At 42.3% G+C, this 53,271-nt stretch carries 47 protein-coding genes, 1 tRNA gene and 5 pseudogenes; 25 read left to right on the top strand and 28 right to left on the bottom strand.

Features of this window, described 5'->3' with window-relative positions:
• Positions 1-73: 73 nt before the first annotated feature.
• Positions 74-490: pseudogene (locus ACGF49_RS18525) on the bottom strand (DcrB-related protein).
• A 424-nt stretch (positions 491-914) separates the two neighbouring features.
• On the opposite strand from ACGF49_RS18525, the gene ACGF49_RS18530 reads away from it, so the two are divergent.
• Positions 915-2,012 (top strand): Fic family protein, encoded by a 1,098-nt coding sequence (locus ACGF49_RS18530; protein ID WP_387492210.1) that lies wholly within the window; start codon positions 915-917, stop codon positions 2,010-2,012.
• A gap of 135 nt (positions 2,013-2,147) precedes the next feature.
• On the opposite strand, the gene ACGF49_RS18535 is transcribed toward ACGF49_RS18530, so the two are convergent.
• From ACGF49_RS18535 to ACGF49_RS18550, 4 genes are all read right to left on the bottom strand, one after another.
• Positions 2,148-3,641: an aldehyde dehydrogenase family protein gene (locus ACGF49_RS18535; RefSeq protein WP_113043852.1), complete on the bottom strand. Its 1,494-nt coding sequence runs from the start codon at positions 3,639-3,641 to the stop codon at positions 2,148-2,150.
• 151 nt (positions 3,642-3,792) lie between these two features.
• A complete protein-coding gene (locus ACGF49_RS18540) occupies positions 3,793-4,161 on the bottom strand; it encodes a cupin domain-containing protein (protein WP_113043851.1) in 369 nt (122 codons plus the stop codon).
• 64 nt (positions 4,162-4,225) lie between these two features.
• Positions 4,226-5,530, bottom strand: a complete 1,305-nt coding sequence (locus ACGF49_RS18545; RefSeq protein WP_113043850.1) for an FAD-binding oxidoreductase — start codon at positions 5,528-5,530, stop codon at positions 4,226-4,228.
• A gap of 108 nt (positions 5,531-5,638) precedes the next feature.
• On the bottom strand, positions 5,639-6,394 hold the full coding sequence (locus tag ACGF49_RS18550; protein WP_113043849.1) for a response regulator transcription factor: 756 nt from the start codon (positions 6,392-6,394) through the stop codon (positions 5,639-5,641).
• A 265-nt stretch (positions 6,395-6,659) separates the two neighbouring features.
• On the opposite strand from ACGF49_RS18550, the gene ACGF49_RS18555 reads away from it, so the two are divergent.
• On the top strand, positions 6,660-7,610 hold the full coding sequence (locus tag ACGF49_RS18555) for a nucleoside hydrolase (RefSeq protein WP_113043848.1): 951 nt from the start codon (positions 6,660-6,662) through the stop codon (positions 7,608-7,610).
• A 57-nt stretch (positions 7,611-7,667) separates the two neighbouring features.
• On the opposite strand, the gene ACGF49_RS18560 is transcribed toward ACGF49_RS18555, so the two are convergent.
• A complete protein-coding gene (locus ACGF49_RS18560; RefSeq protein WP_113043847.1) occupies positions 7,668-8,657 on the bottom strand; it encodes a glycosyltransferase in 990 nt (329 codons plus the stop codon).
• Positions 8,658-8,803: 146 nt separating this feature from the next.
• On the opposite strand from ACGF49_RS18560, the gene ACGF49_RS18565 reads away from it, so the two are divergent.
• Together ACGF49_RS18565 and ACGF49_RS18570 are read left to right on the top strand one after the other, a co-directional pair.
• Complete coding sequence (locus ACGF49_RS18565) at positions 8,804-8,953, top strand: hypothetical protein (RefSeq protein ID WP_158536607.1); 150 nt, start codon at positions 8,804-8,806, stop codon at positions 8,951-8,953.
• A gap of 337 nt (positions 8,954-9,290) precedes the next feature.
• Positions 9,291-10,487: an aspartyl protease family protein gene (locus ACGF49_RS18570; RefSeq protein WP_387492217.1), complete on the top strand. Its 1,197-nt coding sequence runs from the start codon at positions 9,291-9,293 to the stop codon at positions 10,485-10,487.
• 104 nt (positions 10,488-10,591) lie between these two features.
• Here the strand turns inward: ACGF49_RS18570 and ACGF49_RS18575 are convergent, their stop codons facing one another.
• Together ACGF49_RS18575 and xreR1 (ACGF49_RS18580) are read right to left on the bottom strand one after the other, a co-directional pair.
• Positions 10,592-11,182 carry a hypothetical protein gene (locus ACGF49_RS18575; RefSeq protein ID WP_223121453.1) on the bottom strand — a complete coding sequence of 197 codons (591 nt, stop codon included), beginning with the start codon at positions 11,180-11,182 and terminating at the stop codon, positions 10,592-10,594.
• 154 nt (positions 11,183-11,336) lie between these two features.
• On the bottom strand, positions 11,337-11,573 hold the full coding sequence (gene xreR1 / locus ACGF49_RS18580; protein WP_011148388.1) for a cell morphology transcriptional regulator XreR1: 237 nt from the start codon (positions 11,571-11,573) through the stop codon (positions 11,337-11,339).
• A gap of 148 nt (positions 11,574-11,721) precedes the next feature.
• On the opposite strand from xreR1 (ACGF49_RS18580), the gene xreR2 reads away from it, so the two are divergent.
• The 3 genes from xreR2 to ACGF49_RS18595 all read left to right on the top strand — a co-directional run bounded on the left by xreR2 (position 11,722) and on the right by ACGF49_RS18595 (position 12,630).
• A complete protein-coding gene (gene xreR2, locus ACGF49_RS18585) occupies positions 11,722-11,931 on the top strand; it encodes a cell morphology transcriptional regulator XreR2 (protein WP_113026268.1) in 210 nt (69 codons plus the stop codon).
• Between the two features lie 210 nt (positions 11,932-12,141).
• On the top strand, positions 12,142-12,360 hold the full coding sequence (gene ccdA, locus ACGF49_RS18590) for a type II toxin-antitoxin system antitoxin CcdA (protein WP_113026269.1): 219 nt from the start codon (positions 12,142-12,144) through the stop codon (positions 12,358-12,360).
• Complete coding sequence (locus ACGF49_RS18595) at positions 12,361-12,630, top strand: CcdB family protein (protein ID WP_113043844.1); 270 nt, start codon at positions 12,361-12,363, stop codon at positions 12,628-12,630.
• Here ACGF49_RS18595 and xreR1 (ACGF49_RS18600) read toward each other — a convergent pair.
• The 4 genes and pseudogenes from xreR1 (ACGF49_RS18600) to ACGF49_RS18615 all read right to left on the bottom strand — a co-directional run bounded on the left by xreR1 (ACGF49_RS18600) (position 12,627) and on the right by ACGF49_RS18615 (position 15,303).
• Positions 12,627-12,863, bottom strand: a complete 237-nt coding sequence (gene xreR1, locus ACGF49_RS18600; protein WP_113026271.1) for a cell morphology transcriptional regulator XreR1 — start codon at positions 12,861-12,863, stop codon at positions 12,627-12,629. The two genes, ACGF49_RS18595 and xreR1 (ACGF49_RS18600), sit on opposite strands and share 4 nt — an antisense overlap.
• Positions 12,864-13,226: 363 nt before the next feature.
• A complete protein-coding gene (locus tag ACGF49_RS18605) occupies positions 13,227-13,889 on the bottom strand; it encodes a GntR family transcriptional regulator (RefSeq protein WP_387492250.1) in 663 nt (220 codons plus the stop codon).
• A gap of 266 nt (positions 13,890-14,155) precedes the next feature.
• Positions 14,156-14,491, bottom strand: a pseudogene (locus tag ACGF49_RS18610) (Tn3 family transposase); the annotation flags it as partial.
• 44 nt (positions 14,492-14,535) lie between these two features.
• Positions 14,536-15,303 (bottom strand): helix-turn-helix domain-containing protein, encoded by a 768-nt coding sequence (locus tag ACGF49_RS18615; RefSeq protein ID WP_113043842.1) that lies wholly within the window; start codon positions 15,301-15,303, stop codon positions 14,536-14,538.
• A gap of 105 nt (positions 15,304-15,408) precedes the next feature.
• Here ACGF49_RS18615 and ACGF49_RS18620 point away from each other — a divergent pair, with 105 nt between their 5' ends.
• Positions 15,409-16,578, top strand: a complete 1,170-nt coding sequence (locus ACGF49_RS18620; RefSeq protein WP_113043841.1) for an MFS transporter — start codon at positions 15,409-15,411, stop codon at positions 16,576-16,578.
• Between the two features lie 4 nt (positions 16,579-16,582).
• On the opposite strand, the gene ACGF49_RS18625 is transcribed toward ACGF49_RS18620, so the two are convergent.
• The 6 genes from ACGF49_RS18625 to ACGF49_RS18650 form a co-directional block, all read right to left on the bottom strand.
• Positions 16,583-17,014, bottom strand: a complete 432-nt coding sequence (locus ACGF49_RS18625) for a thioesterase domain-containing protein (RefSeq protein ID WP_271859612.1) — start codon at positions 17,012-17,014, stop codon at positions 16,583-16,585.
• An 83-nt stretch (positions 17,015-17,097) separates the two neighbouring features.
• Positions 17,098-17,823, bottom strand: coding sequence for a tryptophan 2,3-dioxygenase family protein (locus ACGF49_RS18630; protein WP_113043839.1), 726 nt, complete (start codon positions 17,821-17,823; stop codon positions 17,098-17,100).
• Between the two features lie 14 nt (positions 17,824-17,837).
• Entirely contained in the window at positions 17,838-18,632 is a 795-nt protein-coding gene (locus ACGF49_RS18635) for a cyclase family protein (RefSeq protein ID WP_113043838.1), read from the bottom strand.
• Complete coding sequence (locus tag ACGF49_RS18640; protein WP_387492227.1) at positions 18,619-24,351, bottom strand: amino acid adenylation domain-containing protein; 5,733 nt, start codon at positions 24,349-24,351, stop codon at positions 18,619-18,621. Before ACGF49_RS18640 ends, ACGF49_RS18635 begins: the two co-directional genes overlap by 14 nt.
• A gap of 78 nt (positions 24,352-24,429) precedes the next feature.
• On the bottom strand, positions 24,430-25,359 hold the full coding sequence (locus tag ACGF49_RS18645; protein ID WP_113043836.1) for a diiron oxygenase: 930 nt from the start codon (positions 25,357-25,359) through the stop codon (positions 24,430-24,432).
• Between the two features lie 14 nt (positions 25,360-25,373).
• Positions 25,374-25,658: a 2Fe-2S iron-sulfur cluster binding domain-containing protein gene (locus ACGF49_RS18650; RefSeq protein ID WP_113043835.1), complete on the bottom strand. Its 285-nt coding sequence runs from the start codon at positions 25,656-25,658 to the stop codon at positions 25,374-25,376.
• A 157-nt stretch (positions 25,659-25,815) separates the two neighbouring features.
• Here ACGF49_RS18650 and ACGF49_RS18655 point away from each other — a divergent pair.
• The 10 genes and pseudogenes from ACGF49_RS18655 to ACGF49_RS18700 form a co-directional block, all read left to right on the top strand.
• Positions 25,816-26,040 (top strand): annotated as a pseudogene (locus tag ACGF49_RS18655) (IS5/IS1182 family transposase); the annotation flags it as partial.
• 121 nt (positions 26,041-26,161) lie between these two features.
• Positions 26,162-27,046, top strand: coding sequence for an IS982 family transposase (locus ACGF49_RS18660; RefSeq protein ID WP_113043834.1), 885 nt, complete (start codon positions 26,162-26,164; stop codon positions 27,044-27,046).
• Between the two features lie 294 nt (positions 27,047-27,340).
• Positions 27,341-28,069, top strand: coding sequence for a DUF969 domain-containing protein (locus tag ACGF49_RS18665; RefSeq protein WP_113043833.1), 729 nt, complete (start codon positions 27,341-27,343; stop codon positions 28,067-28,069).
• Positions 28,069-29,085 (top strand): DUF979 domain-containing protein, encoded by a 1,017-nt coding sequence (locus ACGF49_RS18670; RefSeq protein ID WP_113043832.1) that lies wholly within the window; start codon positions 28,069-28,071, stop codon positions 29,083-29,085. The genes ACGF49_RS18665 and ACGF49_RS18670 overlap by 1 nt, the downstream gene beginning before the upstream one ends.
• Positions 29,086-29,096: 11 nt before the next feature.
• Entirely contained in the window at positions 29,097-29,744 is a 648-nt protein-coding gene (gene pcp / locus ACGF49_RS18675) for a pyroglutamyl-peptidase I (protein ID WP_228902630.1), read from the top strand.
• A 101-nt stretch (positions 29,745-29,845) separates the two neighbouring features.
• Entirely contained in the window at positions 29,846-30,604 is a 759-nt protein-coding gene (locus tag ACGF49_RS18680; protein WP_113043830.1) for a LamB/YcsF family protein, read from the top strand.
• A gap of 38 nt (positions 30,605-30,642) precedes the next feature.
• Positions 30,643-32,280 (top strand): 5-oxoprolinase/urea amidolyase family protein, encoded by a 1,638-nt coding sequence (locus ACGF49_RS18685; protein ID WP_113043829.1) that lies wholly within the window; start codon positions 30,643-30,645, stop codon positions 32,278-32,280.
• Positions 32,270-34,042 carry a biotin carboxylase N-terminal domain-containing protein gene (locus ACGF49_RS18690; protein WP_229015661.1) on the top strand — a complete coding sequence of 591 codons (1,773 nt, stop codon included), beginning with the start codon at positions 32,270-32,272 and terminating at the stop codon, positions 34,040-34,042. The genes ACGF49_RS18685 and ACGF49_RS18690 overlap by 11 nt, the downstream gene beginning before the upstream one ends.
• A 1,391-nt stretch (positions 34,043-35,433) precedes the next feature.
• A pseudogene (locus ACGF49_RS18695) lies at positions 35,434-35,640 on the top strand (RtcB family protein); the annotation flags it as partial.
• Positions 35,641-35,645: 5 nt separating this feature from the next.
• Positions 35,646-36,476 carry a nucleotidyltransferase domain-containing protein gene (locus ACGF49_RS18700; RefSeq protein WP_113043827.1) on the top strand — a complete coding sequence of 277 codons (831 nt, stop codon included), beginning with the start codon at positions 35,646-35,648 and terminating at the stop codon, positions 36,474-36,476.
• A 104-nt stretch (positions 36,477-36,580) separates the two neighbouring features.
• Here the strand turns inward: ACGF49_RS18700 and ACGF49_RS18705 are convergent, their stop codons facing one another.
• From ACGF49_RS18705 to folD, 8 genes are all read right to left on the bottom strand, one after another.
• A complete protein-coding gene (locus ACGF49_RS18705; RefSeq protein WP_113043826.1) occupies positions 36,581-37,747 on the bottom strand; it encodes a glutathionylspermidine synthase family protein in 1,167 nt (388 codons plus the stop codon).
• Between the two features lie 119 nt (positions 37,748-37,866).
• Positions 37,867-38,742, bottom strand: coding sequence for a DUF1190 domain-containing protein (locus ACGF49_RS18710; RefSeq protein ID WP_113043825.1), 876 nt, complete (start codon positions 38,740-38,742; stop codon positions 37,867-37,869).
• 12 nt (positions 38,743-38,754) lie between these two features.
• Positions 38,755-39,192 carry a DUF350 domain-containing protein gene (locus ACGF49_RS18715; protein WP_112879697.1) on the bottom strand — a complete coding sequence of 146 codons (438 nt, stop codon included), beginning with the start codon at positions 39,190-39,192 and terminating at the stop codon, positions 38,755-38,757.
• A complete protein-coding gene (locus ACGF49_RS18720) occupies positions 39,193-39,855 on the bottom strand; it encodes a YjfK family protein (protein ID WP_113043824.1) in 663 nt (220 codons plus the stop codon).
• Between the two features lie 65 nt (positions 39,856-39,920).
• The gene (locus tag ACGF49_RS18725; RefSeq protein ID WP_113043823.1) at positions 39,921-40,604 is read right to left on the bottom strand and encodes a PspA/IM30 family protein; all 684 of its coding nucleotides are present in this window, start codon (positions 40,602-40,604) and stop codon (positions 39,921-39,923) included.
• 20 nt (positions 40,605-40,624) lie between these two features.
• Positions 40,625-41,041, bottom strand: coding sequence for a DUF2170 family protein (locus ACGF49_RS18730; protein WP_191214888.1), 417 nt, complete (start codon positions 41,039-41,041; stop codon positions 40,625-40,627).
• Positions 41,042-41,928: 887 nt separating this feature from the next.
• On the bottom strand, positions 41,929-42,141 hold the full coding sequence (ybcJ, locus tag ACGF49_RS18735) for a ribosome-associated protein YbcJ (RefSeq protein WP_113043822.1): 213 nt from the start codon (positions 42,139-42,141) through the stop codon (positions 41,929-41,931).
• On the bottom strand, positions 42,141-43,016 hold the full coding sequence (gene folD, locus ACGF49_RS18740) for a bifunctional methylenetetrahydrofolate dehydrogenase/methenyltetrahydrofolate cyclohydrolase FolD (protein ID WP_113043821.1): 876 nt from the start codon (positions 43,014-43,016) through the stop codon (positions 42,141-42,143). Before folD ends, ybcJ begins: the two co-directional genes overlap by 1 nt.
• A gap of 196 nt (positions 43,017-43,212) precedes the next feature.
• Between folD and ACGF49_RS18745 the strand changes: the two genes are divergently transcribed.
• From ACGF49_RS18745 to ACGF49_RS18775, 7 genes and pseudogenes are all read left to right on the top strand, one after another.
• Positions 43,213-43,289: transfer RNA gene (locus tag ACGF49_RS18745), tRNA-Arg, on the top strand.
• Between the two features lie 318 nt (positions 43,290-43,607).
• The gene (locus tag ACGF49_RS18750; protein WP_387492239.1) at positions 43,608-45,164 is read left to right on the top strand and encodes a type I restriction-modification system subunit M; all 1,557 of its coding nucleotides are present in this window, start codon (positions 43,608-43,610) and stop codon (positions 45,162-45,164) included.
• Complete coding sequence (locus ACGF49_RS18755) at positions 45,161-46,417, top strand: restriction endonuclease subunit S (RefSeq protein WP_387492242.1); 1,257 nt, start codon at positions 45,161-45,163, stop codon at positions 46,415-46,417. The genes ACGF49_RS18750 and ACGF49_RS18755 overlap by 4 nt, the downstream gene beginning before the upstream one ends.
• Position 46,418: 1 nt before the next feature.
• A complete protein-coding gene (locus ACGF49_RS18760; RefSeq protein ID WP_262978189.1) occupies positions 46,419-47,573 on the top strand; it encodes an AAA family ATPase in 1,155 nt (384 codons plus the stop codon).
• Positions 47,574-47,598: 25 nt separating this feature from the next.
• The gene (locus tag ACGF49_RS18765; RefSeq protein WP_262978190.1) at positions 47,599-50,715 is read left to right on the top strand and encodes a type I restriction endonuclease subunit R; all 3,117 of its coding nucleotides are present in this window, start codon (positions 47,599-47,601) and stop codon (positions 50,713-50,715) included.
• Positions 50,716-51,187: 472 nt separating this feature from the next.
• Positions 51,188-51,340: pseudogene (locus ACGF49_RS18770) on the top strand (helix-turn-helix domain-containing protein); the annotation flags it as partial.
• Positions 51,341-51,800: 460 nt separating this feature from the next.
• On the top strand, positions 51,801-51,980 hold the full coding sequence (locus ACGF49_RS18775; RefSeq protein ID WP_387492245.1) for a hypothetical protein: 180 nt from the start codon (positions 51,801-51,803) through the stop codon (positions 51,978-51,980).
• Positions 51,981-52,057: 77 nt separating this feature from the next.
• Here ACGF49_RS18775 and ACGF49_RS18780 read toward each other — a convergent pair whose 3' ends face one another.
• Both ACGF49_RS18780 and ACGF49_RS18785 read right to left on the bottom strand, forming a co-directional pair.
• Positions 52,058-52,615: a hypothetical protein gene (locus ACGF49_RS18780; RefSeq protein WP_387492248.1), complete on the bottom strand. Its 558-nt coding sequence runs from the start codon at positions 52,613-52,615 to the stop codon at positions 52,058-52,060.
• On the bottom strand, positions 52,584-52,790 hold the full coding sequence (locus ACGF49_RS18785) for an SIR2 family protein (protein WP_387492253.1): 207 nt from the start codon (positions 52,788-52,790) through the stop codon (positions 52,584-52,586). The genes ACGF49_RS18780 and ACGF49_RS18785 overlap by 32 nt, the downstream gene beginning before the upstream one ends.
• Positions 52,791-53,271: the final 481 nt, after the last annotated feature.

The raw sequence follows: 53,271 nt of genomic DNA on the forward strand, positions 1-53,271 counted from the left end.
GGTCGAGTCGGATGGGAACGACTTTGGGAAGGTTGGTTTCGGCTGCAAACCCTGATAGACGGCTATTTGCTGGCTAAATCAGTTGATTTGGAGATCTGATCAAGAGACAGGACTCAGATAGGGCCTGATGTGCCGACAGAGTGAAAATCAGCGCCTTACGGTCATCTAATAGAAACACCGCCTGATATTGATAAACTTGTTGCTCTTTTTTGGGACGATAACGGGAAAACAGCGCAGTGCCGGATAACAGGTTGTCACCAAGAACCGCAGGCTGTTCGTCAAGTAATTGCCAATCTCGCAATCCTTTTTTTAGTAACTCTTTTTAACGAACCAAGTAGTCGGTCAGGCTTTCACCTTCATCCAAACTATCACGGGAAATGTTCAATGCAGGGGCATTAGGGGCTGTAATGATATTAACGGTTTGCTCTTGATAACCTTCTGGTAGGGTAATGCTGCCTTCACTAAACCGACAACGGAGATGATTATCCATCTATTTTTACCTCCGTCATCACCATAGTATTATTAGTTAAAACCACCATGATTAAGTATTCTCGTATAAATGAAATATCCTTATTGGAAGCACCAGAGTTGTTAATTCCTATTAATCAACAAGCTAATTTACGAATAAAAATCTATCAATCTTTTTAACATATCAATAACTATAAAACAAATTAAATAGTTATATCGTCATTAACCATTAACAGTCATCTTTAATTAAACAATTCTCACGCTTGATGCTTATTCTGATCGCTAAAGAACAAGCACACAGAGACTTAATTATTTCCCGATATTGGTGATTTCACCTCATGTTGACAAAATACCAAGTGAAAAACCCAGAATGAGTCAAATAATATTACTATTCGCCTCATTTGGTGAGTAGAATAGAAGCCTTATTTGACTCACGGGTGAAGCAAATGTGGATATGGGAACAACCGAACTGGCCGGAATTCCATTGGAATGTCAATACTATTGCACCATTACTGCGAGATGTGCATTTCAATCAGGGACTGTTATTAGGCAAATCTGATTATGAAGACACCAAGCAGGCAACGCTTGATAGCCTTCTATCTAGCATACTCTATTCAAGTGAAATTGAAGGAGAAAGACTGAATGCAGCTTCGATACGTTCATCATTGGCAAACAGATTAGGTATTACGGAAGAAAAACCTTATCCAATCGTAGAAAAGAGTGACGGCATTACAAAGGTTGCTCTTGATGTGATAGAAAATAGCCACTCCGATTTAACCCTTGAACGCATACTCAAGTGGCATCAGTTGATATTCCCCGAAGGCTATACCATGTTCAATCCGATACAAGGAGGCAAATTACGCGAAAGGATGATAGAAGTGGTATCCGGTCGTTTGGATAAGCCAACTGTTCACCTTGAGGCGCCACCACCAGAAAAAATGGTCGATGAAGTACCCCAATTTATAACGTGGTTCAATCAATCCCGAACAGATACTAGGCTCGATCCCATCATCAGAGCAGCAATTGTCCATTTATGGTTTGTAACAATCCATCCTTTAGAAGACGGAAACGGGCGCATTACCCGATTTTTAACAGACCTTGCACTTGCTCAAGCCGAAAACCGTTCAATTCGTTTCTATGCAATGTCGGTAAGTATTTGTCATCATCGTAAAGCGTATTACGAAATCCTTGAAAATACTCAACATGGCGGTTTGGATATTACTGATTGGTTGGTTTGGTTTTTGAAAATACTGAATGAGACCTTAACAAATAAATTGAAAGAAATTAATCAGGTTGTACAAAAAGCTAAATTTTGGCGCCGGATAGACCAGACTCAACTTACAGCAGAGCAAACGAAGGTGCTAAACCGTATGCTGGATGGCAATTTTGAGCAAGGCATTAGCAGCAGCCAATATCAAAAGGTAGCGAAGATAAGTCGCGCCACTGCAACCAGACACCTGACACATTTGGTTGAGCTAGGTTGTTTAGAAAGTACTGGTGCTGGTGGTCGTAGCACTCGTTACCTTATTAATCACGAGTATTGAATTATAGTGTGAGTAGTACACAATCAACCTGCTGCCCTGAGTAGCCCTCTCTTGGATAAAATGCCAGTGATGACCTTAGGTTTGAAATGGCCCCGTCAATCAAGGGGCCTTGCTTATTTTGATCCGAATATCAAATCAATAGCGAACCATCACGGATTTCAATTCAGTATAGTGCTCAATAAAGGCGCTACCGAATTCACGACCAATACCTGAGGATTTGGTACCACCAAATGGTAATGCCGGATCAAGGAATGTATGCATATTGATCCAAACAGTCCCCGCTTCGATACGCGGGATCATGCGCATAGCTTTGCTGAGATCATTGGTCCACAAACTCGCCGCTAAACCAAATGGAGTATTGTTCATCAATCCAATGAGTTCTTCTTCATCGTTATAGCTGAGGAAAGTCCCAACAGGGCCGAATGTCTCTTCCTTCATCAATGAATCTTCTGGGCTGTTAGCACGAATCACTGTTGGCGCCACAAAGAAACCCGGCCCGGCCAGAGCATGACCACCGTAAACAATCTCACTGCCTTCTTGACGAGCTTGCTCAAACAGGGACAGGATCTTGTCATAGTGTGCTTTGTTTGCCAACGGCCCCATTTCTGTTGATTCATCCAGAGGCAAGCCAATCTTCATTGCCGAGAGTCTTTCAGACAACAATTTCAGCACATCATCCATATGGCTTGCAGGAATATAGAAACGTTCCGCCGCCGCACAAATCTGCCCTTGATTGAGATAACCAGCCTCTAAAACACCATCGACAATTTTTTCAACAGGCATATCCGCTAAAAACGCTGCACCGTTCTTGCCACCCAATTCCAACGTGGTACGAGTCAATCCCTGTTCCATTGCTGATTTACCAACAGCAATACCCGTTGGCACCGATCCAGTGAAAGTGACCTTAGCACATAATGGATGACCTATCAGCGCAGGACCAAGCACCGAACCTGAACCATTAATCACATTAATGACACCATCAGGAATACCCGCTTGTTTGGCTAATTCAGCCACTCTGAGCATGGTCAACGGGGTGTATTCACTGGGTTTCAACACAATGGTACAGCCGCAAGTCAGTGCAGCCGCCATTTTCCAGATGGCAATCATGATGGAGAAATTCCACGGAATAATCCCTACCACAACACCAATCGGCTCGCGACGGGTAAACGCCGTGTATTGTTCACCCTTAAAAGAGGGCAAAGAGACATTCAGGGTTTCACCGCTGATCTTACTTGACCATCCGGCAAAATAACGCAGGAATTGAGCAGAAGAATCAATTTCTAGCATACGGGATAATTGGATGGTTTTACCGGAACAAAGGGTTTCTAACTGCGCCAACTCTTCCCGATGTGCCAGCAATAGATCTGCCAGACGATTCAAGCAATGACCGCGCTCCATCGGTGAAGTTTGGGCCCATACCCCATGAAATGCCTCATGTGCCGCTTGCATAGCCGCATTAACTTCCGCTTCACCGCCTTGATTAACCGTTGCAATGATTTCATCAGTCGCAGGGTTTATGACAGAAAATGTTTCACTCCCCTGACCAATGACCGGCTGACCATTAATATAATGTCCATGATTATGCTGCAAAAAGGCCGTAACTGACGGTAATAAGTTAATATCACTCATTATTTACCTCTATCAAATATACCCGTTATCTTTCAAGTTGCCTCTTTGTTGGCCGCACTCGCTCACCCCGGTCACATAGTTCGCTATGCTCCCGGGGATTCGCTCCCTTGCCGTCGCGATGCATCTTGAAATCCGTAGGGTATAAGTTTTTTTAACCTCTAATACAAGCCAGATAATGCTTCACAAAACGGTCAGCGGTGATTTCCCACAGTACTTCCGTTCCTTTCGGCGCAAACCAGGAATCCCCCGGATGATATTCAACGGTTTCACCGCTCTTCACATCGGTCAATTTTACCGAACCTTCTGTCACGGTTGCGTGCTCATCAAACGGATACACCATACTAAACTTGCCACGAGTACAAGCGAAAATACCACATGTCAGGCTATCCGTTGGTTCACCAAATATCATTGCCATACTGGCCTGCGGATCGCCTTCCAACACAGTCGCTCCCAGATTGCTTACGCTACCAATGTCCAATAATTCAGGCAGGGATTTGTTCAGTAAAAATGATTTAATCATAATGTTCTCGTTCCAAATAAAATAATTTATGAATTGTCCAATGAATACTATTGAGATCAATAAATTAACGGCGACCTTTCCAATACCCTGACGTCTGATGCCAAATTTTTCCCGCTGATACCATCAGATGTCGCAACTTATCTTTGCCAATAATATTCACATGAGGAATTGAACTCATCAGGTCATAACGTTCAGATCCTTCACTCATCCCTTCCGCCAACACTTTACAAACGATATGGCTTGGCGTGACCCCAAAACCTGAATATCCCTGCACATAGAACACATTATTGTGCTGCGGCAAAGAGCCAATCTGTGGGAACAAGTTTGCACTGCAACACAACGGCCCTCCCCATGCCAGTTCAACTTTCACATCTTTCAAATAAGGGAAAACTTTCAGCATCAAGTGGCGGTTCCAGGCTTTCAAATCAGATGGGATATGCTCAATGAAGGGGGTTGCGCTACCGAATAAGAGACGGTTTTCTCTCGTCACACGGAAGTAATCAATAACCGGACGAATATCACTGTATGCACCGCGAATCGGGCTGATTTTCTCAATCAAATCATCCGGCAACACTTCCGTCATTAATTGGAAGGCATAAGTGTTGACCACCTTTTTATAAATATATGGCTCAAGACCACTATTAAGAAAGGCGTTACAGGCCCACAACATTTTATTAGCACGAACCGATCCCATCGCGGTACGAACCGTTACTCTGGGACCATATTCAATATTCAGTACTTGGCTGTTCTCAAAGAGTTTTACGCCAAGGTCTGTCGCCGCTTTTGCCTCACCTAGCAACAGGTTTAGGGAATGGACATGCCCACCCCCCATATGCTTCAACGCGCAAGTATAAACATCAGAACCAATCACCTTTTTCACATCGGAGCCAGTGTAAAGCTCAATCTCTTCATCAGGAGAAACCGCCTTAAAATCTTGCAACCAACTACGTAACGTCTTTTCCTGCCTCTTATTCATGCCAAGATAGCCATAACCACGGCAGAGATCAGCATCAATATTATATTTAGCGATACGATCACGAATGATGCCGGCACCCAGGTTACTGATCTGAAAGATCGTTTCCAACCCTCGCTCACCAATATGGCGTTTGATCACCTCCAAATCATGACCGATACCCGCCATAACCTGACCACCATTACGACCTGTACTGCCATAGCCAAGATGACGGCTTTCCAAGATCGCAATATTAGTGATACCTTTTTCCGCCAGTTCAAGCGCAGTATTAATACCGGAAAATCCACCGCCGATAATCACGACGTCTACATCCAGATCTTCTTGTAATGCAGGAAAACGAAGATCATATTTCTTGGTCGCAGCGTAATAAGTTAATGAATCAAGATGATTGCTCATGTGATAGCCCGATTAGCATCCAACATAATCACCGGATTATCTGTAGCGCAGAGTCACATCACCATGTCCCTTTAGGGATATTTGCAACACAGTTTTAACATTTGTGACTCAGGCAAAATAACGGGTAGGTGGCACCATAAACAGGCTAAAAAGCTCTGCTTGTGATCTGATTTGTAGTTTTTGATAAATATTTTTCCGATGGTTTTTCACCGTCCCCGTACTGATAAAAAGTTTCTCAGCAATCTGTGGTGAGCCTTTACCTTGCAATATCAACTCCACAATCTCACATTCTCTCGGAGTCAAGGAATAACGAGTCTGAGTATCCAGATAAGCCATTTCAGCAGCAGGTGTTTGCTGCGTCATATCATCATGTAATCGCGCTACACTGCGGATAATTTCCAGTGTCGTTTTCAGGTTTTTCCGATGCTGTTTCTGGATGAAAAATGGCTGATTTTCCTTACCAAAAAACAGGCCAAGTTGCCTTTGGGAAGAGAGCTTCAGTAAAACCCCCGTTTCATCCTGCCAACCGGTCTTACGATAAAAATTCAGATAATAATCAGTATGATAAAACCCTGAAGGGACGAGTTCCCGTAAGGTAAATAGATCAGTGTCAGCCCCATCTATCAAGGCTTGATAGAACGGATCTTGCAGATAAGCACCCTGTTGATAAATCTGATTTATTGCATCACTGTTTTTCTTCTCGGTTTTACTCAAACAACGCGGAGAAGAACCTTGTTCAAAGGCATAAACAATGGCGTTATCAAAAATAATAAATTGTTCCAGCCAAGTCAGTAAATTAGGATAAAATTCACTGGTTGCCACCGATTCAATCACTGTTGATAATCTATCTACATGAATATCCATTCAATCCCTCGCAATTATTCATAAATTAATAATAAATCCGAAGCAGATATTGCCCGCCAATTCCATAGCGAAACTATATAAAAATCACACTTAAACTGGATCTACAACTCAATTATCGTTTATGTGTTAATCAAATCACAATTATGAAGCATTTTACTAATTATTTATGAGAGCACCCACTCAGATCTAAGATTTTGTCACGGAATAGACGTTTTAACTGGATTATGCTCATTTTTTATATCACTTTCTCTGGCAAGGAGTAAAAATGACCACCAAAAAAATTATTCTTGATTGCGATCCGGGACACGATGACGCCATTGCGATGTTATTGGCGCATGGTAACCCTCATATTGAGCTATTAGCCGTCACGACGGTTGTCGGGAATCAGACACTGGATAAAGTCACTCACAATGCGCTGGCGATAGCGCATATTGCCGGTATTACCGGCGTACCCTTTGCCGCAGGCTGTCATCGGCCATTAGTTCGCGAGCTCGAAACGGCATCGGATATTCACGGCGAATCTGGTCTGGGTGGCGTGAAGTTGCCTAAACACTCTCGAACTCTAGATCCTCGCCACGCCACTGATCTGATCATTGATACTATTATGTCTCATCCGCCCAAAACGGTGACTTTGGTTCCCGTTGGCAGCTTAACCAATATTGCTCTCGCCGTCCGTAAAGCACCGAAGATCGTTGAACGGGTAAAAGAAGTGGTATTAATGGGTGGTGGATATCACACGGCTAACAGAAGCGCAGTGGCAGAATTCAACATCAAAACCGATCCAGAAGCGGCACATATTGTTTTCAATGAAAAATGGCCACTGACGATGGTCGGTCTGGATCTGACACATCAAGCACGCGCCACATCCGAAATCATCAAAGCAATTTCACGTATCAATACCAAAGCGTCTCGGTTTGTCGTAGAGCTACTGGAGTACTATGGTGAAAGTTATCAGAAGAGACATGGTTTCAACTGCCCTCCAATACATGATCCTTGTGCCGTCGCCTATGTGATCGACCCTACCGTGATGACAACGCAAAAAGTCCCCGTCAATATTGAACTGAATGGTACCTTAACTGTGGGAATGACCGTAGCGGATTTCCGTTATCCACCATCAGAAGATTGCCATACCCAAGTTGCAGTCAAACTCGATCAACAGCGATTCTGGCAATTGATTATTGATGCGTTGAAAAACATCGGCGATACCTGCGATTAAGATGGAAAATAACCACAGGTAAGGAGCGATCGATCATTAAAGCCGTTATTTTCACTATTAAACGGCTTTTAACACCGCCCTAAGTCGCGGATATCGACGAGCCAAACGCCAACGCAATCTAAATCCACGGGCATTTTTCCAGATCATTGACCAAATACCGCGCTCAAACAATTCATGAACGATTTGTTGTTTTATCGTAGAGGATTCTATCTCATTAATCGTATGCAAAATCCCTAGCCCCTCTTTCGCGATCTGCCAATGACACGCCGGCACCTGCTTGACTTGTTGTGGATAACGCTGATTAATCTTATTCAGCATCTCCAAGATTTTCATATAGTGATGTGCTGTTCTTACCTTAATACGATCATCCGCAGGAACATGGGACACCGAAGCGGTGTGAATCAGATAATCATAAAAAGATTCATCAATATATTGCACCCGATTTGCCGTCAACAAGAGTTCTGTTGTCCACGGAATATCCTGATGATGCAACCCCGGTTCAAACTGATAATGATGTTTTGTCAGAAAAGCCCGTTTATAGATATTCAGCCAAGTTACATGCAGGAATTTGCGTGAACTCAGTGCTTGTTGCAACCATTCTGGCCCGCTCAGAACCACGGTAGAAGAGAGGCGCTCGGAAGGAAAAATCTTTCGAGCAGGCCGACCATCATCATAAACATAATGACCGTTGCAAGTAGCAATATCCAAATCATTATTCTGAGCAATCTCTAACAGCCGGTTATACATACCCGGATAAATGACATCATCAATATCAGGGAAAGCCACATAATCACCTCTGGCTTTCGCTAACCCCGTGTTACGGGCAACAGAAACCCCTTGATTCTTCTGAGTGATAATTTCTGTCTTTGGGAATTTTTCGGCATATTGCTCAATAATCTGGCGACTATTATCCGTTGAACCATCATCAACCAAAATTAATTCAAAATCAGTTAGCTTTTGCCGAGATAAATTGACAAAAAACTGCGGTAAAAACCGCTTTCCATTATAAATAGCTACGACAATGCTGAGTTTTAGTGATATAGACATAAAATCAATATATTCCTTTAGCCCAAAGGTGTTATTTTCTTATATTGAGATCATCTGGATATTTATCAGAAAAATAATTTACACATATAAATATAAACCCAATAAATATTTATTACCTTTACATTATACCTAAAAATAAAATATTAATGATTTATACCCTATGGATTTCAAGATGGATCGCGGCGGCAAGGGAGCGAATCCCCGGGAGCATAGATAACGATGTGACCGGGGTGAGTGAGTGCAGCCAACAAAGAGGCAACTTGAAAGATGACGGGTATATAGTGATTTTTATTTAAAATTGTTATCATTGATATACACTATATAATCAAACACATCCAGATAATTTATTAATAGCCGACATTTTCACCAACATTACCGCTGAAATTAATAATAGTTCAACCGCAGTTAAACAATTACTCACTACATTTCACATCAACTAATGTAATGATGTTATTGTTTATCTTTGGTTTTAGCAAAAAGCAGATAATAATATTTGCAATGAAGCTGAGCTGTACTGGTAACGCGTACTATCCTAGGTCATACACAACATTTTATTGCTTCCAGTGCATTATGTTGGGTTTTACCGGACCCCAGATTTTTATCTTCCATCCCCTAGAAAAGGAATCTAATATTATGAAAAAACAGGAAAAGATAGCCACACGGGCAATTATTACCGCCAGCTTGCTGACACTGATAACGGGCTGTAGCCATATGGAAAAAATCCATATGCCAGAAGAAAATAAACCCATCCTTTCTACTAAGCTGGACATCCATCAGCCAACATCGATCATTGTTCCTGTCACTATCTCCGGTAAAAAATATCAATTCTTACTGGATACTGGCGCCAGTTATACCTTCATCGATAATAAGCTGGCAAAAACGCTGACACAAACCACACCAGAATCAAAAATACCGGCTACATTCCATCGTATGCTGTCCGATGGACTGGTTACAACCAGTGAAAAACGCTTACACAAAGCTGACCTAACGTTATGGCAACCCCTGGCGATTACCCTCGGTAACCATACGGTGCCGGGCTCTGATCCCTGGATTGGCATTGACATAAGCCTCTTTAATCAGTCCATTGGTCAGGATCTGGATGGTATTCTCGGCATTGACACTTTTCGTCAGTTAAACTGGGAAATAAATAATCTGAACCACACATTGACAGTATGGCGACATGCGCCTTCAATCCTAAATTATCAACAATGTGAACCTTACAGTGATAGCTACGGTAGATCTCCCGCAATCCAGGTTTCTAATGTCGTTTTTAATATAGATACCGGAGCCGATTACAGCTATGTTTCTCAGGAATTTATTGAATATCTGAAAAAAGAGCACAAAGATAAAATTTCTGAAGGAATCAATGTCAAATACGCGTCCGCTAGTGGGCTTGATAGTAGTAAAGAGTATCTGATTGATGGCTTTTATTTACAGCAACTGCCGGTAGGTCGTCTGAGAATTGGCGAAAATAAAAATGATCTCTACAATCTTGGTATGAATTTCTTCTCACGTTTTGATGATTATCTGTTTATTCCAAATAAAATGCTGCTCTGTTTTAACGCCAAAAACTTTACCCGTTATGACAGTCCATTACTCCGCACGATTGCAATCCGTTATTTTAATAACAAAGTAGAGATATTTTACAACGATCCGAAATATATTGAAAAATTTGGATTAAAGAACGGTGATATTGTCCTGGAAGTTAATGGTCAACAAGCCCTTCCTAAGGATATCACCTATCTTCGTAATCAGTTGTCAGAAACACCATCAGGTAAATTGACAATAAAAATTGAACGAAATAACATCCAGAAAATTATTACCATTTAATAAAGCCATTTATTGGGGGAGATATAGGTTCTCCCTCAATATACCCGTCATCTTTCAAGTTGCCTCTTCGTCGCGATCCATCTTGAAATCCATTGGGTATAAACTTATTCTTCAATTTGGTATTTATTATGTTTATAAGCAAGATACGTTTTAGGTAAATTTTTTTCTTTCAACACCTGCCATATTTCCAGTGCCTGTTTTTTCCCTTTACCTTTATTTTCAGGATCAGCAATGAAATCACTAATAAAATTATTCAAACGAGCGGAAGGGATCTGTGGAAGCCTTCCTTCCTGCTGTTTCAAAGAAGCCAAGTGCTCGACCAAATCACCATAGGTAATTTTGTTATTATTGGCAATTTGCGCTTTACGCCAATGATTTAACCAATACCATTGGCCGGATTTATCCGCTAATGGCCCATATTGGCGGTTCACTTGTTCTAATAAGAAATTTTTAGTTTGCTTGTCACTCACATAATTTATTACCAAACTTTCTAGGGTGAGTAAATCCCGACTAGCACAATCTCTTTTGTTAGGAATAGCAATAGGCAAATCGCCTGAATAGCCAAATAGCCGTGATCGAATATGCAGCTCAAGCTCATTCTTTTTTAAGTGACTTGTTGCAATTCCTAAAGATTTAGCAAACTGCCGAAGTTCAGTTACGTAAAAATAACTATTCTCAAACGCTTCCTGATTCATGCCTTTATGCAATTTACTCACAATAACATTTCCTTAATCGTATTTATCAGTTACCACCAACCCATTTTCTCAACCTTTATCAAGGCTAGCACAGTAATTCATTCCAACAAAAAGATAAGAAAATTTCCAAGAAATAAAGGGGAAAGAGACTATTTTAGCCTTTTGGCTTTGCACTGAAATCAAACAAGTCTGTCAGCTCAATCTGCAAACCACTCGCAATAATATTGATGATTTCAAGCGTAGGATTTCTAACCCCACGCTCAATACCACTGATATACGTCCGGTCAATTCCACATTTATCGGCAAAAGCCTCCTGAGACATGCCAGACGATTGCCTGAAATACCTAACTCTTTGTCCAAAAAGGAATTTTACAGCATTTGGCTTTTTCATCCGATAAGTATCGAATTATGTTACTTATCAGACCACGGACTATGAGTCACTTTTTGCGGTAAGTTATGTTATCATATGTGACTTATAGTCTACTATGTAACGATTTACCTTTTCATATCAAAGTTATCCGTAACGTGGAGGATTAATAATGAAAAATCAGGACTGGCACCCAGCAGACATTATCGCCGAGCTGAAAAAACGGGGAACATCATTAGCAGCCGTTTCAAGGGAAGCAGGGTTAGCATCATCTACCCTTGCTAATACCCTGCAACGCCGCTGGCCCAAAGGTCAACGGCTTATTGCCACGGCTTTGGATCGCGATCCCGCTGAAATATGGCCTTCAAGGTACACAAAGTAAGTGGCTGTAGATAAAAATGGAGCAGTTTATCAATAAGATAAGCTGCTCCGATCTACTTTATACCACTCGGTAAGAATAATGATTACTTGCATTTATCTTTTCCTGTTCGCAATCCATTTCTTCATGCGAACGTAAAAAATCAGGTTGCCTTTTGTTTTCACGAAATACATACTTTTAATATGTACTTAAAGTGTGTTTTTGAGGTGTGCTATGAAGCATAGAGTCAACATAACAGTTGATAAAGAAAATTATCTGATCATGAGTTCAGCCGGTGTAAACATTTCAGGTTTTGTTAATGAAGTCATGACCAGAGAAGCTCAACGAATCAAAGCTGAAAGCTGGAAAGCAGATAATCGCAAAGGAATGGAAGAAGTTGCTCAATTTATTGAACAATATGGTTCATTTGCTGATGAAAACAGGAACTGGTAAATGCAATTTGTTGTTTATCAATACAAACGGAGCGAAAGCAAATACAGTATGTTTGTTGATGTACAAAGTGACATCATTGAAACACCAGGAAGACGTATGGTTATTCCTTTGGTTGAAGCGCATCATTTTTCAAGCAAGGTGAGTCGTCATCTATTTCCTATAGTGCAAATCAGAGATGAAAATTACCGACTTTTAACAACAGAACTTTCAAGTGTCTCAGAAAGCGTAATTGGAGAGAAAATCACTGATGCACGAATTAAAGTCGACTAACTCTTTTTCTCCGCGTCAAAGTCAAACAGATCTTTTAATTCGATCTGCAAACCACTTGCTATGACATTGATAACTTCAAGCGTGGGATTCCTGACGCCACGTTCAATGCCACTGATATAAGTACGATCAAGCCCACATTTATCGGCAAAAGCTTCCTGAGACATACCAGATGCCATTCTGATATATCTAACTCTTTGTCCAAAAAGGGATTTTATAGTGTTAGGTTTTTTCATTCGATAAGTATCGAACGATGTTACTTATCAAACCACGGACTATAAGTCACGTTTTCCTGTAACTCGTGTTACTAATATGACTTACCGCAAAAATACGATGAATTATGTTTTTAATAACCAAGTGATCTGTAATTGGGAGGATTAAAAAGTTCAACATCATGGCACAAAGGGCATATATAGCTTCTCTTATCATTCACTTCCTTGATCCTTATAGACACTACCGCCTTTGTCTGGAGAGGTACCAAACAAACATAACGTTACAAACCAAAATATGAAAAAATTTTAAACATATTAATTAAATTAATTTATCTTATCAATAAACTTGCCAATCTAGTCGCAGATATTATCTTTTCTTAACATTTATTAAGCACGATTTTTGCGCATATAAGCCGCTAATACCGTACGCTCTGACTGCTCCAGATAGCTTTTTAACTCGGAGGCCGCACTTTCTGGTTCACCTTTCTCAAGTAACGCCAAAATATGGGCATTCTGATCAATATAGGGAACATAAAAAAGTTCAGGATCGTTCAGATAACCAAAAGCCAGACGCAATTCCGCAGAAATATGCCCATAGAATGTTATCAACCGTTCACTGTCAGTCAGTTCAACAATAGCTGAATGAAATGCCATATTTGCGGTTCCAACACCAAGCCAGTCCTGAGTATTACGGCACTGTTTAGCCATTTCGATTGCACTGCGCATATGTTCAACCGCAGGATGCAGAGGATAAGATTGCGCTAATGCCTGACATTCAATAAACCGCCGGACCCGGTAAATATCGATAATAGAAGCAATACTCGGTGTGGCGACAAAAACACCACGGTTAGGTTCATATCGCAGTAACCCTTCCTGCGTCAGTACACGAAAAACTTCACGTAATGTATTACGCGATATTTCAAGTTGTTCGCTCAGAGCCGCTTCTGATAGTCGTTGACCGGGTGATAACTCCCCAATAATCAGTTTTTGCCGGATAATATTTGTTACTTTTTCACTTAACGTCTTAGGAGAGGAATTATCTTTTTTCATAATAATTAATTGAAAGAACGGACCAAATGTAGCAAACCTGACCACAAGCTCCCGGTTGCTAAAGATAAGAATGGCAGGCATATTCACACATTCATCTACTGCCAGCAAGCATAGAGATTCCTCCCCACTGACTGTTTTCTACGCCATAATTAGATTTGATTCATTATGGAAGCCAGTGGAGGCCCCCCTCGAAAATGACTAACTATGTAACATTTTGTTTTAATAAATTATCCTGGGGTTATAAACCAGAGCTGACGAAATTCTCGTCACACTAAATCCAGTCCTGCCACAACTTCATCAAGGTCAATAATTTTACCATTACTCTGAAAAGAATAATGACCGTTCAGTAATATATACTGCCAAGCTACCAGCAACATTTGGTCAGCAGTGTCACTGCCTTGGTGTTAATTTATTCAGCAGCTGCAATAAAATGATCGAGTTATGGTGGTAGATGATAACGTTGGCAATCAATTGGCCACACCGTTTCAATATCGGTTCGCCCAGTAAATTCTTTTTTACCATCAACCCGAGTGATAGCCGAGCGTAACTGATAATTACTCAAGGCGATTCTGTGAGCAATGCACATTCCGTTCTAACTGCGGATAACACAGCGTGTCGGATTGATTACCTATGACAAATGGCAAACTTAACCGCGCATTGCCATATATGCCCGTGGAGGATTGCCTGCCATATTTTTAAAAAAGGTGGCGAAAGCGCTATCGCTGGAAAAAGCTAGTTGGCTAGCGACGTCAGATTGGCTGTATCCCTCTGCTAGCAGCTCTATTGCTTTGATTAGCCGCCACTGTTGCCGCCACTGTTGATAGTTCAGCCCAGTTTCACGCAGGAAGATGCGGCTAATGGTTTTTTCCGATGCGCCGATATAACTAGCCAGCTCGTACAGCGGCGGTATTGTGACCATATCGGCTAAATTTCTCAGGCGGCGGTCACTGGGTAGGGGCAGCAGGGTTAATTCGCGTGGAGCCAGTTGTATCTCATCCAGGCATACCGCTAGAATATTAGCGGTAGCACCGTGCTGCCAGTTGGTGTCGAACTCAGCGATGGCAATGCGCTCCAGCACTTCGCGTAGCAGAGGTGAAGCAGTCAGGACTTCTAAGCATTCAGGCAGACTAGGGTAATGGGAGCGATCGAGATACACCGAGCGATAACCTACTACACCGCTAACTTGCACCCGATGCTCCAGCCGCGGTGGAATCCAAGCGATACGACCCGGCGGGAGCATGCAGATGCTCTCATTGAGCGTAATTCGCATACAGCCTCGCTGACTAAACAGTAGTTGCCCCATCCTATGCCAGTGTGGGCCAGAGTCATGCTGAGCTAATTCGGCTGCGATGCCCAATACGCTATTGTCGAATGAATCCGGATCAAAGGCATCCTGAGCGTTAAGCCATGTCATACTCTGTCCGATTATGTAAATTTTTTGTCTTTTATATTGTAACAGACAACAGAGCGAAGGTGGTACCTTGGTGTCCCTATTTTACCTTTAGTCACAGGACTTGCTATGCAACGCAAACTTACCCTCACACTAGCAACATCTATGATGATGTTTCCCCAAGTGGTGGAAACGATCTACAGCCCAGCGCTTACTCATATCGCTGAAGGGTTTCATGTCAGCGCAGAAATGGCCGCGCAAACTTTGTCCTGTTACTTCTTTGCTTTTGCCCTCGGCGTTGTGGTGTGGGGGCGGATGTGTGATGTGATTGGACGGCGCCCTACGATCCTTACCGGACTCGCGTTATATATGTTGGCATCGATCTTAGCGATCTTCTGCGATAGTTTTACCATATTATTGGTGGCGAGGGTATTGGCCGCCTTTGGTGCAGCGGTGGGATCGGTGGGCACCCAGACTGCCATTCGTGATCAGTTCAGCGGCTACGAATTGGCGCGAGTGTTTTCGGTGATGGGGATAGCGATGGCGGTTAGCCCGGCGATCGGCGTGCTGAGCGGTGCGTTACTGACCCATTATTGGGGCTATCAGGGCGTCTTTAGCGGTCTGGCGATATTAGCGGCGGCGTTGCTGGCTTATGCTGCATGGCAACTGCCAGAAACGCGCCCGCAAGAGGTCGTGAAAAGCTTCTTCTTCGGTACTCTGGAGCGTATGACTAAAGATGGTGACATCTGGCACAGTGCGCTGTTGGTCGCTCTATTCAATATCTGCATGTTCAGTTATTACCAATTAGCACCGTTCCGTTTTGAAACACTGGGTCTTCCTGCGCAATGGTTTGGCTATACCGGGCTGGTGTTGGCAGCAGGTGTGGCCCTTGGCGCAGCCATTAACAAGCTTTTGATCACCAAGCACTGGTTATTTACCGCTTTGCTAACACTGGCGTGTGTTCTGCTGCTTTCTGGCGGTATCTTAGTGTTCTTACTGGAAGAAACGGTATGGTTTGTCTTACCAATGATGCTGGTTGTGATGGCATATGGGATTGCTATTCCCAATATTCTGGCGCGTGCCCTGCGGCGCTATAAAGATTGCATGGGAACGGCGGGGGCGATCCTTGGTTTGATGTATTACCTGATGTTAGGGGGCGGTTTGGTTCTGGCAGGGTTGACGCAACGCCTTGGCGTGGTACTGACAATTAGCAGCATTTGTGCACTGATGCTGGCAGGGAGTATCGTACGTAGCGAACGGCAACTCACCTTGCCAAAAGGTGAAAAAAAACGCGCCTGAGTATTTAAACGTTGGTCGGTGCTAAATGGCCGGCCAACAACCGATGGAGTCTTGCTACTACGGAGTTACATTGCTCTTCCAGATACTGCCCACTGTCAAAGCTGTGTTGTTGAAATTCTCTGCTTGCGATCTGGCACCAATCAGATAAATCTTGCTCATAAATCCAGTTATCACGGTCCCCCTGAGAAGCAGCCAACGGTGCCCAATAACAGGTGCTTTGCGGAAACAGCAATTGGGAGTAAAGTAACAAATCTGCTCGGCCCGGATACTGTACGGCAAATAGCTCAATATCCTGAGACAGTAGTTTGCCCCAACGTTGAAATACCATGGCACTACCGCCCACATGTGGGAAAGCAATTATCCGCAGTTTTCCCTGACGTTCTGGGGTCAGTTTTTTCAGACAACGCCGTGGTAAAGGGAAGTGTACAGTGTGCATAAGGCTTACCTGCCATTATAATAATGGTGATCTTGAAAAAGGGATCTTGCGATCCCATTGTGCATTGGATTTCGTGTTATGATTCAGTTGATTGCATCCCACAGTTCATCAAATACTGGGTTAAAAAGCGTGGACTTTAGATAGTCTGAGCCCGCAGAACCACCTGAACCTTTACGTTGACCAATCGTGCGTTCAACCAGTTTTACATGTCGATAGCGCCACTCCTGTAACAACGAATCCAGATCCAGCAACTGATTAAGTAATAGTGACTCGCAGGAAGGGCGTTCTAACATACTCTTGATGATATCTTTCTCACTTTGTGCTGGGTCGCCCATCTGCATGAGTTGAACTCGTACAGTCTCCCAGAGCGAAATAGGCCGTACTATTGCTGCCAGCCTTTGCTGGATAACATCATCATCTAAGTATTGCTGAAATTTTTTGCTGTTTGCCTTACCCAGAAGCGCCTCAATACCAGCAAATTGGTAAGACTGAAAACCGCTAGCGGTTCCCAAATAACCGCGAAAACGTTGGAACTCATGAAATTTCAATGTACAAATGACCGTAATCTGGTTTACCACGGTTTGTGCAATGGCATTAACGCGGATCATGACTTCGATGGCTGCTGGTATTTCACCGGCACCAATCAGATCAATTGCTTGATGGATCTCATCGATCAACTGTTTAAACCACAACTCATACGTTTGATGCGTGATAATGAACAGATTTTCATTGCGGTGCTCACTGCAAGGTGAGGCAGGTTGCTGGAGTGCCAACAACTGGTTTAATTGCAGATAACTTGAGTAGTCCATGACGCGTTCTTACCTTATGAAAACGGGAATAGTACCGGCTGGCTGGGAAGGGCATCCCCTGATAGATTCGGTAACTGTATGGAAAGAAAATAGTGGCCGGGTGAAATATGCGATGGAATGTGGATCAATTCCGTCACAGAAGTACACTGGCGTTCAGCAATGGGCGAAGCGGGATCGGTCATCCCCCAAAAACAGCGGTGGTTATCCATCCGCCCACCGTCGTTTAGCCTGTCAATGGACGGAATATCCACCAGTAGGTGCTGCACGCCCAGCTCTGTTATGCGTACCATCGCCTGATGACTAAAGTAGGGGGCACCACCGCCATCAGGGAGCCAAGGGAGTTCATCGGTTGCAATAACTAATGCTTGCAGATAATCTGAAGTCAGCAGAGTCAGTTCATCATCAACAGCTTCTCTGGTGATCACCCAATCATCATCTTCAGCGCTGGCGTTATAGCTATCCTTCATTGCCGAGGCTCGCTGTAACGGCACTCGGATCAGGGTGGCGGCAATAAAAGGGGCAAAGTTGAGGTCGGCTACATTGTGTACATCAGGTAAAATGTGCCCAATGCACTCAGTATGGGTGCCATGACAGTGTGGTACTAGGCTAATACGGGAGGCATTGCATGCCCCCCCAAATTGCACACTGGCTACGGCATTGCCATAGCGGAGTGGCTCATCACTGACCGGCGTGACACCATAAAGGTTTACAGGGTTATCCGCAAAACATAGCCGTATAGAGAGCCGAATTGGCTCTCTGTGATGGATATGGTGCATACGCCCTTGGTAGTGTATTTCAATGCGTTCCATGGGCGGTTTCTCCGGACTTGCTCTGCGCCAACACCGTCAATTCGCGGATCTGGCTGTGTAGAATAAACTCCCTGATCGTTAAGGTGATCCCCATCTCTAGGCGGATCGCGTGCAGCAATTGCGGAATTTGTAATGAGTTACCACCAAGACTGAAGAAACTGTCCGTGACACTGACTTGTGCCAACGCTAGCACCTGTTGCCAAATCTGCTGCATCTTGTGTTCTGCTTCGTTAGCTGGAGGAGTATAATCGTCCTCTGAAGCCGAATAGTTCATTTCTGGTGCAGGTAGCTTGCGTATGTCGATCTTGTTGTTATTAGTTAATGGGAATGTCTGCAATACCACAAAACCGGAAGGGATCATGATATTCGGCAATTTGGCCTTCAATGCTGTACGCACCATTTTTTCATTTAGTGTTGCCCCGGGAGCCAACTGCAGATAACTAACAATCCGGGCATGTTGCCCTTCACCAACAATCAGACTCAACGCCTGTTCAATGGTTCCGATAGCAGACAAACATAAATCTATTTCTGTCAGTTCGATACGGTGACCGCGGATTTTCACCTGATGATCGTTACGGCCGAGATACTCCAACTGTCCCTGTCGGGTAAAGCGAACAATATCGCCAGTGCGGTACAAGTAATGTCTGGTGCCAAGCACTTGACTCTGCGAGAATACCTTGTCAGTCAGCGTCTGGTTGTTCCAATAACCTGGCGAAACACCCGCTCCCCCGAGACAAAGTTCGCCGAAAGCGCCACTTGGTATCAGGTTGCCAGTTTCATCCATAACAAAAGCATCCGTCATGTTGATTGGCATACCAATACATGCACTATCACCGTGGTGTGTCAGATCGGCACAGGTAGACCAAATAGTGGTTTCCGTTGGGCCATAAACTTGCAGTACCTGGGTAGCGATACGCCGCAGCTGCGCCAGCAGGGCTGCAGGCATTTTCTCGCCGCCACACAACACCGTCAGCGGACGCTCTGTGGATGGGGAAAGATGGTTAACAATGGTGCTCCATACGGTAGGCGTGGCCTGAATAACACGAGGCTGCTGTTGCTCAATAAGGTGGTACAACTTCACGGGATCCATCGCTGTCTCACGTGGACATAGAACTACATGTGCACCGCTGGCCAATGAACAAAACAGTTCTAGACCAAAGATGTCAAAACTGATGCTGGTCAGACTGAGCACCTTATCTTGGCTCTCCAATGCCAGGCGTTCGACAAAGTCATTAGTGAAGTTATTCAGGTTACCTTGGGTGATCATCACCCCTTTGGGATTCCCGGTCGAACCAGATGTATACATGATATAGGCTAGCAGCTCGTCAGAAAGCGTTGGCAGCGGGTTATCAGTTACAGGGCATGTTGTCAGCGTCTCAAAGTTGAGGGTTTTAATATGACTCAATGCTCGTTCGGGATGACCATCTGTGACCAATATCCGGGTCTGTGCGTTTTCAACCATGTAACTTACGCGATCAGCCGGATAATGAACGTCAATTGGCACATAATGTTTGCCTGCCTTAAGCACGCCAAGTATCAGGGCGGCAACGCGGCAATTTTTCTCCATCATGATGCCAACAGAGAACGCCTGGCTATCAATGGACTGCAACACGTTGGCGATACGTTCAGACACATCCCATAGCTGACCATAATTGTACTGCTGTTGTTCACAACTAACGGCGATATTATGCGGTTGTGTTTGCGCCAGTTTGTGGATTTGTTCAATCAACGAACCGCGTTGGCTTGCTACCGGATTGCTAGCCAGTTGTAACAACCAGCGCTGTTCAGCAGCACAGAGCGGGTTAACGGTAGAAAGGACGGCAGAATTGGGCAGGGTGAGCAGTTGTTCCAAAACCTGTTCATAGTTATCCAGTATCATCTGCATGGTCGCAGGGTAGAAAAGCTCACTGGCGTAATCGAGTTCTATAGTGATGTTTCCCTCAGTCAGATTGAAGTTCCACGTCATATCGAACATTGAGAAACCAGATGCCACAGGAAGCCTCTGTAGCGTACAGCCATACAGGCCCGTTTGGCACACGTCGCCAGCGTTTTGCAAGATCGCCATAATCTGGAATAGTGGGTTTTTATTCGACACCCGTTCATAGTCGATCAGGTGTAGAATGCGGTCAAAAGATAGTTGCTGGTGCTGATAGGCACCGATACAGGTTTCCGCCATTTTGTTGATCAGGTTGGCGATGGTGTCTTGTGGGCACAACATGGTGCGTAATGGAACAGTATTAACGTGGAATCCACTGACCTGTGCCAGATCCAAGTTATCGCGCGCGGCAATAGCGGTGCCGATCACAATATCTTGCTGCTGAGTATATTTGCTCAGTAAATAAGCTAATGCGGCCATAAGCAAGACAAAAGGCGTAGCACCTAATGTTTTAGCCTGTTGTTCCAGTCGTATGGCAATGTCGGCTTGCAGTGGATAGCGTATGCGATCGCCAGCGTGTGTCGGCATCAGCGGGCGAAGCTTATCCAAGGGAAAATCGAGTTCACGACAGCATTCCAGATGCTGTTGCCAATAAGTGATCTCGTTTTGAGTACAAAACTCCGCACTATTGTTGACGATATCGATGGTCTGTATCTGCGGCAATAGAGGTGCATGTTGTACGCCAAGGCACAAATCGTTGTAATGTTGCCACAGATCGTTGAGGATCAGTTGTTCGCTCCAAGCGTCGGTCAAAATGTTGTGTTTCACCCAGATCAGTACATGGTGTTGGTCATGGTAATGCACCAAGCGTAGTGTGACGGGAGGCCGTTGCATAATATTGAAAGGCATCTCACACAGTGATTTCACTAGCTTTTCAAGCGGCATTTTTTGCCCATCTACGCGATGGTCGGCTAGGTTTATTGGAATATGCGACTGTGCATACTGATAGGATAAGCCGTTCACCTCGGTAAATTGGGTTCGTAAGCTTTCATGTTTTTCATAGACTAAGTTGACCGCATGTTCAAAATTTATGAGGTCTAAATGACCGCGAATTTCCACGGCAATTGGGAGATTGTAGCTACAATCATCGGGGTTAAGCGCACTCAGGTACCACAATAGGTTTTGTTGTGGGTTCAGCAATGCGCGTCGTTCCTCTGTAATTACAATGGAGCGTTCTGCTGCGACGGCCTTGTTCTCAATATATTCAGCCAGTTTACGAATTGTATTGTGCTGAAAAATATCGGCGATATTCAAGCGGCAACAGAGATCACGCGCAGTAAGAGCTACAATTTTGCTCATAGTCAACGAATGAGCACCAAGATTGATAAACTCATGGTTAACATCAGCATGTGAGCACCCAATAGCATTTGCCACAATCCGTTCGAGAATGGTTTCCGTTTCGGTTTCCGGCTGGGCGATACGATGAATTAGATCGTCAAGCGGCCAGTTTTCTAACAGTTGGCGGGCAACTTTACCGTTAATTGTCAGTGGTAGCGAAGATAAGAAAACAAATGAGGTTGGAATAGCTGCGGGATGCAGTAATGTCACCATTGCGTGGCGAAGAGTATCTGACGTTAATTCTGTCGAAGTCGATTGCACGAAGGCGACCAAAATTTTACCTTTATCGACAGATTGCGTTCTGACCACAACACAAACACTTTCTACCTGTGGATGGCTGCGTAGGGCGCTTTCCACCTCACCGATTTCAATACGCACACCACGAATTTTAACCTGATGATCTCTGCGTCCTATGAAAATGATATTACCTTGCTCATCCCACTTGGCGATATCCCCCGTTTTATACATACGCTCTTCATTTGGCATATATGGCAGGCACATAGTGACAAATTTTTCAGCACTCAGCGTGGGCTGGTGCAAATAACCTTGTGCCAAACCGTTACCAGCGATGTATAGCTCACCTTCAAAGCCCACGGGCATTGGATTATGGTATGCATCCAAAATATGACAACGGTAGTTTTTCAATGGTGTACCAATACAGTTCCATACAACTCCAGGACGGTATTCACACAATGAGGTGGCGATAGTAGCCTCTGTGGGTCCGTAGCCATTGCACAAACGTGTGCGATCACTCCACCAGGCAACTACGTCTGATGGGGGGGCATCTCCCATAACGATCATGCTTCGTAAGCCTTGCCAGACATCACGTGGTAAAAGTTCCAGTATGGCCGGAGTAATGGTGACATGCTCAACCTCATGCTGCGCCAAATAATGATGCAGTGCACCAATGTTAGTATGCAGCTCTGCTGAAGCTAAATACAATGTGGCACCACTGACGAGTGCACCATAAACATCCCAACCGAATGCATCGAAACCAAGTGATGCAATAGCCAACACACGGCTGCCTATACCTAGCCGCATAAAATCACGGTGGTTTTGTGCAACGTTACTTAGTCCCTCTCGGGTAATCATAGCGCCTTTCGGTTTGCCAGTCGTGCCAGAGGTGTAACACACATAAGCCAATGAATCTTTATTTGCTGCAGGAAGGTCACTTACAGAAACATGCAGTTCTTGATAATTGATAGCCGATGGTAATATGCAAGGGGCATTACCTGCTTTTAGCGATGAATCTGCCAAAATAAGTGTTGGCTGCACGTCATCTAGGATGTTTTGATTGCGTGTTTTCGGCGCTAGGGGATCAAGCAAAACGTAAGTTTTATTGCTTTTTAGAATACCCAATAAGACAATCAGCAATAGCGCTGATTTTTGCATCGCAACCGCAACCAACGTACCATTATTACTGTCCTGCTCAAGTAGCCAACACGCCATTTGATCTGATGCTTGATTAAGTTCGCCGTAACTATAGTTGCGATTGTCTGCATGCAGCGCGGTGAGTTCTGGATGTATCTTGGCATGGTGATTAAACAGCGTGGTAATATCTTGGGACAAGAGGCTCGGATCATCGGTTTCGTTAAACCCACTCAGACGATATAATTCATCAGGCTGAGTTACGAAAGGGGCACTAATAGGGTCAATGGTCGGCGACACTAATGCATCCAAATAATCCGTAAAATGGCTAAAACGTATATCGTCACCACAAACGGTGAGCTGTGTTCCGTCCTCGTTTGCCACGACACTTATCATTACGCCGGATTTAGCATACTTATGATGTTTAAGTACCCCAGTTTCGTTAAAGAAAAAGTGAGTCAGATACCGATTGTCAGATGTGACCTCCGTTGCCGGGATTATATGAAAATCAGCATTGGGATACCAGATCATATGACTGAGATCGCTCGCGCACATCCCTTGCATCTGGTCACCCAATCGCTGTAATAAGAGGGAAATCAGGCTACGAATACGGGTTGGCGCTTCAGCATAGAATTTTCGTCCGAGGCAATACGGTGTATCTTGAATTATGGGAAGTTCACCACGCGATAGCCCTACAACAATATCAGTAATTTTGTTCCTAATATTCTCAAGGTAGCTCTCCACCGCGCTATGGCTTTCACGAGAAATATGTCCACACAAATAACCGGATCTGCCCGGCGATGTAAAGTACAGAGATAAACGTTCTTGAGCTTGTAGGGTATCAAAGTCTTTAATAATTTCTTTATTTGAGGCTATGATTATCAGATATTCTGATTGCTTTTCAAGTAATTGTATTACGGATGCCTGATTTTCTGTTGTGATAATTAAATTTAATTTTTTTTCAGATTTGTTTATTGAGTCAAGTATAATGACTTTATGACCATACTCACGGATTTCTTCGGTAATTATTTTTCCACTAGCGCTATCGCCAATATATCCAATATTCAGCAATTCCATCCCTACTTCCTATGAACAATAAATTCCCTTGGGAGCATAAAAATGACCCTCAGCATTAATTCAATTTATGCGTTAAGATTACGCGTGTGTTGCTTTAGCTATTGGTAGTTCGGCAAGGATACCTGATTTTTCCAATGCCAATAACATTTGTTCTGTGACGATATTATTTGTTTCCCAAGGTTTGGCTGTGGTTTCAGGATAGGTATCGTTAATAACTGCGGCAATGACTGCTTCTTCCATATTTAAATGTCGCAAAATTTGCGTACCAAAATCCTTAGCGATGACATCTGTCGTATAGCTTTCAATAAATGTTATAATTGGCGTTTTCATCGCTTGTTTCATTTTCGAGTCACTGTGACACCAGATATGGCCTAGAACCTGTTGAAAGAATCGTGCATGACGGCCCTCATCGGCAACATGATCTTTCATCACCAAATAGAATGACGGGAAAATATCTTCATTATTGATAACATCGATCAGGTCGGTCGTTAGCGCTTGTTCAGAAAGAGACACGCATACCAGCCGCAGCAATTCACGTAGCTGATCGCTTGATTGTTCAAGCGCCATCGCAAGCGCGTATGAAGCTTCCGTATCTTTGGGCATAGGCAGAGGGACAACGCCTGTCATCTGTTCGACTTGGTTAATCAGATCCAGAGCGACAAGTGCGTGATATGACTCATCCACTACTACAGTTAGAGCATCTAGACGCATCTCGGTGGGGAAATAAACACCGACAACATTTTTGTAAAGCTTGTAACTGGAATCGTTAATAATATCCAGTTCAATGTTAGCTATGCCACTCAAGTAGTGATAAAGCATTTGTACTTGGATATATCGCAGCGCTTCATCACCTAATATGTCGACTTGCGGGTGCGTACACAGAGGAAGACGTTCAAGAGGAAAGAAAAGGGTAGAATGATGGTCTTGTTCGTTAAGTAATCGGCGAGGACGGGAACGGACAATAGCAGAGCGATCCCATTTCTTTAATGTAGTTTCAATAAGACTCATAGAATAGTCCTTACTCAATAAAGTTCGATTTCGATATCTGATTCTGAATAGGCACAGCAAGCCAGAATTATATTTTCTTCTAGTTCATCTTCGCTTAATGCGCTCTGTTTCCCATGACGCACCTGACCTTTTATTAACATCATTTTGCAACAGCCGCATTTTCCTGCTCGACATAAACTGGGAATATCGATGTTGTATTTATCAAAATTTTCTAGTAACGAGGTTTCCGGGCAAAAGTTACCGACATCCGCGCCATCAAGAATAACTCGATGACCATCGGGCTTTGCTTTAAAAGACATGTTTACTATCTTCCTTATAATGGATTGAGAGTTTTTATGATTTCCTTTTACAGCGGTGATTATATTAAATATTTTTATCTACCTAAACTCGAAACACACAGTAGCTTTGGTATCATTCATTGTCAATATAACTTGTTAAAAATATTAACATTTAATTCCGGTTTGTTACCTGACGGAAATGTCTGGCATTATCCCCATCATGGGTTATCGTTGGCCGAATACCTTTCAGAAGAAACATTTTACCTATGACAAGTTGCAGAATTGTTATGTCTGCCCGCAGGGAGAAAAACGGATTTATACCACAACCGACCGTCAGAGATGCTGGCATTATCAGGCCCCGGCGGCTATCTGCACGCACGCGAAAGGTGGAAAAACGATAACCCTCCCTATCCACTGTTTTCAGCGCCATAATTAACCTGAGGTTTGCTTAAGAAGGGAACTAAGTGCCTGAGACACGATCAAAGTTTTTGTCAAAGAAAACAAAATCGTGGAGATCCTCAGGCATGGTTAATTTAGAAGAACTTTACTGCTGCGTCGATGACTTTTGCCAAAAATTTATTCCTCTCTGGCATCAACAGTTAATTGAAAATGGCTTGCTCAAACGTCGCCGCGAAGCTTCCCTTTCTCTCAGTGAAGTCATGACGATCCTCATTTTATTCCACATGAGCCATTATCGTGATTTTAAAACGTTTTATATTCAGCATGTTAAACACTATCTTCAGGCCGATTTTCCCAAATTGGTCAGCTACACCCGGATGTTAACCTTGAAGCAAAGGGCGCTCATTCCCCTCTGTGCTTTTCTTTCGTCACGCAAGGCTGAAACCCAGGGGATCGCTTTTATTGATTCAACCAAAATTGCCGTTTGCCACAATCTCCGTATTCCCCGTCATCGCGTATTTCAGGGCGTCGCACAGCGAGGGAAAACCAGTATCTGCTGGTTTTATGGCTTTAAACTTCATCGGGTTATCAATGATTGTGGTGAACTTCTGGCAGTGAAGTTGACCTCAGGAAATAAGGATGATCGCCATCCCGTCAAAGCGCTGGTACAAGGATTAACCGGATGTTTATATGGCGATAAAGGGTATTTGTCGCAGGCTTTGTGCGATGAACTGGAAGCAGAAGGAATAACGTTAATCACTCATGTCCGTAGTAACATGAAGGCAAAAGCGTTATCTCTCTGGGATAAACTGATGCTAAGAAGGAGATTTTTGATAGAAACGGTCGTGGATCAGCTTAAAAATATTTCGCAGATAGCGCATTCAAGACACCGCAGTCAGCTCGGTTTTTTATTGGAAATCGTCGCTGGCCTAATTGCTTATACATTCCAACCTAAAAAACCGAGCTTGAATTTACGGGATTGTGATATCGCTATTTTTAAACGAAGCTGAGGTTAATTAAACTTGCCTCATGATGGTGCATTCAGCGCACCACCATAGAGCATCACTATTGTAAAAAGTGATCTACGTTTTATTTTTATGACTAAAAAATAATTTCATTTGCCTATTCTTTCGCCTCACTCTATTTATTGCTCAACAATACAAAAACAATTATTTAACAATAAATACAAATTATCCAACGATGGTACGCATATTGCTTAGATATACATTTATCTATCACACAGGAATTCAGCCTATGACGACACAGCAGGCGACAGCTATTTTCATGTACAGAGGTGACACAACATGCAACAGATGGTGAATCTATGGCCGTTGATTGGCATAGCGGTTATTGTCGTGGGTTTTTTACTCAGGTTTAACCCGGTATTGGTGGTGATTGTCGCAGGGATCATCACCGGGCTGGCCGCACATATGCCGATCACAGCGATTCTGGAAAAGCTAGGTTCCGGCTTCCTTAATACCCGAAATTTGCCATTGATTTTGCTGTTGCCGCTGGCAACTATCGGCCTTTTAGAACGGCACGGTTTAAAAGAACGAGCTCAAACCTGGATTAGCAATATTAAAACAGCAACCGCCGGACGTTTGCTAATCATCTATTTGTTCATTCGTGAAATAACCGCTGCGCTAGGGCTGACCAGTTTAGGAGGACACCCACAAATGGTGCGTCCATTACTGGCGCCAATGGTAGAAGGGGCTACGGAAAACCGTCATCATGACCTGCCTGACGATGTACGTTATCGCCTGCGGGCCATGTCAGCAGCAACCGACAATGTTGGCCTTTTCTTCGGGGAGGATATTTTCGTCGCTTTTGGTGCAATCATCTTTATGCATAACTTTATGCTGGAGTCTGGCGGCATCCAAACGGAACCGCTACATATCGCTATGTGGGGGCTCCCTACCGCCATCTGTGCCTTCCTGATCCACGCTTTCCGCTTGTCTCGTCTTGACCACCACATCGCAACCAAACTGGCAGCACTGAATGGTATGGACAAAAATCGAAGTAAGGTGGAGTAATGTTTCAGCAACAGTATCTTTATTGGCTGGCCGGCACAGTTCTGCTGGCCGTAGCGGTGATGTCCTGGCGTGATCACGCCAACCCTCGCCGCTTGACCACCAGCCTGTTCTGGGCGCTATATGGCATCGTGTTTCTAGTAGGCGACTGGAGCTATCGCGTAATAGCACTATGGGCAGACAACGAAGCCGAGGCCCAAAAGATGCTACATATCGGTGTCGGGCTAATCGTCGTATTGATGGCACTGACGGCAGGTTTTGGCGGTGTGCGATTGGGCAGCTACCATCAACGCACACCTCAGCAACGGCAGGAAAGTGCCTCCCGTTTGGGTAATCGTCTCTTTCTTCCCGCACTGGCGATACCTATCGTCACCGTGATCGGCGTATTACTGTTTAACCACGTCCCTGGGTTACAACAAGCACTGTTCGGTAGCGGCAACCATGCCACGCTGGTAACACTGTTTTCCATGACGGTAGGCTGTTTAGTCGGATATGGCGTTGCATTGAGAATGACCCGTGAAGGCGTAGCTCAATCAACCCAAGAAGCACGTCGCCTACTGGATGCTATCGGTTGGGCGTTTATCCTGCCACAGATATTAGCGACGCTAGGGCTATTATTTACCGTAGCCGGTGTCGGTACCGCAATTTCTCACCTGACTGAACATTATTTAGCGGTGGATAATCGATTGATCGCGGTAACGACATACGTACTCGGCATGGCGTTATTGACAATGATAATGGGCAACGCTTTCGCCGCGTTCCCGATTGTTACCGCCGGGATCGGCATTCCCATTCTGGTACTGCAACATGGCGGTAATCCAGCGGTCATGGCCGCTATCGGCATGTTCTCAGGCTATTGCGGTACACTGATGACCCCAATGGCCGCAAACTTCAATATCGTTCCTGCCGCTCTGTTGGAATTACCAAATCGCAATGCGGTCATTAAAGCACAAATTCCCACGGGAATAGCGCTGCTGATTGCCAATGTTTTTCTGCTCTATTTTTTGATGTTTTTGTAAGGAGAGATCCCATGAAAACCGTTCTGATTACCGCTTTTGAACCTTTTGACGGTGAAGCCATCAATCCATCGTGGGAGTCGGTCAGACAATTGCAAAACCAACAGCTATCTGGAGCACATATTGAGACACGCCAGCTCCCATGTGTATTCAACACTTCTCTAACTTATCTGTACGCAGCTATTGATGAGATACAACCTGAACTCGTCATTGCAGTGGGACAAGCAGGCGGCAGACCAGATATCACGCTGGAACGCATAGCGATTAACATCAACGATGCACGTATTCCCGATAATCAGGGCAATCAACCCATTGATACCCCTATCGTGGCAGCAGGCCCTGCGGCCTACTTCTCCACCCTACCGATCAAAGCGATCGTCAGTGGCCTGCAAGCCGCAGGGATTCCTGCTTCGATTTCACAGAGTGCCGGGACATATGTCTGCAACCATGTCATGTACGGCCTACTACACCATCTGGCACTGACTTATCCCAAAGTACGTGGTGGATTTATCCATATTCCCTACCTGCCTGAACAGGCGGTAAAACACCCCGGTACGCCAAGTATGGCTCTGGAAACAATAACAACAGCACTGAAAATTGCTATCAAGCAAGCATTAAATAACAGTGAGGACAGGGTTATTGGTGGAGGTACAACACATTAATTCAACGCCCATTGGGGTAGCGGAAATTACCATCTATAGAGTTATAAGCACTCTAAATTTTTCACTGCTTTTTTGAATATCATTTTATTAAGGTTACGACTATGAACGTTATTGATTTAAACAGCGATCTTGGTGAAGGCTTTGGTCAATGGAAAATGGGTGACGATAATACCATGCTGAGCATTGTCACCAGTGCCAATGTAGCGTGTGGATTTCATGCCGGTGATCCCGCCGGGATACTTCAAACTTTAAAAGCTGCCCGTGAAAATCAAGTGATTATTGGTGCTCATGTGTCTTATCCAGACCTTGTCGGATTTGGTCGCCGTAATATGGATATCTCCAGTAATGAGCTGATCGCGGATGTTATTTACCAGATTGGCGCGTTGAAAGGTTTGGCAGCGGCGGCAGGAACCACCGTAAGTTATGTTAAACCGCACGGTGCACTGTATAACACCATTGCCCATGATGAATACCAAGCCCTTGCCGTTATTACAGCGATTCGCGAAGTGGATGACAATTTAGCGCTGGTTGGATTAGCCGGCTCAAAACTATTGGATTTAGCGAGGGAAAAAGGCTTGCGTACCGTTGCGGAAGCCTTTGCTGACAGAGCTTACACTCCACAAGGCACGCTAGTTTCCCGCCGGGAAAAAGGGTCTGTGCTTCATGACGCTAATCTCGTTGCCCGACGCATGTTGCAATTGGTGACCGAAGGGGGAGTTGAAGCCATTGATGGTAGCTTTACCCGTATTCAGGCAGATTCCATCTGTGTTCATGGTGACAGCCCAGATGCGGTAGAAATGGCACGTCAGGTGAAAATAACCCTGCAACAAGCCGGGATCACCGTACGCTCCTTTATTTAAGCAAGTGGCAGTTCTCTTATTATGCTCAGGAGTACCTAGTGCGTTTTTTACCTGTTAATTTAGGTGCCATTATTGTCGAGCTTCATGATCTGAATGAAACGCTGGCGTTATTTGATTCACTTAACGCCTGCCCCATTGCTGGCGTAGAAGAAATTATTCCGGCAGCCAGAACACTGTTGATTCGATTTCGTCCCAATGTTGTTTCCACCGTCAAACTTGCCAGAGAAATCAATGGGCGCAACCTGAATACACTGGATAGGACAACAGGGAAACTCGTTGAAATCCCGGTGTATTACAATGGTGAAGATCTGATTGAAGTGGCGGAAACTCTCGGCATCACCACACAGGAAGTTATCAAGCGACATACAGAAAGTGAGTACACTGTTGCTTTTACCGGATTTGCCCCCGGATTCGCCTATTTAGTCGCAGATTCAAACTGTTTACATGTTCCTCGGCGAATGGCACCAAGAGCCCGCATCCCTGCGGGATCAGTTGGTCTGGCTGGAGAATTCAGTGGGATATACCCTCAAGCCAGTCCGGGAGGTTGGCAAATCATCGGTATCACGCCAGAGCGCATGTGGGATCTCTCGCGTTCTCCCTCTTCCCTGTTACAACCCGGTTTCCGGGTACGTTTCAGAGATCAAGGCAAAGGCGCAGCAATCTCTATCACTAAACCCAAAACCCCTGTTGCCCCCATAGAGAACGTTCTATCTTCACAGGTTGATAAACGCTCCTCGCTGGAAATCCTAACCACTGGAATACAAACACTTTTTCAGGATTTAGGGCGTTCAGGGCAAGCTAGTTTAGGTATTTCCGCTGCCGGTGCACTAGATAAAACCGCGCTGAAAAGTGCCAACCGGATCGTCGGTAATCCTTCGGATAACGCATGTCTGGAAATTGTGCAAGGAGGATTAAGCTTTATTTCTCATGGCAATGTCATTATCGCTGTCACAGGTGCTGACTGCCCAATCACTGTTCAAACAGCATCTGGCCGAAAGTTTCAGGTTGATGGCTATCAGCCTATTGATCTGAGTGAAGGTGATACAGTGACACTAGGAACGCCCAAAGCGGGAGTGCGTTCTTATTTGGCTGTGCGTGGCGGCTTTGCCAAGCAACCTATTCTCTCCAGCCTCTCTTACGATACGCTGGCACACATTGGCCCCAAGCCAATCGCTATAGGCGATATTTTGGATATTCTTACTGTGACGCAGGGTTGCGCGGTATCAATGGATGAAAGGCCGGCTTTTAATATGCCTACTTCTGACGATATCATTACACTGGATATCATTCTGGGGCCACGTACTGACTGGTTCACAACAGAAGCGTTATCCCTGCTAAAAAGCCAACTTTGGCAGGTTACACCACAATCTAATCGAGTCGGTATTCGTCTGTATGGCAACACACCACTGTCGCGTCTTAACCATAAAGAGTTACCGAGTGAGGGAACGACCACCGGCGCAATTCAGGTTCCCGCCAGTGGTCAACCGGTTTTGTTTTTAGCAGATCACCCTTTGACCGGCGGTTACCCCGTGATTGGTTCCGTTGCCAGCTATCATCTTGATCTTGCCGGACAAATTTCTGTCAACGCCCGTATTCGCTTCAATCCCATCACTGAATTTCACGAAATAAAAGAGAGCGATTGCCGCTCTGAGCATCACAATGACTATGAATATTAAAAACCATCCCATAAAAAAAGTTTTGATTGCTAACCGCGGTGAAATCGCCGTCCGTATTATCCGTGCCTGCCGGGATTATGGTTTACCATCTATCGCCGTCTACGCTGATTCGGACATCAATGCACAACATGTACAATTGGCTGATGAGGCTTACAGTTTAGGCGGAAACAGCCCCGCAGATACTTATCTTAATATTCCCCAATTATTGGATATTGCGAAACGTTCAGGTGCCGACATGGTACATCCCGGATACGGATTTCTGGCTGAACGTGCAGAATTTGCCCGTGCCGTTATTAATGCGGGATTGATCTGGGTTGGTCCTGAACCAGAGACAATTGATATTCTGGGTGACAAAGTTAAAGCACGCAAAATTGCCCAACAGGTAGGCGCACCACAGGTTTCAGGAACAGAAGAACCGGTGAAAAACGCAGAGGAAGCACTGGCGTTTGCCGAACAATATGGCCTGCCAATTGCAATCAAAGCAGCATATGGCGGTGGTGGACGTGGCATGAAAGTGGCATGGCGGCTTGATGAAGTCACCGAACTCTACAATTCAGCTGTTCGTGAAGCAACAGCGGCCTTTGGCCGTGGAGAATGTTTCATTGAACAGTTCCTGGATAAACCTCGTCATATTGAAGCGCAAATTCTGGCTGATAAACATGGCAATGTAGTGGTACTTGGTACACGTGATTGTTCACTGCAACGGCGTAACCAAAAATTGGTAGAAGAAGCGCCGGCGCCATTTTTGACCGAACATCAGCGCCAGCGTATCCATCAAGCGGCACGAGATATTTGCACCGCCGCCCGTTATATCGGAGCCGGTACTGTGGAGTTTCTCCTCAGTGTAGACGGCACAATTTCTTTTCTGGAAGTGAATACTCGCTTGCAGGTTGAACATCCTGTCACCGAAGAAACTACAGGGATCGACATTGTGATAGAACAATTCCGGATTGCTGAAGGTAAACCTTTATCATTGACAACAACACCGATCCCTTTAGGCCATTCTTTTGAGTTCCGTATTAACGCCGAAGATGCAGGTAAAGGATTTTTACCGACGCCCGGAACCGTGACGGTATTTTCTCCTCCTTCCGGCCCAGGCATAAGATTGGATTCTGGTGTTGCAGCAGGTTCCACCATCCCTGACACTTTTGATTCGCTGATGGCTAAATTGATTGTCACCGGACCAACCCGACAACAAGCTATTGCCCGTGCGCGACGTGCATTACAAGAATTCAGCATTGAAGGCGTTGCATCAGTATTGCCTTTTCATCGAGCAGTAATGGAGCATCCTGATTTTATTTCCGATGACACATTTAACATCCATACACGTTGGATCGAAACTGATTTTATCAATGATATAAAAATATCTCCGCGTCAGGAAAACCATTATCAAGAAAAAGTAACACGTACTTTTATTGAAATTAACGGCCGTCGGCATGAACTAGGGCTACCAGACGAATTATTAAAAGGGCTTTCATTGCCTGATTCTGAGCAAAATTTCATCACCGAGAGCAAAGGTAATGAAGCTGAGGAGACAATAGCGGTACCAAATCCCGTCTTAGCATCAATATCCGGCGTTTTACAATCCTGGTATGTGCAGGAAGGTGATGAAGTTAAACAAGGTGATGTCATTGCTGTCATGGAAGCAATGAAAATGGAAACGCAACTTATCGCACATCGTTCTGGGAAAATCGTTATCTATGCGGAAGAAGGCGGTTATCAACAGGCAGGAAATGTGCTGGCAAGTATTAACGATGATTAATAATCGCCAAATTAGCCAAAATTAATTGGCTAATTTGACACATAAATTCACATTACCCAATACAACATCAAATTGCGCGGATAATTTCCGCACAATTTTAATGAAGAGATTAAAATTAAAATGCAAGCAATATTGGGAAAAAGAAGATAATTAACCCCTTTATGAATAGGAAAAAATAACTATTAAGGGCAGTTTTTTAATTATCTCGTTAAGATTGACAATAAGACAAATAAATCATCACACAATTTAACACCTGTTTATTTTGTTGTACTCCACAAATTATTAACAAAACTCTTTTTTTATCCGAAAAAATGTTTACTAAATATTTTTAATATCATGCTTTTCAATTGAAAATTGAGATATTATTAAAATCAATAATAAATAAAAGAATATAAAAACCAAATAAAGAATAAAAAACCGTAATTTACCTACACTTATAAAGTGATAACAGCCATATATACTCATCTAGTTAATGACAAATAGAATAATAATTTGTGACTATTTTTACACATATTTAAACAATAAGAAATCATTAACTCATTATAAATTATCAGTTATAAATAGTGTATAAGTTTATTTTCCACACTTGACAATGCAAATAAATCAAACAAAAAATACAATAAAAACAATAGATTACAAATATTTATATCAATGAGATATAAATAAAATTTCACAAGAATAAATCAATAAAAACGTTATCGGCTATACACTACACATATTGATATTTTCAAAAAATATATTAAATTCAGACTGTCATTTTATTCCAACCATAGAAATATTATTTCATCAAAAGATAATGTTACTCATTTAATAATTCTTCACATCCACATGATAATTATGCACAAATATACATCCATTTGAATAGTATATAAACATACTATTACAACAGTATCATAATATTAAATAATTTAATTGTTTTACATTTCCTTTACAATTATCAACACAATTTAAAACTATAATAAATTCATATATGCTTTTACAAACACATTTTTATATAGATTAGCATCACAATTTCAACATTACTCAACAAAATAATAAATCAAATAATTGCAATTACCATTAAACATAATACTATATTAATAGTGGAATAAAGTTTTTATTTACAATGTTTTCCTAATGGTTCAAAAGAAGACCAAGATAAAAAATAAATTCAGAAGCATTGATTAAAAAGGAAAAATATCCGTTACTTTAAATTATACCCTATGGATTTCAAGATGGATCGCGACGGCAAGGGAGCGAATCCCCGGGAACATAGATAACTATGTGACCGGGGTGAGTGAGTGCAGCCAACAAAGAGGCAACTTGAAAGATGACGGGTATATAATAATGGTGGCGGCTAAGTAATCAGGAGAACAATGTGATAACAAACGATTACGAGTTAATGACCACGCCAAACAGTAAGCCGCACGGCAGCGAAAAAACGCTTCACAATAGAGGATCAGAAGCGTGCCACGGCACACGTGGAATGCCGCAAGGACAGCGACGTCATCGATGAAATTCCGATGGCCTACAAAGACATTGAGGCTGTAATGGCCGCTCAGTCTTCACTAGTAGAAATCGTTCACACCCTGCGTCAAGTGGTTTGCGTAAAAGGATAATCAAGATGAAAGAAAAATTTGGTATCAGTGACATCATGAAGCAACACATATGCCAAAAACTGGCGCAACTTGAGACAGAGCTGCAAATACAAATACTCTACGCCTGTGAATCAGGTAGCCGTGGTTGGGGATTTGCCTCGACAAACAGTGATTACGATGTACGTTTTATTTATGTACATACGCCATCATGGTACTTACGCGTCGATCCCTCTCGGGATGTCATTGAACTACCGATCAGTAACGAGCTGGATATCTGTGGTTGGGAACTGCGTAAAACTTTAGGGCTGCTGAAACGAGCCAACCCGACACTGATGGAGTGGGCAGACTCACCGGTAATCTACTACGAAGACGTGGAGTTCATGGCGGCACTACGTGCCCTATTACCAGACTATTTCTCCAACAACAGAGCGCGATATCACTATCTGTCAATGGCAAAGAAAAACTTTCGTAGTTACCTAAAAGGCGAGAAAATTCGGCTGAAAAAATACCTTTATGTACTACGCCCATTGCTGGCGGTACGTTGGATCGAAGCGGGTAAAGGTATCCCCCCAATGCGCTTCGACACCCTACTGGCCGGAACTGTTACAGACGCAGCGCTGATGCAGGAAATACAGACTCTGCTTGCCATCAAGCGTAACGCTGACGAAACGGAGTATAGCCCACGTTTTAAACGCATTCATAACTTTATCTGCCGCGAACTGGATAATTCAGTTACCCGCTGCGAGCTCAAAGACAAAAAACACCTCCCTGATACTGAATTGGATTTACTTCTGATGCGTACCGTACTTCACCATAATAATAAAGAAGAAGGAGAATACATGTTAAAAAATGGATGAAAAATCATACAAACATGACATTTCAGCAATAAAATTGGATGTTTACTAAGAGCCAGAAAGCAGGGTATTCCACCCTGCTCCAGAAATAAACAGTTATAGAATCATTAACCTAAAATAATATGAGGTACAAATCGTGATGTATCCTTCGTGATCCTGCCAATATCTTCCCTAACCGATAGACCCGCAGGCGTATCATTAACGAGCCAACTACCGATAAGAACATGGCTATTACCGATCTTTGGCAATGGGGTGTATTGCTGCACAATGTAACCCTCTTCACCGTAAGGACCATCTACCTTTTCAACTACTTTGCCATCTTTATGAATACTAATATTCGCGCCCTCACGGCTGAATATCGGCTTCATAACATAATAAGTCAGGCACTTGGCTTGCGGATCATCGGCAAAATAAGCTTCAAGCAGATTTGGGTGTCCTGGAAACATCTCCCAAAGCAATGGCAAAATTGCTTTATTCGAAGTGATGCATTTCCACATTGGCTCAAACCAGTTAACACCCGCGCTGACTAGGTATTGAGCATATTCTTCACGAAACATGAACTCCCACGGGTACAACTTGAACATAGAGTCTATGATCTTGTTATTACTATCCGTAAATTGACCACACTCGCTGAGCCCAATGTCTTCAATGTAGACAAACTCGGTATGAATACCGGCATCTTTGGCACAGTCAGCCATGTAATCAACCGAGCCCTTGTCTTCTTCCGTACCCTTACAGCAGGCAAAATGAAGCGTGTTGAATGGCAAAAAGGGTTTCAGTTCACAAAAGCGATTAACAAGCAACTCCTGTAGTAAGTTGAACTGATCAGCAGCATGAGGCAATTCACCACGGTTAACCTTATCTTCCAACCACAGCCAGCTAAAAAAACCATGTTCATAAATAGAAGTCGGCGTATCTGAGTTAATTTCCAATAACTTAGCCGGGTTTTTACCATCATAGGCAAAATCAAGGCGACTATAGAGACTTGGATCTCTGCGCTTCCAAGATCCACGAACCAATGACCACATTGCTTCTGGAATTTGGAATCTAGTCATCAACTCATCACTGTTAACCACTTGCTCTACTGCTTGAAGGCTCAACCGGTGGATTTCCGCTGTCGGATCTTCAATATGTTCTTCAATCTGCTTGAGAGTAAACTGGTAATAACGGTCTTCCGTCCAGTACGGCTCATTATCGATTGTATGGAAACCAAACCCAAATTCTTTTGCTCGCACTTTCCAATCATGACGAGGTGTTGTTGGGATCTGAAGCATGACGTTAACCCTTTGATAATACTTATTTGAATCTTGGAAAAAATCATCTCACAAATGCTTAATGCGGCAATAATGACTCCATGCAAGAGACTGGCCTGAGAATAAAATGTCAGCGCTGGTTAACCACCCCAACTGTATTTAGCGGAAGATGTTGAACCAAAACCACCAGAAGACTTGGTCGTGACGATTGGCTTGCTATCATAGCCAGAATAACGGGAACCGCTGCTTTTAAACTTTTGTTCCTTTTCACGTATCAAGCGCTCTCGATACATTCTCTCTTTATGCTTACGCGCTGAATAATCACCGATCTCAGATGCGATATAAGCAGTTGATAGGGAGTTCAGTACAGGGTTTATACCTGCAACGACATTTGTATTTGTTCCAACTTGAGAAACTTCTCGTTTCTCCATTGGCAAGCGAACCGTCTCCAGCGGCTGCAAATAACGTCGGCTCATTTCGTACTGGATATTGCCAATATCGGAATAAGTACTAATGACCTTGCCATCAGCGAAAAAAAGCTTACCGTACAGGTCGCTATAGCCTGATGTTGAAGTAAATAGTGGCTGGTAAAACACGTTGCGATACTTTTCAGCAACGTCGTACTTGCTAAACTGTTCTGGCTTCACCTCCGCCATCATAAAGGCGGCCATCTTCGGTCGATAACCCACTTGCCCCGGCATTGCTTCACACTCACCGTACTCCAGCTCACACATAGCTTTCCGGCGAAATTTCTGCGAAGTACGCTCCGCTTCGCGTAATGCCGCTTGGTATGTAGTTTCACATTGAGCAGCGATCGTATTCTTCGGATTATTCTGACAAGACGCCAAATCCTTATAAACATGAATTGACAACTCATCCGCCGATTGACCACAACCAACGAGTGAACCAACACTGAGCGCCAATGACGTGAATGAGAAACCACGCCAATATTTACGCTTACTCTCAATGTTAATGGCTGTGCTGCGCATTCTGCGCTTTTTATTCCCGTTCGTCATACAATCCCTAAATCAGTAAGTCATGCAGGCTGCGTTTAAAAGACCAACAGAAATTGACACCGCCGCCAGCACAACCGCAGCAGGGACCTCATTATTCTCAATGCGGGATACAATCTTTGGCATCATGAATATGCGAACCATGAAGAAGCCAGCAATCTGAGCCAACAGCGCAACAACACTCCACATCACGAAATCAATAACCCCCACAGAGTTGCTTGCTGCACTTGCAATGGCGATGCTGTAACCAACCAGCGCACCACCAAGCGATATCGCAGCGGCACTATTCTTCTCTTCCTTAATAAGTTTCCATTCATCATGCGGAGTAATTATTGTGTAGATGAATTTGAAAACGATGAAAAAAACCAGCGCCAGCCCAAAACATAAACCAAAATTGCCTACACCATGCATAAATTGCGTGAAAGCCTGTTCTTCATTCTCCAATGTGATCATTTATGCCACCACTTTAAAATCAGTTTGGTTAAGTTGAATACCGGTGCTCAGTACCATCAATCTATCCAGATGACTCCCTACAACTTTTTCTTCTCCCACAACCTGAAGTTCTTCTGTTCTGTTATGAGCAACCTGACGCGTATACACCATCACAAACTGATCAGTTTCAGTTATGTGTCCCTCTTTACTGTAAGTTTTTTCGGTAACAGCCACAGGCTTAATGTTGTCCCATAACTGAGAGAACTGGGTACCATCGAGATCATATCGTCTGCCTGGTGTAACGATACCGTTTTCAATCAGCGCATCCCATTGAGCTTGTGAATCGATCGGTTGAGTTTCGTAAAAGTACCACAGGCTCACTTCCTTCACGCCGTCATCCCCCTCCCCTTCTTGCAGCACTTGAAGGTAACCTTCATCATCCGTGTAATAACGAACCAAACGCACGTTATCACCTAAATCGACAACACCAACGGAACATATAAGCTGAGTTGAAGCTGCATTTTCGATCGTTAGGTCAGATTCAATCAGTTTTAGCATCAGCGGGTCTATCTCAAGTGCACCACCAATACGCAAACCTAATACTTCCGGCACCTTTGGAACAACAGGCGCAACCGCCTTACCCCCGAATGCGCTCTTAAACGCATCTACGATTTTGGAAAGCATAGAAATATCTCTTGATAGGAAGATCCCACTTTAAAAAGCAGGATCTTGATTTAACAACTGGGTATTTACTTGCCAAGGATACGAGCAAGTTCATCTTCTGCAGACATAGAACTTGAAGTTATGCCAGCCTCTTTAAGCTTTTTATCCAGATCGCTAGAAGTCATACTATCGTGGAGCTCCTGCTGAGCCTCGAACTGAGCCGCTTTCTCAGCCTGACGTGACTTGATACGCTCAAGAGAATCAAGGGCGGTAGATGTTTTTGAAGAAGCGCCAACGACAGAACTGTGAGTCGCTGCTTGGGCTTTCTGCACCTGTTCAGTTGCCTTAACCAAATCAACTTGGTTCTCAAGCTGAGACACCTTCTTTTTCGCCTCTTGTACATTGTGTCGGTGCATCGTTTCAGCCTTCTGGAACGATTCAAACAACCCTTGTTCTTTTTCCTGTTCGTCACGCAAGGTCGCAACTTTCTGAGCACACTCCAGAGCAAGCCCATTATCACCTTTACCTGCGGCAGAGCGAGCATAACCCTCGTACTCTGAGATACTGCTTTTGATATCCGCAACCTTTTTCTCTGCCATTTTTCGTTTAGCAATAATGCTAACCAGGCTTTCATCCGCACGTCGGATTTCTGCTTTTGCTTCTCGAATTTCCTGATCAAGGATCGTCAGAGCATTGCCATCAGCAACAGCTTCTGCCGCGTTATTTACCGTTCCTTTGATTGCCTTAAAAAGCTTTTTCCACACGTTCATTAATATTTGCCTCTATATTGTTATTTTAGGAACTCAGAATACGCATCAAGAAGTTCAGTGATGTTGGCAAACAACGTAGAGACTTCGATGACAACGCTTTCTTGTTTTGATTCTGATGACAATGAACCAAAAGCGGTATAGTAAGATTGACCATCTACTTTAGTTATTCCAACTGAAGTCAGAGGAATCATCTTATGCGTTTCTAAAATAAACTGATTTAAGGCGGCAGGATCTAAAACATTCTCTTCCGAAAACAGTAATGCTTCCACTGTAATTTGCCTTCCACAAATAGCCAGATGAGCCTTAATTCCGTCTTCGTTAGTCATTGCCAGACATTCACCGATTTGCTCTACGGTCCAGTTGTTACCAGATTCATTAAGCGCTTTAATTACTTGATTTAATTCCAAACTATCTACTCCACTGGTTTGTTTTATCATTAAAATCAGCATATTAAGTTTAAATTATCATCAGATTACACATTTTTCAATAAGTATTGTATTAAAAGCGCACAACACCTTAAATACTGCATATTCACTAAACAGGGTTAAAATTTTATACCATTTGATAAGTGACCTTTTAATACCTAAATACCACCTGCACAGAACACTATGAGAAAGCTCGAATGTCAAACTGGATGATTAAAACCACGCTTATACTAAGGTTGGTTACCTACAGCTTAAACCTATAATCGTGGACAAGATAAATAGAGAATTACGGGGTAAAATAAAAATTTCCAGTAAAATCAACTTAGGTTAATAAAAATATCCATTTTGGTCATCCGTTTATTCAAGCTAATATCGAAGCTAAAATATTTTTCATCATCCCGTTTATCTCCGATATAAAAAACCTTTTCTACTTATTAGTGCTTTTCACATTTAACAGAGATTAACTTGTACATTAAGTTTAAGGTTTAAGGTTTAAGGTTTAATTCTTATTTACCATTATAACCTTTTTACATTTTCATTATTTTTCATCGAGGTACTTTTTAACTACAGATACTTCGGTTAACTAACAACAATAACCTATCGGATTTAATCCAAAGGTATTCAACCTATATACCCGTCATCTTTCAAGTTGCCTCTTTGTTGGCTGCACTCGCTCACCCCGGTCACATAGTTATCTATGCTCCCGGGGATTCGTTCCCTTGCCGTCGTGATGCATCTTGAAATCCATTGGGTATAAGTCCCTAAATCAAGCTTAATCGTGCTTTAACTCACTTTCCAACCATTACCGATTAAACACTTTTTCGGTCAATCCCAACCAAAAAGCGAATACTTTACCCGCAATCTACGGCTCCCTTCATTTTTAAGGGAGCCCGTTTTAATCATTCTTTAATGTGAACAGATTTACCATCAAAGGTAACAACCTGCCCGGTTATAGCTTTGTAACGTTTACGGGTTTCTATCTGACCGTTTACTTCAACCAGACCTTCAGCAATAACCGCTTTAGCGCTAGCGCCGCTTTCGCTCCACCCTTGAAACTTTAACAGATCACACAGCGCCACATGAGGATGGCCTTCTAAATAAAAAATTTCCATTAACAACCTTCAATTTTTTCCACATCATGGTATTCCTCGCAGGCTTGCAAGGTATTCTGGATAAGTGTCGCGACTGTCATTGGGCCAACCCCCCCTGGAACCGGAGAGATCCAGCTTGCACGCTCTGACGCGGTTTCAAAATCAACATCGCCGATGACTTTTCCATCTTCCAGACGATTAATTCCGACATCAATAACAATAGCGCCAGGTTTAATCCATTCACCAGGGATAAAGTTTGGTTTACCAACAGCCACAATGAGCAAATCTGCGTGCTCCACATGGTGGCGTAAATCTTTAGTAAAGCGATGAGTCACCGTGGTGGTACAGCCAGCCAATAACAACTCCAGGCTCATTGGGCGACCAACAATATTTGAAGCACCGATAATGACGGCATTCAGCCCATAAGTATTGATTCCACAACGCTCAAGCAACGTTGCGATACCGCGCGGAGTACAGGGACGCAGCTTTGGAGCGCGTTGACACAAACGACCAATATTATAGGGATGGAAGCCATCAACATCCTTATCAGGCTGGATACGCTCCAGAACTTTGACATTATCAATACCGGCAGGTAAAGGGAGCTGAACCAAAATACCATCAATTTCTGAATCATTATTAAGCTGATCGATAAGATTCAACAACTCGGCTTCACTGGTGGTATCTGGCAGGTCATAGGAACGGGAAACAAACCCGACTTCCTCACAGGCACGGCGTTTGCTTGCGACATAAATTTGAGAAGCCGGATTTTCGCCGACTAAAACAACGGCAAGACCAGGAGCACGTCTTCCCGCAGCAACACGTTGTTGAACACGCACTGCGACTTCACTTCTGATTGTCTGCGCAATCGTTTTCCCGTCAATAATTTTTGCTGGCATGTACGAATAAATCCATAAATCAAACATTGGGATACTACCTATTTTGTCAGAACATGAACGTGCTGTCAGTTTTATTGATAATCAGAAAATAGCCAGATGAAGATTTATAAGTAGAAAAGCCATTGACTCAAGGAGTTGTCACCGTATAATCTCTCCCCGCATCAGAGCACTACTGATGCAGCTCATCTCTCAAGATGCGCCCTTAGCTCAGCTGGATAGAGCAACGGCCTTCTAAGCCGTAGGTCACAGGTTCGAATCCTGTAGGGCGCGCCATATCAACCTCTCTCATCGTCTAGCAAAGCCCATAAATCTAGTAAATACAAAGAATTAGGCTCTCCTTGTTCTCCAGAAGTCGAGTAAAATCCGCTGAAATAACCTGCCAGAAGAGTAATTTTTTCTTAATGTAGGCATTTTTCAAAGAAATATAAAAAAGTGGATTGTCTATCAGGTTGGAAGCAGTCCAAAATGCCCCAGAGATGACGACTAAACTTGTAGCGATTCAAAATGATTAGAACGTCTTTACTCGTTATAATACTGGGATGATTATGGGCCGATGGCCATTCAAAAACGTATTAAAAGTGGAGTTTCACAATGACAAGTACCCAACAACGCGCCGAACTACAGCGTCAAATCTGGCAAATTGCTAACGATGTGAGAGGTTCGGTGGATGGCTGGGATTTCAAACAGTACGTACTAGGTACGCTGTTTTATCGCTTTATAAGTGAAAACTTTGCAAACTACATTGAAGGCGGTGATGAAAGCATTAACTATGCCGAGCTTCCAGATGATGTTATCACTGACGATATTAAAGATGACGCTATTAAAACCAAAGGCTATTTTATTTACCCAAGCCAGCTGTTTGTTAATATTGCCGAAAATGCTAATAAAAATGATAATTTAAACAAAGATTTAAATTCCATTTTCGTCGCTATTGAAAGCTCAGCCAACGGCTACCCATCTGAAGCCGAGATTAAGGGTCTTTTTGCCGATTTTGACACCACCAGTAACCGTTTAGGTAATACAGTTAAAGATAAAAACACCCGCTTAGCCGCAGTCTTAAAAGGCGTGGCAGGGCTTAAATTTGGTCACTTTGAAAGTAACAAAATCGACTTGTTTGGTGATGCTTACGAGTTTTTAATCTCTAACTACGCTGCTAATGCGGGTAAATCAGGTGGTGAATTTTTTACACCACAACACGTTTCCAGGCTAATCGCTCAGCTCGCCATGCATGGGCAAACCAGCGTGAATAAAATCTATGATCCAGCCGCTGGTTCTGGCTCACTGCTATTACAAGCCAAAAAACACTTCGATGCCCACATTATTGAAGACGGTTTCTTTGGTCAGGAGATTAACCATACCACCTATAACCTTGCGCGTATGAATATGTTTTTACACAACATTAATTACGACAAGTTTAATATTATGTTGGGCAATACCTTAACCGAACCGCATTTTGGTGATGACAAACCGTTCGATGCCATCGTCTCTAATCCACCGTATTCGGTGAAATGGATTGGCAGTGATGATCCAACACTGATCAATGATGACCGCTTTGCTCCCGCTGGCGTATTAGCGCCGAAGTCCAAAGCCGACTTTGCCTTTGTACTGCACGCATTGAGTTACTTATCCAGCAAAGGCCGCGCGGCAATTGTTTGCTTTCCGGGTATTTTTTACCGTGGTGGAGCTGAGCAAAAGATCCGCCAATATCTGGTAGATAACAACTATGTTGAAACCGTGATCTCATTGGCACCTAACCTATTTTTTGGCACGACCATTGCTGTAAACATTCTTGTGCTGTCTAAACACAAAACCGAAACCACCACCCAGTTTATTGATGCAAGCACTCTGTTTAAAAAAGAAACCAATAACAACATACTTACCGACAATCATATCGAACAAATTATGCAGGTGTTTGATAGCAAAGCTGATATTGAACATTTGGCAAAATCAGTCAGTTTTGAAGCCATCGCCGCTAACGATTACAACCTATCGGTGAGTAGCTATGTCGAAGTTAAAGATAACCGCGAAGTAATTGATATTACAAAACTCAATGCCGAACTAAAGACTACCGTTAAAAAAATCGACCAGCTACGGGTAGATATTGATGCCATTGTTGCTGAGATTGAAGGCACGGAGAGTGAGGCATGAGCAATATGAGTTTTATGGAGAAATTGCTTGAATGCGCTGAGGTCGAATGGATGGCCTTGGGAGAAATTGGTGAGTTAGTTCGTGGTAATGGATTACAAAAAAAAGATTTTACCGAAACCGGTGTGCCTGCAATTCACTATGGACAAATTTATACTTATTACGGTTTGTCTACGACAAAAACTAAATCATTTGTTTCTCCTGAGCTGGCCAAAAAATTAAGGAAGGTTAATACAGGTGATGTTGTAATCACAAACACAAGTGAAAACCTTGAAGACGTTGGTAAGGCTCTGGTTTATCTGGGCGAGCAACAAGCAGTTACCGGGGGGCATGCCACAATTTTCAAACCAAGCCCAATTATCTTAGGGAAATATTTTGCTTATTTCACTCAAACAACCGAATTTGCAAATGAAAAAAGGAAATATGCAAAAGGAGCAAAAGTTATTGATGTTTCTGCATCTGATATGGCGAAAATCCAAATCCCTATTCCATATCCTGAAAAACTAGAAAAATCGCTTGTATTCCAAACTGAAATCGTCCGCATTTTGGACACCTTTACCGAGCTTACCGCTAAGCTTACCGCTGAGCTTACAGCTCGCAAAAAACAATACAACTACTATCGCGACCAATTGTTAAGCTTTGAAGAAAGTGAGGTGGAGTGGAAGACTTTGGGGGAAATTGGTGAATTTATTCGTGGCAATGGAATGCAAAAAAAAGATTTCATTGAAAATGGATTTCCAGCTATACATTATGGGCAAATCTACACCAGATATGGCCTATCATCTGATATAACTTTCACTTATGTATCTGAAAATTTAGCTAAAAAATTGAGAAAAGCTAATGAGAATGACCTTCTGCTTGCAACAACTTCCGAAAATGATGAGGATGTTGTGAAACCACTGGCATGGCTGGGCGGTCAAGTTGCTATTTCTGGCGATATGATGTTGTTCAGGAACGAACAAAACGTTAAATATTTAGCCTACTATTTTCAAACGGAAGCTTTTCAGGCGCAGAAAAGAAAGTATATTACCGGAACAAAGGTTCGTAGGGTCTCAAAGAGTGATCTAGAAAAAATTCTTGTTCCTATTCCATCACTAGCCGAGCAAGCTCGTATCGTCTCTACCTTAGATAAATTCGACGCTTTAACTAACTCCATTAGCGAAGGTTTGCCTCGTGAAATTGAACTACGTCAAAAGCAATACGAATATTATCGCGATCTGCTGTTGAGTTTCCCCAAGCCAGAGGTAGCGGCGTAATATGAGCAAAACGCTAACGGAAATAGCACAGCAGCTAAAAGATGCCAACAAGAAAGTGCAGTTGATCTATGCCTTTAATGGTACGGGTAAAACCCGGCTTTCGCGGGAATTTAAACAGCTTGTTGCTCCTAAAAATGATAATGATGAAAGTAGCAACAATGAAGAACTATCATTGACGCGTACTAATTTTTTGTATTACAACGCCTTTACCGAAGACTTGTTTTACTGGGATAACGACTTATCTGAGAATACCGAGCCTAAACTCAAAATCCAGCCGAATTCATTTACAGACTGGGTGCTGAAAGACCAAGGGCAAGATCGGAATATCATTGCTAACTTTCAACGCTATACGGATGAAAAATTAACTCCACATTTTAGCGAAAATAGTTCGGAGGTCACATTTTCTTTCGAACGTGGTAATGAAGCACCAACTGAAAATGTTAAAATATCAAAAGGCGAAGAAAGCAACTTTATCTGGAGTATGTTTTACACACTGATTGAGCAAGTAATAAGCGTGCTAAATGTTGCTGAACCCAGTGAGCGAGAAACAGATCAGTTTAATCAATTGCAATGCGTCTTTATTGATGATCCTGTGAGCTCGTTAGATGAAAACCATTTGATTGAGTTGGCAGTACATCTTGCGCAACTTATTAAATCTAACGAGTCTACCGTTAAATTCATCATCACGACACATAACCCTCTTTTCTATAATGTGCTACACAATGAGCTAAACAGTGATGATAAAAGCTATAAAAAGAAGTGGTTTGAGAAATATAGGCTGACAAAGCATGAAGATGGCACATATCAGCTAGCAATCCAACCTAATGATTCACCATTTTCATATCATCTTTATCTGAAGTCAGAACTCGAAAAAGCCATCGAAAGCGGTCAATTGAGCAAATATCACTTCAACTTTTTAAGAAATATATTAGAAAAAACCTCTACTTTTCTTGGCTATAAAAAGTGGGGTGATTTATTGCCAAAAACCGATGATGGCAGACCTAACCCTTATGAAGCCAGGATTATTAATATCTCTAGTCATTCAAAACATGCAGGTGAAGAGGTCGCTGAGCTTACGGAAGATGACAAGCGTGTTTTGCGCTATCTGGTTAATGAAATTAACACTATGTACCGCTTCCAACAGGCAGAAGACTAGAGTGAATCGAATTTATAGGTGAAGTATGTACGAATACAAAACTGTTGCTGAATCAAATAACTTTATCGTACTTGATAAATACACTAAGGAATTGCAGCTAAATGAAACCTATCAAAGCGAAGATAATTTAGAACGGGAATTGATCGACGATTTAGTCAACCAAGGTTATGAATATGTTACTGACTTAAACACGCCCCAAAAAATGCTGGCTAATGTGCGTGAGCAATTGCAGATACTGAATAATGTTAATTTTTCAGAAAGTGAGTGGCAACGCTTTATTGAGCAATACTTAGATAAGCCCAATGATAACAGCATAGACAAAACTCGTAAGATTCATAACGATTATATCTACGACTTTGTTTTTGATGATGGGCATATTGAGAACATCTATCTCGTGGATAAGAAAAACATTGCCCGTAATAAAGTACAAGTCATTAAGCAATTCAAGCAAACAGGGGCGCAAGCGAATCGATACGATGTAACCATTTTGGTTAATGGCCTGCCATTAGTACAAGTTGAGCTTAAAAAGCGCGGAGTTGCTATCCGTGAAGCCTTTAACCAAGTGCATCGTTATAGTAAAGAAAGCTTTAATACAGAAAACTCGCTGTTTAAATACTTACAGCTTTTTGTGATTTCAAACGGTACAGACACGCGCTATTTTGCCAATACTACCAAGCGTGATAAAAACAGTTTTGATTTCACCATGAATTGGGCCAAATCTGATAATACGCTGATTAAAGACTTAAAAGATTTTACAGCCACATTTTTTCAGAAAAATACCTTGCTGAATGTGTTAATTCATTATTCTGTATTTGATGTTAGCAATACTTTATTAGTGATGCGCCCCTATCAAATAGCGGCTACTGAACGTATTTTGTGGAAAATTAAAAGTGCGTATCAGGCTAAAAATTGGAGTAATACTGAAAGTGGTGGCTACATTTGGCATACCACGGGGTCGGGCAAAACCTTAACTAGTTTCAAAGCGGCGCGTTTGGCTACTGAGTTGGATTTTATCGATAAGGTGTTTTTTGTGGTCGATCGTAAGGATCTGGATTACCAGACCATGAAAGAATATCAACGTTTTTCGCCTGACAGCGTTAATGGTTCGGAGAGTACCGCAGGGCTAAAACGGAATATTGAAAAAGATGACAATAAAATTATTGTTACTACCATTCAAAAACTTAATAACTTAATAAAAAGTGAAAGCGATTTACCAATATACAATAAGCAAATAGTGTTTATTTTTGATGAGGCACACCGCAGCCAGTTTGGTGAAGCACAAAAAAACCTAAAGAAGAAATTTAAAAAGTATTATCAATTTGGTTTTACGGGCACGCCAATTTTCCCGCAAAATGCTTTAGGAGCAGACACCACCAGTAGTGTATTTGGCCGAGAATTACATTCGTATGTGATTACCGATGCCATTCGTGATGAAAAAGTATTGAAGTTTAAAGTTGATTATAACGATGTAAGACCACAGTTTAAGTCCATTGAAACCGAACAAGACGAGAAAAAGTTAACAGCGGCAGAAAACAAGCAAGCTTTTTTACATCCTGTTCGTATTCGTGAAATTTCCCAGTATATTTTAAATAACTTCAGGCAAAAAACGCATCGTCTCCAAGCCGGTGGCAAGGGGTTTAATGCTATGTTTGCTGTCAGTAGCGTGGATGCCGCCAAAGCTTATTATGAAGCGTTCAAGAATTTACAAAAAGAGACTGAAGAAAATAAAGCAAATAAAAAACCGCTTAATATTGCCACTATCTTCTCTTTCGCCACTAATGAAGAGCAAGATGCTATTGGTGAGATTATTGATGAAAGTTTTGAGCTCACCGCAATGGACAGCAGTGCCAAAGAATTTTTAAGCGCGGCCATTAATGATTATAATGCAGCGTTCAAAATGAATTTTGGTGTAGATAGTAAAGGTTTCCAAAACTACTATAAAGACCTCGCTAAGCGAGTGAAAAATCAAGAAGTAGATTTACTGATTGTTGTTGGCATGTTCTTAACAGGATTTGATGCGCCGACATTGAATACTTTATTTGTCGATAAAAATCTGCGTTACCACGGACTAATGCAAGCTTTTTCACGCACTAACCGTATTTATGACGCCACGAAGACCTTTGGCAATATCGTCACCTTCCGTGATTTAGAACAGTCTACAGTTGAAGCCATCACTTTATTTGGTGATAAGAACACCAAAAACGTAGTGCTGGAAAAAAGCTATAAAGAATACATGGAAGGCTTTACTGATTTAGTCACCGGCGAAGCACGTCGCGGATTTTTAGAGGTAGTGACAGAGCTACAAAGACGCTTTCCTAATCCTGATGATATTATTAAAGAGCAAGATAAAAAGGATTTTGCCAAACTATTTGGTGAATATTTACGTGCGGAGAATGTACTGCAAAACTATGATGAATTTGCAGGATTAAAGGCTCTACAACATGTAGATATTAGTAATCCGGAGGCTGTTGAGGCATTTAAGGCTAAATATTACCTGAGTGATGAAGATATCGCCGTGATGCAATCGATTGAGATGCCAACTGAGCGTACTATTCAAGATTATCGCTCAACCTATAATGATACGCGTGATTGGTTACGCCGTGAAAAGTCGTCTAACGAGAAAGATAAATCTACTATTGACTGGGATGACGTCGTCTTTGAAGTGGACTTGCTCAAATCGCAGGAAATTAATTTAGATTACATTCTTGAGTTGATTTTTGAAAACAATAAAAAGAATAAAAATAAGGCAGAATTAATTGATGAAGTTCGCCGTTTAATTCGTTCCAGCCTTGGCAATCGAGCAAAAGAAAGTTTAATTGTTGATTTCATTAATCAAACTAACTTGGACGAAATTATCGACAAGGCCAGTATTATTGATGAATTTTTCAAATTTGCTCAAGCTGAACAAAAACGTGAAGCAGAAGAGTTAATTAGCTCGGAGAAATTAAACGAAGAGGCGGCTAAGCGCTATATTACAGCATCATTAAAACGAGAATATGCAAGTGAAAACGGCACAGAGCTCAATTCCACTCTACCTAAGTTAAGTCCACTTAACCCAGAATACAGAACGAAAAAGCAGGCTGTCTTCCAGAAAATTGCTGCATTTGTTGAGAAGTTTAAAGGGGTAGGTGGGCAAATATAGGTGTGAGCTAATATACAACAGCCGATCTACTACTAGCTATTATAAGCCACTTACCAACCATCTAGACACCTTGACGTTTAGATGGTTGGTACGCTATTTTTCCCTCTTCCATTTGTATCATTATCTCACCTTTCCTCGGCTCACAAATTGATGCGTTTCAATAGTTTTAAACACCACAACAGATTGTAATTATTGTGAATTTTTATGAAGCTATTTTTACCATCAAACAAAAGTTAGCCCCGACAAATCTAATCGATAACGTATTAACCTGTTACTACAAAGATCCCATCGCTTGCAAGGATCACCCACCGGGTGGTGAAATAAAACTCCCGTAGCCTGAAAGGGAGAGCAAGATTGTGGTACATCTGCACACCTTTGGAAGCAGATATTGTCAGTAGAACAATCTTAAAAAGTTCGGCGATGAAGGTTTATTAAACTAAAAATTACCCCAGAAAGGTGTTTTGATATTACCACTACATCTACATTAGCCAATACGCTCAGTCGGCCTTGACCTAAAGGCGAATGGATTATTGCTAACTATCTCGAAATTCATCCCTCTGGAATTTGGCCTAGTCGGTATTTTGATATGTACAGTCAGCTTATTGAGCGAAAGGCTAGAAAATAATTTGACTAACAATAGCCTGAATTAAAAAGATATTTTCTTGTGGGGATAATAAGCCCCCCACTAATTGATAGTTAGAATTTTTCTTTTAATTAAGAGAAGTTAGGTCGCCTTGTTTTAATAAATCTAAACTTACATCTCCATGTATGAATAAATCAAAAGCTAAAAATAATTTTCTTAAGTCTGATTTTAAATGATCATCCTTTCCATTTCTTTTAAATAATGGAAAGGCTTCTTCTTGGATATATTTCCTTAATTCATTTTTACTTATTGATTTTATATTCTTTATTATAACAAATAATTCTTTGTTTTTTAATAAGTTCTCGGTTTTGATATCTTCAATTGAGCCAAACCCAATCCTTGAATATTTTTTGTCCAGATTGACAGATTTAACTATACCCTATGGATTTCAAGATGCATCGCGACGGCAAGGGAACGAATCCCCGGGAGCATAGATAACTATGTGACCGGGGTGAGTGAGTGCAGCCAACAAAGAGGCAACTTGAAAGATGACGGGTATAAATCATCTATTTTTCCATGTACCGTTATTCTTGTTTCTATTTTTTTCATTTCTTTTTTTGATATTTTTATATTATGGAAATCACAAGATTTTATTAACTTGGAGAAAGGAGTTCTGACATGAGGAGGATAATCGATGAGAAACTCAAGAGCCGATTTATTTGGTATTTCATTTTTCTCAAAGATATAATCTTCTAAATATTACATTTCTTTTACTCTAATATAAACAAGTTGTTTATCACCTAAGGCAACAACTAAATTTTTACCAGAATTGGCATGTTTCTCTAACTCATCCAAATCATAAGGTGTGACTAATAGACTACCTAGATTTCCTTTTTCCCCTTCTTCTAGTATAAGTTGCTTTATTACCCTTTGATATCTAAGAATATCATATGGCGGCAACCCTTCATCTATATTACTTATTTCATCATATATCTTTTTATAATTATCTGTTTCTATAGATGTATACGTTATTTGTGATTTATCATCTGTTCTATGTGTTTTTATAATATCCATTTCATCTTTTTTGAACTCAATCAAAATAATTCTTTCAGCAGATTTTCTTTTGTCTTCTTTCGGAAGTTGTGAAGAAAAATCAGTCAGTAGTTTTTTTACATTTCTATCTGTTAATGAATATCCAATAAAAATTATCGAGCTTTTTATCATGCTTGATAATATTTTTGCGCTAATCAGTATATACCGAATGAACTTCAAAATGCTTGAGCCGTCAGATATAAAAACATTTAAATTCAACAACATAATCGTTTTTCAAACATGCACTTTGAAGTATCTTGAGTATAGATTTATTATCATATCTTTCATAATCATAACTATTAATTACTATTGAATTAGGTAATTCTATATCTCCGTGTATCTTATATAACTCACTCCATCCAATAGTATCATCAAAAAAACCTTCATTGCCAATATAAATTTTAGGTTCAACATTTTGTTATGACAAAAGTGTTTCAATAAATGAATCGTAATTTGTTGTAATAATCATTTTTGCATTTTTTTAAAACTTCTTAAATGATTCAAGTTCATCTTTTTTAATATTTGGCCTTAATTTATCTTGCTTGAATCTTTGACATAAAGAATATTTAAATGGTGATATATCCTCATCAAAAACTCTTTTTGGTGTTAATCCTTCTAATGATATTTTACCTGAATTAAATAATTCCTTGAATTTTTTTCAATGTAAGTTGCTGCGTCCGAATATACTTTATGATTTAAATCAGAGTCATTTTATTCTTCTTTATATTTATCCTTTATTTCCGATAAGTAATTATAAAAACCTTGACCATCAGGGCAAGATCGTGAATATTTTGTTAAAAAAATCAGATTTGACCGACGGTAATAGTTATGATCTCATACTCTCTTTTTGAGAGCAAAAACCATGTGCTTTGATATTTTTA

Origin of the sequence: Photorhabdus sp. RM96S, assembly GCF_042879335.1 — a bacterium.
In the GTDB taxonomy this organism is placed as follows: Bacteria; Pseudomonadota; Gammaproteobacteria; order Enterobacterales; family Enterobacteriaceae; genus Photorhabdus; species Photorhabdus kayaii.

Bases quoted from the DNA above. Each gene is read 5' to 3' on its own strand.
- ACGF49_RS18755 (WP_387492242.1), top strand. From the start codon at position 45,161: ATGAGCAATATGAGTTTTATGGAGAAATTGCTTGAATGCGCTGAGGTC.
- ACGF49_RS18725 (WP_113043823.1), bottom strand. From the start codon at position 40,604: ATGAACGTGTGGAAAAAGCTTTTTAAGGCAATCAAAGGAACGGTAAAT.
- ACGF49_RS18650 (WP_113043835.1), bottom strand. From the start codon at position 25,658: ATGTCTTTTAAAGCAAAGCCCGATGGTCATCGAGTTATTCTTGATGGC.
- ACGF49_RS18750 (WP_387492239.1), top strand. From the start codon at position 43,608: ATGACAAGTACCCAACAACGCGCCGAACTACAGCGTCAAATCTGGCAA.
- ACGF49_RS18700 (WP_113043827.1), top strand. From the start codon at position 35,646: ATGAAAGAAAAATTTGGTATCAGTGACATCATGAAGCAACACATATGC.
- ACGF49_RS18555 (WP_113043848.1), top strand. From the start codon at position 6,660: ATGACCACCAAAAAAATTATTCTTGATTGCGATCCGGGACACGATGAC.
- ACGF49_RS18550 (WP_113043849.1), bottom strand. From the start codon at position 6,394: ATGGATATTCATGTAGATAGATTATCAACAGTGATTGAATCGGTGGCA.
- ccdA (WP_113026269.1), top strand. From the start codon at position 12,142: ATGAAGCATAGAGTCAACATAACAGTTGATAAAGAAAATTATCTGATC.
- ACGF49_RS18540 (WP_113043851.1), bottom strand. From the start codon at position 4,161: ATGATTAAATCATTTTTACTGAACAAATCCCTGCCTGAATTATTGGAC.
- ACGF49_RS18780 (WP_387492248.1), bottom strand. From the start codon at position 52,615: ATGTTGTTGAATTTAAATGTTTTTATATCTGACGGCTCAAGCATTTTG.
- folD (WP_113043821.1), bottom strand. From the start codon at position 43,016: ATGCCAGCAAAAATTATTGACGGGAAAACGATTGCGCAGACAATCAGA.
- ACGF49_RS18565 (WP_158536607.1), top strand. From the start codon at position 8,804: ATGATTTATACCCTATGGATTTCAAGATGGATCGCGGCGGCAAGGGAG.
- ACGF49_RS18630 (WP_113043839.1), bottom strand. From the start codon at position 17,823: ATGGACTACTCAAGTTATCTGCAATTAAACCAGTTGTTGGCACTCCAG.
- ACGF49_RS18705 (WP_113043826.1), bottom strand. From the start codon at position 37,747: ATGCTTCAGATCCCAACAACACCTCGTCATGATTGGAAAGTGCGAGCA.
- ACGF49_RS18615 (WP_113043842.1), bottom strand. From the start codon at position 15,303: ATGACATGGCTTAACGCTCAGGATGCCTTTGATCCGGATTCATTCGAC.
- ACGF49_RS18635 (WP_113043838.1), bottom strand. From the start codon at position 18,632: ATGGAACGCATTGAAATACACTACCAAGGGCGTATGCACCATATCCAT.
- ACGF49_RS18670 (WP_113043832.1), top strand. From the start codon at position 28,069: ATGTTTCAGCAACAGTATCTTTATTGGCTGGCCGGCACAGTTCTGCTG.
- ACGF49_RS18560 (WP_113043847.1), bottom strand. From the start codon at position 8,657: ATGTCTATATCACTAAAACTCAGCATTGTCGTAGCTATTTATAATGGA.
- ACGF49_RS18720 (WP_113043824.1), bottom strand. From the start codon at position 39,855: ATGCTTTCCAAAATCGTAGATGCGTTTAAGAGCGCATTCGGGGGTAAG.
- pcp (WP_228902630.1), top strand. From the start codon at position 29,097: ATGAAAACCGTTCTGATTACCGCTTTTGAACCTTTTGACGGTGAAGCC.
- ACGF49_RS18605 (WP_387492250.1), bottom strand. From the start codon at position 13,889: ATGAAAAAAGATAATTCCTCTCCTAAGACGTTAAGTGAAAAAGTAACA.
- ACGF49_RS18570 (WP_387492217.1), top strand. From the start codon at position 9,291: ATGAAAAAACAGGAAAAGATAGCCACACGGGCAATTATTACCGCCAGC.
- ACGF49_RS18535 (WP_113043852.1), bottom strand. From the start codon at position 3,641: ATGAGTGATATTAACTTATTACCGTCAGTTACGGCCTTTTTGCAGCAT.
- ACGF49_RS18690 (WP_229015661.1), top strand. From the start codon at position 32,270: ATGAATATTAAAAACCATCCCATAAAAAAAGTTTTGATTGCTAACCGC.
- ACGF49_RS18595 (WP_113043844.1), top strand. From the start codon at position 12,361: ATGCAATTTGTTGTTTATCAATACAAACGGAGCGAAAGCAAATACAGT.
- ybcJ (WP_113043822.1), bottom strand. From the start codon at position 42,141: ATGGAAATTTTTTATTTAGAAGGCCATCCTCATGTGGCGCTGTGTGAT.
- ACGF49_RS18575 (WP_223121453.1), bottom strand. From the start codon at position 11,182: ATGAATCAGGAAGCGTTTGAGAATAGTTATTTTTACGTAACTGAACTT.
- ACGF49_RS18625 (WP_271859612.1), bottom strand. From the start codon at position 17,014: ATGCACACTGTACACTTCCCTTTACCACGGCGTTGTCTGAAAAAACTG.
- ACGF49_RS18710 (WP_113043825.1), bottom strand. From the start codon at position 38,742: ATGACGAACGGGAATAAAAAGCGCAGAATGCGCAGCACAGCCATTAAC.
- ACGF49_RS18645 (WP_113043836.1), bottom strand. From the start codon at position 25,359: ATGAGTCTTATTGAAACTACATTAAAGAAATGGGATCGCTCTGCTATT.
- ACGF49_RS18760 (WP_262978189.1), top strand. From the start codon at position 46,419: ATGAGCAAAACGCTAACGGAAATAGCACAGCAGCTAAAAGATGCCAAC.
- ACGF49_RS18680 (WP_113043830.1), top strand. From the start codon at position 29,846: ATGAACGTTATTGATTTAAACAGCGATCTTGGTGAAGGCTTTGGTCAA.
- xreR1 (WP_113026271.1), bottom strand. From the start codon at position 12,863: ATGAAAAAACCTAACACTATAAAATCCCTTTTTGGACAAAGAGTTAGA.
- ACGF49_RS18620 (WP_113043841.1), top strand. From the start codon at position 15,409: ATGCAACGCAAACTTACCCTCACACTAGCAACATCTATGATGATGTTT.
- ACGF49_RS18665 (WP_113043833.1), top strand. From the start codon at position 27,341: ATGCAACAGATGGTGAATCTATGGCCGTTGATTGGCATAGCGGTTATT.
- ACGF49_RS18715 (WP_112879697.1), bottom strand. From the start codon at position 39,192: ATGATCACATTGGAGAATGAAGAACAGGCTTTCACGCAATTTATGCAT.
- xreR1 (WP_011148388.1), bottom strand. From the start codon at position 11,573: ATGAAAAAGCCAAATGCTGTAAAATTCCTTTTTGGACAAAGAGTTAGG.
- ACGF49_RS18765 (WP_262978190.1), top strand. From the start codon at position 47,599: ATGTACGAATACAAAACTGTTGCTGAATCAAATAACTTTATCGTACTT.
- ACGF49_RS18730 (WP_191214888.1), bottom strand. From the start codon at position 41,041: ATGATAAAACAAACCAGTGGAGTAGATAGTTTGGAATTAAATCAAGTA.
- ACGF49_RS18530 (WP_387492210.1), top strand. From the start codon at position 915: ATGTGGATATGGGAACAACCGAACTGGCCGGAATTCCATTGGAATGTC.
- xreR2 (WP_113026268.1), top strand. From the start codon at position 11,722: ATGAAAAATCAGGACTGGCACCCAGCAGACATTATCGCCGAGCTGAAA.
- ACGF49_RS18660 (WP_113043834.1), top strand. From the start codon at position 26,162: ATGGTTAATTTAGAAGAACTTTACTGCTGCGTCGATGACTTTTGCCAA.
- ACGF49_RS18545 (WP_113043850.1), bottom strand. From the start codon at position 5,530: ATGAGCAATCATCTTGATTCATTAACTTATTACGCTGCGACCAAGAAA.
- ACGF49_RS18640 (WP_387492227.1), bottom strand. From the start codon at position 24,351: ATGGAATTGCTGAATATTGGATATATTGGCGATAGCGCTAGTGGAAAA.